Annotated in this window: 47 protein-coding genes, 2 tRNA genes and 1 riboswitch (2 of these 50 only partly in view); of the genes, 23 read left to right on the forward strand and 26 right to left on the reverse strand. The window is 56.5% G+C overall.

Features of this window, described 5'->3' with window-relative positions; all coding sequences use genetic code 11:
• From casA to ACZ46I_RS12870, 3 genes are all read right to left on the reverse strand, one after another.
• Positions 1–23, reverse strand: the beginning of a protein-coding gene (casA, locus tag ACZ46I_RS12860; RefSeq protein WP_464281007.1) for a type I-E CRISPR-associated protein Cse1/CasA. Its footprint begins 1,552 nt before the window's first position; only the first 23 of its 1,575 coding nucleotides appear in the window; its start codon is at positions 21–23; its stop codon lies off the left edge, out of view.
• On the reverse strand, positions 20–2,575 hold the full coding sequence (gene cas3 / locus ACZ46I_RS12865; RefSeq protein WP_464281008.1) for a CRISPR-associated helicase Cas3': 2,556 nt from the start codon (positions 2,573–2,575) through the stop codon (positions 20–22). Before cas3 ends, casA begins: the two co-directional genes overlap by 4 nt.
• A 361-nt stretch (positions 2,576–2,936) precedes the next feature.
• The gene (locus ACZ46I_RS12870) at positions 2,937–3,449 is read right to left on the reverse strand and encodes a 3'-5' exonuclease (protein WP_464281009.1); all 513 of its coding nucleotides are present in this window, start codon (positions 3,447–3,449) and stop codon (positions 2,937–2,939) included.
• Positions 3,450–3,807: 358 nt separating this feature from the next.
• Here ACZ46I_RS12870 and ACZ46I_RS12875 point away from each other — a divergent pair, with 358 nt between their 5' ends.
• Together ACZ46I_RS12875 and ACZ46I_RS12880 are read left to right on the forward strand one after the other, a co-directional pair.
• The gene (locus ACZ46I_RS12875; RefSeq protein WP_013505557.1) at positions 3,808–4,137 is read left to right on the forward strand and encodes a winged helix-turn-helix domain-containing protein; all 330 of its coding nucleotides are present in this window, start codon (positions 3,808–3,810) and stop codon (positions 4,135–4,137) included.
• Entirely contained in the window at positions 4,134–4,673 is a 540-nt protein-coding gene (locus ACZ46I_RS12880) for a hypothetical protein (protein ID WP_464281010.1), read from the forward strand. Before ACZ46I_RS12875 ends, ACZ46I_RS12880 begins: the two co-directional genes overlap by 4 nt.
• Before the next feature lie 235 nt (positions 4,674–4,908).
• Here the strand turns inward: ACZ46I_RS12880 and ACZ46I_RS12885 are convergent, their stop codons facing one another.
• Positions 4,909–5,874: a helix-turn-helix transcriptional regulator gene (locus ACZ46I_RS12885; RefSeq protein ID WP_464281011.1), complete on the reverse strand. Its 966-nt coding sequence runs from the start codon at positions 5,872–5,874 to the stop codon at positions 4,909–4,911.
• A 152-nt stretch (positions 5,875–6,026) separates the two neighbouring features.
• Positions 6,027–6,130, forward strand: a riboswitch (SAM riboswitch).
• 59 nt (positions 6,131–6,189) lie between these two features.
• Here ACZ46I_RS12885 and metX point away from each other — a divergent pair.
• Positions 6,190–7,302 carry a homoserine O-acetyltransferase MetX gene (gene metX, locus ACZ46I_RS12890; RefSeq protein ID WP_013505560.1) on the forward strand — a complete coding sequence of 371 codons (1,113 nt, stop codon included), beginning with the start codon at positions 6,190–6,192 and terminating at the stop codon, positions 7,300–7,302.
• A 106-nt stretch (positions 7,303–7,408) separates the two neighbouring features.
• Here metX and ACZ46I_RS12895 read toward each other — a convergent pair whose 3' ends face one another.
• The 6 genes from ACZ46I_RS12895 to ACZ46I_RS12920 all read right to left on the reverse strand — a co-directional run bounded on the left by ACZ46I_RS12895 (position 7,409) and on the right by ACZ46I_RS12920 (position 16,720).
• Positions 7,409–8,251 carry a tRNA (5-methylaminomethyl-2-thiouridine)(34)-methyltransferase MnmD gene (locus ACZ46I_RS12895; protein WP_464281012.1) on the reverse strand — a complete coding sequence of 281 codons (843 nt, stop codon included), beginning with the start codon at positions 8,249–8,251 and terminating at the stop codon, positions 7,409–7,411.
• On the reverse strand, positions 8,232–8,534 hold the full coding sequence (locus tag ACZ46I_RS12900) for a hypothetical protein (protein ID WP_013505562.1): 303 nt from the start codon (positions 8,532–8,534) through the stop codon (positions 8,232–8,234). The genes ACZ46I_RS12895 and ACZ46I_RS12900 overlap by 20 nt, the downstream gene beginning before the upstream one ends.
• Positions 8,535–8,605: 71 nt before the next feature.
• The gene (locus tag ACZ46I_RS12905) at positions 8,606–9,991 is read right to left on the reverse strand and encodes a sigma-54 interaction domain-containing protein (protein WP_464281013.1); all 1,386 of its coding nucleotides are present in this window, start codon (positions 9,989–9,991) and stop codon (positions 8,606–8,608) included.
• 8 nt (positions 9,992–9,999) lie between these two features.
• A complete protein-coding gene (locus ACZ46I_RS12910; RefSeq protein WP_464281014.1) occupies positions 10,000–11,967 on the reverse strand; it encodes a response regulator in 1,968 nt (655 codons plus the stop codon).
• Between the two features lie 196 nt (positions 11,968–12,163).
• A complete protein-coding gene (locus tag ACZ46I_RS12915) occupies positions 12,164–14,890 on the reverse strand; it encodes a PAS domain S-box protein (RefSeq protein WP_464281015.1) in 2,727 nt (908 codons plus the stop codon).
• A gap of 165 nt (positions 14,891–15,055) precedes the next feature.
• Complete coding sequence (locus ACZ46I_RS12920) at positions 15,056–16,720, reverse strand: ExeM/NucH family extracellular endonuclease (protein WP_464281016.1); 1,665 nt, start codon at positions 16,718–16,720, stop codon at positions 15,056–15,058.
• Between the two features lie 83 nt (positions 16,721–16,803).
• On the opposite strand from ACZ46I_RS12920, the gene ACZ46I_RS12925 reads away from it, so the two are divergent.
• Positions 16,804–17,148, forward strand: coding sequence for a DUF2023 family protein (locus tag ACZ46I_RS12925; protein ID WP_013505567.1), 345 nt, complete (start codon positions 16,804–16,806; stop codon positions 17,146–17,148).
• A 7-nt stretch (positions 17,149–17,155) separates the two neighbouring features.
• On the opposite strand, the gene ACZ46I_RS12930 is transcribed toward ACZ46I_RS12925, so the two are convergent.
• On the reverse strand, positions 17,156–17,425 hold the full coding sequence (locus ACZ46I_RS12930) for a GSU3529 family protein (protein WP_013505568.1): 270 nt from the start codon (positions 17,423–17,425) through the stop codon (positions 17,156–17,158).
• A gap of 2 nt (positions 17,426–17,427) precedes the next feature.
• A complete protein-coding gene (locus ACZ46I_RS12935; protein WP_226508744.1) occupies positions 17,428–18,570 on the reverse strand; it encodes an aminotransferase class V-fold PLP-dependent enzyme in 1,143 nt (380 codons plus the stop codon).
• Positions 18,571–18,871: 301 nt separating this feature from the next.
• On the opposite strand from ACZ46I_RS12935, the gene ACZ46I_RS12940 reads away from it, so the two are divergent.
• From ACZ46I_RS12940 to ACZ46I_RS12950, 3 genes are all read left to right on the forward strand, one after another.
• Complete coding sequence (locus tag ACZ46I_RS12940) at positions 18,872–19,282, forward strand: RrF2 family transcriptional regulator (protein WP_013505570.1); 411 nt, start codon at positions 18,872–18,874, stop codon at positions 19,280–19,282.
• Positions 19,283–19,291: 9 nt separating this feature from the next.
• Positions 19,292–20,215 (forward strand): cysteine synthase A, encoded by a 924-nt coding sequence (gene cysK / locus ACZ46I_RS12945; protein WP_226508743.1) that lies wholly within the window; start codon positions 19,292–19,294, stop codon positions 20,213–20,215.
• Between the two features lie 100 nt (positions 20,216–20,315).
• Positions 20,316–21,416: an AI-2E family transporter gene (locus ACZ46I_RS12950; RefSeq protein WP_464281017.1), complete on the forward strand. Its 1,101-nt coding sequence runs from the start codon at positions 20,316–20,318 to the stop codon at positions 21,414–21,416.
• On the opposite strand, the gene ACZ46I_RS12955 is transcribed toward ACZ46I_RS12950, so the two are convergent.
• The gene (locus ACZ46I_RS12955) at positions 21,364–22,812 is read right to left on the reverse strand and encodes an SDR family oxidoreductase (RefSeq protein WP_464281018.1); all 1,449 of its coding nucleotides are present in this window, start codon (positions 22,810–22,812) and stop codon (positions 21,364–21,366) included. The genes ACZ46I_RS12950 and ACZ46I_RS12955 overlap by 53 nt on opposite strands.
• Before the next feature lie 276 nt (positions 22,813–23,088).
• On the opposite strand from ACZ46I_RS12955, the gene ACZ46I_RS12960 reads away from it, so the two are divergent.
• The 8 genes from ACZ46I_RS12960 (at position 23,089) to ACZ46I_RS12995 (ending at position 33,272) form a co-directional block, all read left to right on the forward strand.
• Positions 23,089–24,129, forward strand: a complete 1,041-nt coding sequence (locus ACZ46I_RS12960) for a sulfate ABC transporter substrate-binding protein (RefSeq protein ID WP_464281019.1) — start codon at positions 23,089–23,091, stop codon at positions 24,127–24,129.
• Positions 24,130–24,438: 309 nt separating this feature from the next.
• Complete coding sequence (cysT, locus tag ACZ46I_RS12965; RefSeq protein WP_013505575.1) at positions 24,439–25,269, forward strand: sulfate ABC transporter permease subunit CysT; 831 nt, start codon at positions 24,439–24,441, stop codon at positions 25,267–25,269.
• A 195-nt stretch (positions 25,270–25,464) separates the two neighbouring features.
• Positions 25,465–26,334 carry a sulfate ABC transporter permease subunit CysW gene (gene cysW, locus ACZ46I_RS12970; RefSeq protein WP_013505576.1) on the forward strand — a complete coding sequence of 290 codons (870 nt, stop codon included), beginning with the start codon at positions 25,465–25,467 and terminating at the stop codon, positions 26,332–26,334.
• 183 nt (positions 26,335–26,517) lie between these two features.
• On the forward strand, positions 26,518–27,609 hold the full coding sequence (locus ACZ46I_RS12975; protein ID WP_013505577.1) for a sulfate/molybdate ABC transporter ATP-binding protein: 1,092 nt from the start codon (positions 26,518–26,520) through the stop codon (positions 27,607–27,609).
• A gap of 458 nt (positions 27,610–28,067) precedes the next feature.
• A complete protein-coding gene (locus ACZ46I_RS12980) occupies positions 28,068–28,790 on the forward strand; it encodes a phosphoadenylyl-sulfate reductase (protein WP_226509068.1) in 723 nt (240 codons plus the stop codon).
• A gap of 167 nt (positions 28,791–28,957) precedes the next feature.
• A complete protein-coding gene (gene cysD, locus ACZ46I_RS12985) occupies positions 28,958–29,869 on the forward strand; it encodes a sulfate adenylyltransferase subunit CysD (RefSeq protein ID WP_013505579.1) in 912 nt (303 codons plus the stop codon).
• Positions 29,866–31,284 (forward strand): sulfate adenylyltransferase subunit CysN, encoded by a 1,419-nt coding sequence (gene cysN, locus ACZ46I_RS12990; RefSeq protein WP_464281858.1) that lies wholly within the window; start codon positions 29,866–29,868, stop codon positions 31,282–31,284. The genes cysD and cysN overlap by 4 nt, the downstream gene beginning before the upstream one ends.
• Before the next feature lie 437 nt (positions 31,285–31,721).
• On the forward strand, positions 31,722–33,272 hold the full coding sequence (locus tag ACZ46I_RS12995) for a nitrite/sulfite reductase (protein ID WP_464281020.1): 1,551 nt from the start codon (positions 31,722–31,724) through the stop codon (positions 33,270–33,272).
• A 33-nt stretch (positions 33,273–33,305) separates the two neighbouring features.
• Here ACZ46I_RS12995 and ACZ46I_RS13000 read toward each other — a convergent pair whose 3' ends face one another.
• The 3 genes from ACZ46I_RS13000 to ACZ46I_RS13010 all read right to left on the reverse strand — a co-directional run bounded on the left by ACZ46I_RS13000 (position 33,306) and on the right by ACZ46I_RS13010 (position 38,818).
• Positions 33,306–34,508, reverse strand: a complete 1,203-nt coding sequence (locus ACZ46I_RS13000) for a hypothetical protein (protein ID WP_464281021.1) — start codon at positions 34,506–34,508, stop codon at positions 33,306–33,308.
• A 450-nt stretch (positions 34,509–34,958) separates the two neighbouring features.
• The gene (locus ACZ46I_RS13005; RefSeq protein WP_464281022.1) at positions 34,959–38,303 is read right to left on the reverse strand and encodes a chemotaxis protein CheB; all 3,345 of its coding nucleotides are present in this window, start codon (positions 38,301–38,303) and stop codon (positions 34,959–34,961) included.
• Positions 38,304–38,488: 185 nt separating this feature from the next.
• Complete coding sequence (locus tag ACZ46I_RS13010; RefSeq protein WP_013505586.1) at positions 38,489–38,818, reverse strand: ArsR/SmtB family transcription factor; 330 nt, start codon at positions 38,816–38,818, stop codon at positions 38,489–38,491.
• Positions 38,819–39,136: 318 nt separating this feature from the next.
• Here ACZ46I_RS13010 and ACZ46I_RS13015 point away from each other — a divergent pair.
• A tRNA-Met gene (locus ACZ46I_RS13015) sits at positions 39,137–39,213 on the forward strand.
• Between the two features lie 8 nt (positions 39,214–39,221).
• Positions 39,222–39,298 (forward strand) — tRNA-Met (locus tag ACZ46I_RS13020).
• 383 nt (positions 39,299–39,681) lie between these two features.
• Here ACZ46I_RS13020 and ACZ46I_RS13025 read toward each other — a convergent pair.
• The 5 genes from ACZ46I_RS13025 to ACZ46I_RS13045 form a co-directional block, all read right to left on the reverse strand.
• Positions 39,682–40,758: a microcin C ABC transporter permease YejB gene (locus tag ACZ46I_RS13025; RefSeq protein ID WP_013505588.1), complete on the reverse strand. Its 1,077-nt coding sequence runs from the start codon at positions 40,756–40,758 to the stop codon at positions 39,682–39,684.
• A 1-nt stretch (position 40,759) separates the two neighbouring features.
• On the reverse strand, positions 40,760–42,664 hold the full coding sequence (locus ACZ46I_RS13030; RefSeq protein WP_464281023.1) for an extracellular solute-binding protein: 1,905 nt from the start codon (positions 42,662–42,664) through the stop codon (positions 40,760–40,762).
• Positions 42,661–43,272: a response regulator transcription factor gene (locus ACZ46I_RS13035; RefSeq protein WP_464281024.1), complete on the reverse strand. Its 612-nt coding sequence runs from the start codon at positions 43,270–43,272 to the stop codon at positions 42,661–42,663. Before ACZ46I_RS13035 ends, ACZ46I_RS13030 begins: the two co-directional genes overlap by 4 nt.
• A 172-nt stretch (positions 43,273–43,444) precedes the next feature.
• Complete coding sequence (locus ACZ46I_RS13040; protein WP_041725930.1) at positions 43,445–44,191, reverse strand: DNA translocase FtsK 4TM domain-containing protein; 747 nt, start codon at positions 44,189–44,191, stop codon at positions 43,445–43,447.
• Between the two features lie 57 nt (positions 44,192–44,248).
• Positions 44,249–45,994, reverse strand: coding sequence for a ribonuclease J (locus tag ACZ46I_RS13045; protein ID WP_464281025.1), 1,746 nt, complete (start codon positions 45,992–45,994; stop codon positions 44,249–44,251).
• Positions 45,995–46,156: 162 nt separating this feature from the next.
• Here ACZ46I_RS13045 and ACZ46I_RS13050 point away from each other — a divergent pair, with 162 nt between their 5' ends.
• The gene (locus tag ACZ46I_RS13050) at positions 46,157–46,480 is read left to right on the forward strand and encodes a transposase (protein ID WP_083805927.1); all 324 of its coding nucleotides are present in this window, start codon (positions 46,157–46,159) and stop codon (positions 46,478–46,480) included.
• Positions 46,481–46,837: 357 nt separating this feature from the next.
• Positions 46,838–48,487 (forward strand): GGDEF domain-containing response regulator, encoded by a 1,650-nt coding sequence (locus ACZ46I_RS13055; RefSeq protein WP_464281026.1) that lies wholly within the window; start codon positions 46,838–46,840, stop codon positions 48,485–48,487.
• A 29-nt stretch (positions 48,488–48,516) separates the two neighbouring features.
• On the opposite strand, the gene ACZ46I_RS13060 is transcribed toward ACZ46I_RS13055, so the two are convergent.
• Positions 48,517–48,882, reverse strand: coding sequence for a response regulator (locus ACZ46I_RS13060; protein ID WP_013505593.1), 366 nt, complete (start codon positions 48,880–48,882; stop codon positions 48,517–48,519).
• A 358-nt stretch (positions 48,883–49,240) separates the two neighbouring features.
• Here ACZ46I_RS13060 and ACZ46I_RS13065 point away from each other — a divergent pair, with 358 nt between their 5' ends.
• Complete coding sequence (locus ACZ46I_RS13065) at positions 49,241–49,897, forward strand: LexA family transcriptional regulator (protein WP_464281027.1); 657 nt, start codon at positions 49,241–49,243, stop codon at positions 49,895–49,897.
• A gap of 900 nt (positions 49,898–50,797) precedes the next feature.
• Here ACZ46I_RS13065 and rimI read toward each other — a convergent pair.
• Entirely contained in the window at positions 50,798–51,235 is a 438-nt protein-coding gene (rimI, locus tag ACZ46I_RS13070) for a ribosomal protein S18-alanine N-acetyltransferase (protein WP_013505420.1), read from the reverse strand.
• On the reverse strand, positions 51,232–51,873 hold the full coding sequence (tsaB, locus tag ACZ46I_RS13075; protein ID WP_013505419.1) for a tRNA (adenosine(37)-N6)-threonylcarbamoyltransferase complex dimerization subunit type 1 TsaB: 642 nt from the start codon (positions 51,871–51,873) through the stop codon (positions 51,232–51,234). The genes rimI and tsaB overlap by 4 nt, the downstream gene beginning before the upstream one ends.
• A gap of 135 nt (positions 51,874–52,008) precedes the next feature.
• Here tsaB and ACZ46I_RS13080 point away from each other — a divergent pair, with 135 nt between their 5' ends.
• Positions 52,009–53,319, forward strand: a complete 1,311-nt coding sequence (locus ACZ46I_RS13080; RefSeq protein WP_464281028.1) for a hypothetical protein — start codon at positions 52,009–52,011, stop codon at positions 53,317–53,319.
• Positions 53,316–54,992 (forward strand): single-stranded-DNA-specific exonuclease RecJ, encoded by a 1,677-nt coding sequence (recJ, locus tag ACZ46I_RS13085; protein WP_226508727.1) that lies wholly within the window; start codon positions 53,316–53,318, stop codon positions 54,990–54,992. Before ACZ46I_RS13080 ends, recJ begins: the two co-directional genes overlap by 4 nt.
• A gap of 36 nt (positions 54,993–55,028) precedes the next feature.
• Here recJ and ACZ46I_RS13090 read toward each other — a convergent pair whose 3' ends face one another.
• Positions 55,029–56,141, reverse strand: a complete 1,113-nt coding sequence (locus ACZ46I_RS13090) for a glycoside hydrolase family 3 N-terminal domain-containing protein (protein WP_013505416.1) — start codon at positions 56,139–56,141, stop codon at positions 55,029–55,031.
• A 265-nt stretch (positions 56,142–56,406) separates the two neighbouring features.
• Between ACZ46I_RS13090 and ACZ46I_RS13095 the strand changes: the two genes are divergently transcribed.
• Complete coding sequence (locus tag ACZ46I_RS13095) at positions 56,407–57,552, forward strand: GNAT family N-acetyltransferase/peptidase C39 family protein (protein WP_226508725.1); 1,146 nt, start codon at positions 56,407–56,409, stop codon at positions 57,550–57,552.
• Between the two features lie 48 nt (positions 57,553–57,600).
• Here the strand turns inward: ACZ46I_RS13095 and ACZ46I_RS13100 are convergent, their stop codons facing one another.
• A protein-coding gene (locus tag ACZ46I_RS13100; protein ID WP_464281029.1) for an ATP-binding protein crosses the window boundary here: on the reverse strand, positions 57,601–57,671 show its 3' portion. 2,080 nt of this gene lie beyond the right edge of the window; 71 of the gene's 2,151 nt are visible here — the last part of the coding sequence; the start codon falls outside the window, past its right edge; it ends in the stop codon at positions 57,601–57,603.

Here is a 57,671-nt window from a genome sequence, read left to right on the forward strand (position 1 = left end):
CAAGGGTCAAATGCGACATTCATGTCCCCTCCTTTGCATGTTGTTTCTTTATGTACAGTCCCAGGGTATCACTATAGGAAAGTTCGATATTCCCCTTAACGCCTTTACAGGAGATTGAGTTGTCTTCATGCACTATGGCAACAGAATGTCTTTCGTGCAGGTACGGGACAAATTTCGTGCAGGGAGTCTCCCTCACATGGTAATCGGCTACCTTGACAAGGTTCCTGTGAATGGCTTTTGCCATAGAAAAACAAAAGTCAGGGGACAGTGTCAGGGAAGTCCCATCCAGAAAGGTTACACTCTTGTCATCAAGCTGACGGCAAAGGACCACGGGAATCGTGTCGATTTCACTGATTCTGGTCTGCACGCCTTCCTGGTCGTCAAGCGCAAGTTGCCAGATATTGCTGTTTCTCTTTGCATGCATTTCCTTGGCAGAATCGCTTGCAAACCAATTATCAGAAAGCTCCTGCCATGAAGCTGGTTCACCCTCAAGTTCTGCGTATGTGCTCTCAATCAGCCATCGAATCTGGGATGGGATTTCGACACTTTGAAGCTTCTTCCAAAGCTCTAGCGTCCGCAAAAGGATGTAAGGCGCATATACTTTGGCCTTATTGCCAAGTGCGTTAACAATTTCCTTCGGTGGCATTACGCGAAGCTCTTCAAGAGTTGCTGTTTCGTCAATGATGCAGACTTTCGGTCCGATTGCCTCTGCTGGCCGATTATCTCTTGGGTGTCGCCATAAACGCCCAAGTCGCTGAAGCAACATATCGGTAGGGGCAAGCTCTGTTACCAGCAAGTCAGCATCAAGATCAACGCTTTGCTCGACTATTTGGGTTGAAACCAAAATGCACCCACAGCGGTTGTCTTCACCCTTACCGAGACGTTCCATCCAGAGTCCCTCAAGATTCTCACGACGCCAATAGGGGAAACGGGAGTGGAGCAAGCCAACCGGAAAATCATTGTTCACGTGTTCGTATATCTTGCCATATTGACTTTGGGCTGATTCTACGGTGTTGCAAATCCATAAAACCGTTCCACCAGCATACGCAATGGCAAGGGCCTGCTCCATGGCCGACTGACTGCTCGTAAATTCAACTCTGACAGTTTGTGAAGGTGGCGAAAGCGTTGCCACAGGTGAAATATGGCCAGAGCGATTTTTGCCAGAAATCAGGGGATAGGGAGCATTATGGGCATCTGGGCCTTCAGCTGTGAGAAGCAATTGTGAACGCCGCTTCCCGGACAATGTTGCGGAAAGAATAATGACGGTACAGCCAAGGCGTTCCAGGGTTGAGACCAGTACATCGATCAGGGTCCCCGTGTAGAGGTCATAGGAGTGAACTTCATCCAACACTACTACTTTGCCCGCAAGAGCAAAATAGCGGACAAAAAAGTGTTTTGCTGCTACGACGGCAAGAAGAGCCTGGTCAACGGTCCCCACGCCAAAGCTTGCCAGCAGCGAACGTTTCGTTGAAGCAAACCAGTCTTGTCCACTGCGAGCATCTTCTGTGTGCTGGCCTTTAACACCGGTTGCAGCCGGAACAAACTCAACTTCACTCTGCATGAGCCATGACTGCCCGTGTATCAAGCGACTTGATCCCTCATGAGGAGCTATTTTACTGAGAAATTCATTGATGCGCAGATGAATACGATTACTGGTTGCCTGGGTTGGCAAAGCGAAGTACAGCCCGCTGGCCTTGCCGCTGGCCAAGAGTTGATATGCCGCGCCAAATGCTGCTTCTGTTTTCCCCATGCCCATGGGAGCCTCAATGATATAGACACCTGGCTCTGTAATGGTTTCCAGTGTTTTTTTCTGTATTTCATACGGGTGAAAGCCAAATATTTCAAAAAATGACAGTCCACCTTGAATTTTGGCGGGAATAAAGGAGATAGCAGATAAGGCTTCACTGGCTTTAGGGCCTGGGTCAAATAACTCTTTCTCTTTTTCAGTTGGAAAAAAACGTTTATCAGAGCCAATCCAGTCGGAAACCGTCGTTAAACCAGCGAGCCACCAAGTGGCGACGCTGTCACCATCGAAAGACTCCAAGCCAGAAACATCTTTAATATGAAAATCTGTTAAAATTTTCTCTGCACAGCGCTGCCTCTCAGCTTTCCAGTCAATTCCGATGCCATCATTTTCAGCCAGTGGAATACTTCGTCCACTCGGTTGTTGCTTTATCTTCCCATGATGGGCACCAAGAGCAGCCGCTATATATGATGCGCTTCGCTTCGGCAATCCAAGCGTAACCAGAAAATCCTGAAGAGCACTCTGAGAAACCTTACCGTGATCTGATTCGGTCTCACTTTGCCAGGAATGCTTGCGCACAATATCCACTAAACTGTTCTCTACAAGCCAACCTTCACATTTACACTGGAAGCCAGGAGTTATTTTACCGATGTCATGAAGCGCTGCCAGTGCCCCTGCTTGACAAGGACTTATGCCAAAACGCTCCAGCAGATTTGGCGAGGCATTCGCCAGGCACCGGGCAACACACCCAACATTGAGCATGTGCTGGTGCACTGACACACCCGGTAAGCCATCTTCAGTAGTTTTTGCCCAGAAATAATGTAATCGCATTACCTTTTCCACACAGAGATTAAACCTACACATACACCTGCCAAGGCTACTATTAGAGCGAGAGCTATCAAGCCACTCGCGCCTATATCATTTACTGAACGAACCAACAAATCAATATGATCAAAATTCATAGGCACTCCCTTTCGTTTCTCAAAACAATAGGGCTCCCTGGTAAAAATGTCAAGGTATATTCTCGAATGAGTGTCATGACAATATGAGCGCTATTGACTCATAATCGTGTTAGTGTAATATGCAGACGCTCCCTGCACAGCAGGGATGAACCAGTATATTCTCGAATGAGAACACATCTGGAAACACTCTCCCCGCATACGCGGGGCCTAAGCCGAGTAATACTCGGCCTTCACTTCTCCCTCCTCATCTCCTCCCACACCATCGCTGTCAGGCGAGCATCGCCCAGAGCGCGGTGGAGCTGTATTTCCGGTGGCAGCTTGCCCAGCACATGCTGGGCAAGGTATTCCAGTTTATGGTTTGGGAGCCGTGGGTATTTCCTGCGGCCAAGTCTGAGGGTGCAGTGGCTGGGATTTGCCATGGACAGCCCCAGTCGCTGCAGTTCACTATGGACAAACCTCATGTCAAACGGTGCATTGTGGGCCACAATGGGGTGATGTTCAATGAACCATATAAATTGCGGCCAGATTTCCCCTGGCGCGGGTTGCCCTGCCAGCATCGCGGTGGTAATGCCATGTACGCCAGTGGTTACTGCGGAAACCGGCACGCCAACCTGTATAAGGCTGCAGAACTCGGCAATCACTTGCCCTTGCTCCATCTTCACAGCGGCTATTTCGATCACCCGCGCCCCTCTGGCGGGAGAGAGTCCTGTGGTTTCCACATCAATGGCGACAAATGTGTTCATATGAAGATCATCCTACCACATTCACTCTGACAAAACCTGTCATACTGCTTTTTAATCCGCTATAACTCTCCACAGTATATGCAGCCAGGGTTATTCGCACCTGCTTGCGGGCCTGCCACCCCGTCCTCCAGGGGAGGGGAATAGGGTCTGCGGTGAGATGTTGACTTTTTAAAAAATCTGCGCAAATCAGCGTCTATCTGCGGAAAAAATACGGTTGTTTGATCTTCCCCCCTAACAGGCTGCTAAGATAACTCCAGGTCTTCACACAGTCTGTTGCTTTCACGTACCTCAATGAACGATTGACATATTCGGTCACATGACCGAATATACAGGTCATATAACTTAAATTGGAGGTTATATGCTTGAAGCAATTTTTGGTGCAGCTTCCAAAGAAAAGGTACTGCTTTTCCTCCTTATCCGAAAAAGTGGTTATGCGCGGGAAATTTGTACGTTCTTCGGTTTGTCACTCAGTGCAGTTCAAAAGACACTGGAAAACCTGGAGCTTGGTGGTGTTCTGATCTCTCGTAGTGTCGGGCGCACACGAGTATTTGAACTGAATCCTCGATATGCGTTTCTGAATGAGCTTGAAAACCTTCTTGCCAAAGCTTTTGAATATTACCCGGCAGCAGAACGCGAACGCCTCACAATGGTGAGAGCACGCCCAAGACGCAAAGGCAAGCCACTATGAAGCCTGTGGCAGAGATGTCTGCGCTTGAACTGAGTGCGTGGGTGTGTGATGCCCTGTATCGTCAGGGTATAGAAGTCGTACTCTCCGGTGGTGCCTGCGTGATGATTTACGCCGAAAACAAGTACATGTCGTATGATATTGACCTTATTGACTGCTATATTACCCCACGGAAGAAACTGCGTAGCGTCATGGAAAGCCTGGGATTCAGTGAACATCATCGCTATTTTGTGCACAACGAGTCACCATACCTCATCGAATTCCCTGCTGGTCCCCTGGGAATCGGGGATGAAAATATCACCGATGTGTATGCGATAGACACTCCATTGGGACAACTTCGACTTTTATCGCCCACTGATTGTGTCAAAGACCGTCTGGCCTTCTACCACTGGGGTGACCTGCAAAGCCTTGAGCAAGCACTGCTGGTTGCCATGGCAAAAGAAATTGACCTTGAAAATGTGCACTATTGGTCAGCCAGAGAAGGTTGCAGTGAACAATATATACAATTTACGAATGAGCTTAAGCGTCGTCAACAGTGAAGCCACGAGTAGTTCTCGCCACAACTACTCATGGCTTTCAGCACAAAGGGATCTTCGCACCGGCTTGCGGGCCTACCACCCCGTCGCTTCGTGCCACCCCTCCAGGGGAGGGGAAGAGGGTCTGCGGTGAGATGTTGACTTATCAAAAATCTGCGCAAATCTGCGTCCATCTGAAGAAAAGAATTCGGCTTCGCTTTGGCAATAGCTTTTCCCCCTACTCACTTCCCTCTACTCGCTACTCGCTCTCACCCACCATCTTTTTTGCTTCCATCAGGATCATGTCCCGCAGTTCCACGGGTTCAAGGACTTCCACTTCGGCTCCGTAGGAGAGCACGCGCATTTTGATTTCGCGCAGGTCGGCGACGGGAAAGCTGAGTTCCACGGCTCCGCATGTTTCTTCGCGCATGGTCTGGGCGGGGTGCCACTGCTGTTCGCGTATCCAGCGGCTGGTTTCGGGGCTGAAGCGCAGGCGCACGGCAGTGGTCTGTTTGCCCTGAAAGAGGCCATAGGCGTGATTGACCAGTGATTGCCACTGTTCGGCGGGGCGGGGCACAAAGGTTTCAGGTTCCATGCGGGCGCTGGTCATGCGGGCCAGGTGAAACTGGCGCCACTGGTGGCGCAGGTGGCACCAGGCGACGAGTATCCAGGCGCCGTGGTAGTGGAAGAGGTGGTGGGGTTCGATGGTGCGGGTGGTGTGCTGGTTATCCTGGGGCGAGTGGTAGTCGATGCTCAGCGTTCGGCTCAGGAGCAGGGAGTGGGTGGCGGCGTTGAAGGTGTCGGGGTTGCAGGGGGCCAGGCTGGTGTACTGGCTGGAAAAGAGGTTTCGCAGTTGTTCCGGGTTGAGGGGGTGGATGCTGTTTTCCCGGAAGAGTCGGGTTTCAAAGGCGGCCAGGGCGCGGCTGGCGTGGCCTGCGGTGGCGGATTCCAGCATATTGCGGGCGATGAGCCAGCACAGCAGTTCGTTCTGGCTGAGCCACAGGGGCGGGAGTTGGTAGCTGTGATCGGTGTAGGAATAGCCTTTGTGCTGGTGGTCATATTCCAGGGGCGCGCCGAAGCGGTCGCGGATGGTTTCAATGCGCCTTTGGGCGGTGCGGGTGGAGATTTCAAACTGTGCGGCCAGGGTGGTGGCGTTGGGATAGGCTCGTTGCCGGGTTTGCTGGTGAAACCAGCAGTAGTGTTCCAGTGCGCGGGTGTCGGACATGGCTGCCCCTTGCTGGTACATGGGTGAACAAAATGGGACGCGCAATACGGTTCACATTTGACCGTACTTTGCCGGAGATTGCAAGGCGGAATGTCCGTCGTTACTTCCAGGCCTTGACCTGCCCGATTTTCCCTGTTATAAACGCCCAATAATATTCATCATGAGTAGTGGAGGGAACGGGCCCTGTGAAGCTACAGCAACCTTCTTGTACGGAAAAGGTGCTAAATCCCTCAGTCACTTGACTGGAAGATGAGCTCAGCCGGTACTCAAACCTCTGACTGTCTTGCAGTCAGAGGTTTTTTTCTGGAGTTTTCCATGGATGAAAAAATACTGGTTCAGGCGCGGAATTTCCGTCTTCATCTGGGCGAAAAGGGCTTCTTTCTGGAGTCGGGGCGTATTCTGCCTGAGGTGTCCATCGCCTACGAGACCTACGGCACCCTCAATGCCGACAAGAGCAATGCCATCCTGGTCTGTCACGCGCTGACGGGAAGCGCCCACGCGGCTCACTACCACTCTCCCGACGATCAGAAGCCCGGCTGGTGGGATGACGTGATCGGTCCGGGAAAGACGCTGGACACCAATACATACTTCATCATCTGTTCCAATATCCTGGGCGGCTGCAACGGCACGACGGGCCCCCGCTCCATCAATCCCCTCACAGGCCGCCGCTACGATATCCAGTTCCCGGTGGTCACCATCAAGGACATGGTGCACGCCCAGTGGCTCTTTCTGAAGCAGTGCTTTCAGATCGAGCGTCTGCATTCGGTTATCGGGGGCTCCCTGGGGGGAATGCAGGTGCTGGAATGGGCCATCAGTTATCCGGAAAAGCTGGAGCGGGCCATCGTGATTGCCGCCACGGGGCGTATTTCCGCCCAGGCGCTGGCCATGAACAAGGTGGGCCGCCAGGCTATCATGCGCGACCCCAACTGGAAAAACGGCAACTACCCCGATGGGGCGGGGCCGGTGGACGGCCTGAGCATCGCCCGCATGATGGGCCACATCTCCTACCTGAGCTATGATTCCATGCAGCGCAAATTCGGTCGGGACTTCAAGAAGAATGACGGCCTCTATGACTTTTTCGGCGAATTCCAGGTGGAGTCCTACCTGAATTACAACGGCTATAATTTTGCCAAGCGCTTCGATGCCAACAGCTACCTGTACATCACCAAGGCGATGGATCTTTTCGACGTGGGCATGGGCAACGGGTACCGGGAGATTCTCTCGCGCATCAGGGCGCGTACCCTGGTGGTTTCCATCGCCAGCGACATGCTCTTCCCTCCCTGGGAGAGCGAGGAGCTCTTCCGGGTAATGCACGAGGAGGGGGTCAGCGTGTCCTACTATGAAATGGAGTCCGATGTGGGCCACGATGGCTTCCTGGTGGACTACCATGTGCTGAATCCGGTGCTGGAGAGTTTTATCGGGAGTTGAAGGATTCTGTAACCACAAAACATACACGAAGTATGCGCGAAGAACCTGAGGCTCAGAAGCTCTTTTCCCTTCGCGCTTTTCGTGCATTGCGTGGTAAAAAAATTTCTTATCCGCTGCTGGTCTGAAACCGCTGCAGAATTTGCAGCCGGTTGCCGGTCAGGCCGGGGTCACGATAGGAGCGCGCCAAGGGGCTGCGCTCCTTTTTGCGCTCCATGTCGATGGGGGTCATGTCCTGCAGGGGGATGCGACTGGCGATGGTGCTGCGGCGAATGCCGGGCTGCTGGTTGTGGAAGTCGTAGATCAGGAATCCGTTTTCAGAAAGCCCCATGCGCACGGGGGTGGCCTGGGAGTAGGTGGTCAGCAGGCCAGTGTCCTTCATGAGCGCTGCGATCAGCGCGAAGTATTCACGGGTCCACAGTTCGGGGTTCTTGGCGGGGCTGAAGGGGTCCTGATAGACGATGTCGATACTGCCATGATCAAGTCGTGGCAGGCTCTGCAGGGCGTCGCCGGGCAGAATTTCCACCTGGCATCGCTGCGATGTATGGCACAGGGTGCGGCTGAGTTCCTCTATCAGGGGGCGGTAGTGGTTCAGGTGCTGGGGGTACGGGTGTGCGGGCAGGCTGGCGATGAGCTCGCGGTCGAACTCCGGGGCGATGATGTGCACATGGCCCTGATACTGCTGCTGTTCCAGGTACCACAGGGTGGCCAGGCTGTTGAGCCCAAGGCCAAAGCAGATGTCGAGCACCCTGATGCGCGGACGCTCCAGGGCGTGGCTCAGTTGCAGGCCGGGCAGGACATGCTTCTGCAGCGACTCCAGCCAGGCGCCGTCGCGGGTGGAGTGGTAGTGTTCGTCAAATAAGGGGGAGTAGCGGGTGAAGGTGCCGTCCGCACTGGGGGCTGCCGTGGTGTGCTGCTGCATGGAAAAGGGGTCAGGACTGCTGGGGCTCAAATTTGCTGACGTTGAGTACCTTGAGCAGTTCCAGCTCCTGGAGCATCTGATACAGGTTGTCGTTGCCGACTTTGACGTTGATCTGCACCTTTTTCATGAAGATGAGCTTGATGAAATAGCCGATCACCGACGAAATAATCGTGGACGACTCGGGCAGTATGATGACTATTTCCTTCTGCGCCTTGACGACTTCGTCCAGAGTCGTTTTGATGGACTCATGGTCACTGATGGTTTTAATATTCCCGTATATGGTTATCTGATTGCCATTTACGTCAATGCGCATACATAATCCTTAAAGCGGCTGTACCTTATTCCATAAGGAAATCTGGTATTTTGGGAAATTACCATAATATTTCAGGGTTGAACAGCAAAACGTTTCATTTTGCGGTAAAGAGTCGATTTGTCTACTCCCAGTAACCGCGCAGCCTGGGTTTTGTTGCCACCGGCCTGCGCCAGCGCCTCCACGATGTGCTGGCGTTCGATGTTCCGGCTGCCCAGGGGCAGGCCGGCGGTGTCCGATATCTGACGGGGTGCGTCCAGAGGCGGGCGACAGGAGGCTTCTTCCACAATGCGCATTTTCTCTTCCACCCAGCTGCGCATGGCTTCGGCAGTGATGACGGCAGAAGGGGTTTCAATGAAGATCCGTTCAATGACGTTGGACAGCTCCCGCACATTACCGGGCCAGGTGTAGTTGGTCATGATGGCCATGGCTTCGCTGGATATTTCCAGCACCCGCTTGCCCATGGAGGCGTATTTCTGGTTGAGGCGGCTGATAAAGTGCCTTACCAGCAGGGGGATGTCTTCGCGGCGCTGACGCAGGGGCGGGATATGGATACGCAGCACGGCCAGGCGATAGAACAGGTCGGCGCGGAAGCGCTTTTCCTGGATGGCCTGTTCCAGGGGAACATTGGTGGCAGCCACGATGCGCACGTCGACGGCAAAGGTGGACTCTCCGCCAACCCGCTCCACCATGCCGTCCTCCAGAACGCGCAGCAGTTTGCCCTGGGTGTGCAGGGGCATATCGCCGATTTCGTCCAGAAAGAGGGTGCCATGGTCGGCCCGCTCAAATTTTCCCCGGTGGGTGCGATGGGCACCGGTAAATGCTCCGCGCTCATGGCCGAAGAGTTCCGATTCGATCAGGGTATCGCTCAGGGCGGTGCAGTTGAGGGCCACGAATTCGCCACGAAAGCGACTGAGCTGGTGAATGGCCTGGGCTACCAGTTCCTTGCCGGTTCCGGTTTCGCCGGTAATGAGGATATTGGAGTGGGTCTTGCTGTACAGTTCAATGCGCCGGAAGATGTCCACCATGGCTGAGCTTTTGCCGATAATGCCAAAGAAATCGCTGCGGTATCTGCGGGTGGTTTCGTCATAGCCGATGTGGGTAATGTCGTGCAGGCGCATGATGACCAGCGGGTGGGTGTTCTCCTCGGAGGCGGCAAAGTACTGGGCCAGGACCACCAGCACCTGATCGTGGATCTGCAGGATGGTGTTGCGCTGGGACTGCTGCTGTTGGCACACTTCGCGGGCCAGGCGCAGCAGCTGGCTGGTGTCGGCGGAATCCGGCAGCACGGTACCGGGCTCCAGGATCTCTTCGTCTGCCAGGAGCTTGCGGACCCAGTTGGCGCATACCACGACCCGCAGGCGCCGCTCATCCAGGGCTTCCAGCATGATATCGGGAATACTGTCCACCATGGAGGAGAGCTGATTATAGGGATCGGTAAATTTCTGCAGTTCGTTCATGATTCTCTTCAGACGATGGAATTGTTCAACTCGCGGACAATTTCTATCTGGCGCTGGGCAATGTATTCCTTCAGGGTTTCACGGCTCTGGGTGTCGGACTGGAGCATGACCACCACTTTGCTGATCTTGCCTTCGCCTTCGATGCGGTAAATGCGCCCTTTGGTGGAAATCTGGCTCTCCTGGCCATCTGTGGCGCGGTGGAGCTGCACCCTGACGCTGGCATCCATGCCTTCACGCAGCCATTCGGTCTGGGAGGTGTAGAAGGCCAGGGCCGCCAGGGAGATATCGAATATCCTCTCCTGCAGCGTCTTCCCATCGTATTCCAGGCTCAGGCGCACCCGATCCGGCACCTGCACCCGCACATACTGCCGCTTTTTGGCACTGTTTTCCTCAAAGGAGAAGTCGCGCAGGATCACGCGGCTCTCGTCTTTGTTAAAGCGCTTGACCCGCGCCTGAACAGGCTTGGCGAAAAAATCGCTCTCGATGAAGGCCCGCTTTTCCGAAATGACCGCCAGAAACTGCTTCTGGGGCAGGGCAAATTCCACTTCATTTTCCGATACCAGGCTGACCCGCGCGCTGCCGGAAATGGACATGCCCTTGAAGAGGTTGAAAAAGGTCACTTCCTGATTTTTGGCCTTGACCAGGTCGAAGCTGCGAATAATCATTTCATTTTCTTTCAGGGCTTCCAGGTCGGAGCTGACCACTTCCATGGAGGGAGCGCTGACGATGGTGTTCCGGGCATGGGCACGGGCAGTATCCAGGGCATCGAAGACCTTGCGGCTGAGGGAAGCGGCGTCTTCATCGGAGCCCATCTGAGCGATGCCATAGCTGCAGGTGATGTCCTCCACAAAGGGGAAGCGGTGCCTGGCGATTATCTCGCGCAGGCGGTGGCACAGGTTCTGGACGACGGTGAGGGTGCTGTTGGGGGCGATGATCACCAGCTCTTCCTCATCCCAGCGGCCCAGGAGATCAAAGCCACGGATATTTTTCTGGATCAGTCCCGTCAGTTCCAGCAGCACCTCGTCGGAGCTTTCGCGGCCCATGGTGTTTTCCAGGTCTTCGCGGTAATCGATGGCCAGCATAACCATGGACAAAGAGGTTTTATAGCGCTTGGCGACCTGGATTTCCCGTCCCAGCAGATAGGTGCATTTGGCGCGATTGTGCAGCCCGGTGAGGGGATCGGTGGTGGCCAGGCGCTCCAGTTCCTTGTTCTGCTGCTCGATGTCGGTCATATCGGTCATGGTCATGATAAAAAAGTTCTCCCCATAGGGGAAGCTGTTCATGCGCAGCACGAAATAGCGATCCTCACGGGTGCGACGATCCTGTATCCTGACCTTGCACGCTCCGTGCACTTCCTGGTGCCAGTTGGCGGTACGGGGGAAGAAGCAGCCGTCCTCTTCCAGCAGGAAGTCCCGGATGCTGGCATGCTCCTGGGCGAACTCCTTGAGGCTGCCGTAGCGGAAAAACGAAAGCGCGGCCTGATTGGCGGCAATAATGCCCTTCTCCCCAGCCACGATGATCATATTGTCCTGACTGTCGATGATCTTCTGCATCAGCTTAGTCTGATAGTCGTCCTTCTCCTGCAGCAGGATAGTGTGCAGGGTGCGCCCGATGGCCTCAAAAAGCTTCTGGCGGGTGATGGGCTTGATGACAAACTGGCTGACGCCCACATCAATGGCCTTGATCAGCAGCTCGGTTTCGCTGTGGGCGGTGGTGACAATAACCTGGGCGTCGGGGTTGACCTTGCGGATCTGGCGGGTCATTTCCAGGCCATCCATCACGGGCATCTTCACGTCGGTGATGACGATGTGGGGGCGCTTGACCTTGTAGAGGTTGAGCCCCTCCTGACCATTTTCCGCGGTATAGACATTCCTAAAACGGCGCTGCAGAAACTGGGAGACGTTCTCGCGCACTACGGTCTCATCTTCCACGTAGAGGACGTTGAGCTTCGTCAGCCAGGCTTCACGATTTTCCATGTCATTCTCCTTTGGTAACTCTTCACGGGGTAACGGCACTCGCGCCAGCCTTCCTCCCAGAGACGCTCACTTTCGCCCGTGGTTCGAGTCTCTGCCGCTCGCCATCGGGCTCGCTCGCGGAACACTGGCGCTCCTGCTGAAAAACCGCTGGGTGGCCGTGAATGGCCAGCTCCTTTGAAGGGCTCGGGGCAAGCGGCTATATGGTAATGGTAAAGCGCGCTCCGCAGGCGGTATTCTCCACCCGCAGGGTTCCGTCCATGCTCTTCTCGATGATCTCCTTGGCCATATAGAGGCCGATACCGGTGCCCTGCCCCGGTGCCTTGGTGGTGAAGTAGGGTTCGAAAACCTTTTCCATGGGCTCTGCCCGGATGCCACCGCCATTGTCCTCTATGCTCAACACACATCTTCCGTTGCTTCCGGCAACCGTAACCACGATCAGGGGCTCAGCAACCTTTCGCTCCAGCAGCACATCCTTGGCGTTATTCAGAATATTCAGCAGAACCTGGGCGTACTCGTTGGGATAGCCGGAGGTACTGCACGCCGTGCCTTCTTCATGGTGGTCCATTCGTATCTGTATATTATGGTTGGCGAAACTGGCTTCCACCATACTGAGGGAGCGCTGAAGCACCTCGTAGGGACAGAAGGCCACCTTTTCGCGGTCGGGTTTGAAGAAGTTGCGGAAGTCGTCGATGGTACGGGACATGTACTCGATGGCTTCCGTCGCCTTGGCCGCCAGCTGGTCAAAGTACTCATCGCTGAGCTGCCCGAAGTCACGGGCGTCCTGGATCTCCTCAATGGTCGTCATCAGGGAGGTCAGGGGCTGGCGCCACTGGTGGGCGATATTGCCGATCATCTCCCCCATGGCGGCCTGGCGGGACTGGGCCAGCAGCATCCGGTCCTTTTCCTGCAACTCCTCATGGGAGCGTATGCGCTCTGTTATATCATAGCAGGTACCAATATAGCCCACGAAATTCCCGTTGAGGTCATAGAGGGGACGGCCAACGTCCAGAATATGCCGGTACTCGCCACTGCGGTGCAGCATGCGATACTCCAGCTTGAAGTCCGTGCGAACGGTAAACGCCTGCCAGTAGCTGCGCTGGTACTCCTCTATATCGTGGGGATGTATGGTCTGCTCCATGGTGGCGCCATTCTGAAGGGTCGTTCCGGCGGGCACAAACGCAAGCCAGGTGCTGTTGAAGTAATCAAAATGGCCGCTGGCATCGGCCCGCCATACCATGGTGGGGAAATTATCCAGGATGGACAGGTAGAAGTTGTGGGCCCGGAGCAGATCGGTCTCCACCTCCTTGCGCTCGGTGATATCCCGACTGACGGCCAGTACCGAGTCAAAACACAGGGTCTGGTCGCCGGGCAGCAACTGGCAGGCCATGTCCAGCTCCGGCGTAATGCGGCACTCAAAGTACTGCAGGCCGGCTATTCCAAAGCGGCTGAATTCGACATTCACCGGGGTACCCAGACGAAAGACTTCCATGATCGCATCTTCCAGCAGCTCACGTAACTCCACGGAATAGTCCATCTGGCCCATGGTTTTCCCCACATAATCGTCGGCCGGACGTCCAAAGGCGTACTCCACGGCTGAGTTCACGTAGAGAAAGCGACACTGCTGGTCAAAGCGCTGAATAAGATCGGGCGTGTTTTCCACCAGGGCGCGGTACTGCTGTTCCTGCCGACGCAGCTGCTGCAGGGCTATTTCGCGATCGGTGACATCCCGTACCATGGCCATGAATCCACCCCGGCCCAGCTGCGGATGCTGCATGGGGCTGACCAGGGCGCTGAAAAAGCGCGTGCCATCCTCCGCCTCCAGGGAGTACTCAATAAAAGCCGGCAGGCCATCATCGCTGAGTTTCTTCATGGCCTGCTCAACCTTGGCAACGATCCCGGAGGGCATGACGTCCCGATAACTCTTTCCCAGAAAGGCTTCAGGCGGCATCAACAGCCGGGCCGAGTTGGGCGCGTGGTACTCCACGATACGGCCGCGATTATCGAAGACGAAGATGAGATCCTGGATGGAGTTGATCAGGGCTGAGAGCTTGGATTCGCGTTCCTGCAGTGCCAGGCGGGCACGGCGGCGGTTGCGTCGCAGGCGAATCAGCAGCGCGATGATAAAGAGCTGAGCGACTGCCACCGCGGCAGTGGCACTGACAATGAGCGTCCACTGGCGATGAACGGTCCGGGTTGCCAGCTGGTAGTCGGTGATATCATGGGCCACGCCGAAAAAACTCTGGTTTTCCGGATCATACTGGCCATAGGAGCGAATATGCATAACTGTGCCATCGGGACGCTGCAGTTCAAAGCTCACATCGTAGTCAATGCCACGCTCCATCAGATCCCGGCGCGCCTGCTCCATGACACCGTGATACCGGGGCAGGATCATGGCCTGGATGACCGTGAAGGGCCAGACTTCGCGCTCGTCAAGCCCAAGCAGCGTGGCGGCTCCATGGGAAAAGCGATACTCCATGCGCTCCATATCCAGGGTCCAGTAGCCAAAACCAGCCACCTGCTCTGCATGGCGCAGGCGCACTTCACTCCGGGCCAGCTCCTCAAGCACATCGGTGCGCCGCGAGGCGTCGTGAATAACAGAGAAAAGCACCGTGCGCCCGTCCATTACCACGGGTGAAGAGTGCACCTCCACGGTGCGCACCTCTGCGCTGGCCAGGCGGTGGCGGAAAAAGAAGTAGCTGCGCCGCTCACTGGCAGCCAGCTTGCGTTCCTGGCGAACTTCCTCGGCACTGAGGGTGTTGATCTGCTGGATATTCATGCGCCGCAGCTGGTCGCGGCTGTAGCCATAGAAGTTCACAGCGGCGCGGTTCGCGTCCAGGATTTCACCGCTGTCGGCGTCAATCAGAAGCATGACAACGGTATGGCCCTGGAACAGCTCCGCGTCAAAGTCCTTTTCCGCTGCCACAGGCCAAGACCAGAGCAGTATGAGACAAAAGGCGGCGAGCACATGCCTTATGGCACACCTGGAGAGCAGGGTATTCACGTTTCGCACTCCCGAAACAACAGATTGTCGGCGCCAACCTGAATGCCCTGCTGGAAGGCAGCCAAGGCGACAGGACGCGTTCAGGCATTAATCAAAGGCGAAATCCGCCCACACCGGGTCGTGGTCGGAAGAGCGCCAGGGCTCATCGCTGCGACTGTGCTGCGGATTCTGATAGGAGAGGAAGGGTGGTTCATCGGCGTTGATATGCCAGATGCCGCCTCCCCGCGCCAGATCGTTCAGTGCAGAACTCCTGAAAATATAGTCCAGTGTGCCTGACTGACCAAAAAAAATATAGGTATAGTTTTGTGTCTGCCTGTCAAACGCCCCCAGGCTGTTGACCATGCCCGCCTCCTGCAGCAGGCGCACCGGATCTTCCCGACCATAGGCATTCAGATCGCCGGCAATCAGAAAGCGGGACTCTGCCGGACTGCCCAGCTGCTGCAACAGCACGCGGGCCTGCTGCGTTCGCTGGAGATTCCAGCACCCCTGCCCCAGATCCACATCGCCTTCGGCAGGACAGCGGGTCTTGGACTTGAAGTGCACCCCGATGACGCTGAAACGCTGATCACTTCCTCTGTCGCGAAAGTGACCCACAACGGGATGACGCTGAAAAACTCCGTCAACAAGGGAGTCGACCCCCATCAGTTCAAGGCGCTTGCGGTCATAGACCAGCACCACCTGAATGGCATCGCTGCCGGGATCGGGCCCCGCGATCACCCTATACTCCCGTGAATCGGATTGCGTACGGCTCACCCACTGCTGCCAGTCCTGCAGCGCACGGGGATGGTTCTCCATCTCCATCAGGGCAACCACATCGGCATCAAGACCGTGGAACGCTGCCAGCAGCCTGGAGCGCTGCCGCTGCAGTTCACGCTGGTTCGAGGCGCCGCGCCGCCCCGGAGTGACAAAGTAGTTTTCCATGTTGAAGGTCGCCACCCGCAAATGTCCAGGTTCGGGGGGCGAAGGAGGGGCCGGACGCGGATTATCATCACGGAACTGTGGTTCCTGCACCGGATGCAGACGATATTCATCAAAGGCGTGGGTCAGTATTCCCTTCACCCCTTCGGGCAGCGTCGTCCCCACCCGGCGTGTGCCCAGGGCATCCAGATAGGGGACAGGGTCAGGATAGGCGCGGTAACTGCCATCATCCAGTATGATACTGCGATGGTGGTTGGCGTCCTCATCAATTGCAAAATGCTGCGTGGGACGAATCAGGCGACCCTCGCTGGAGAGCAGGAGGCTGCCATAGCGCAGCAGATCAAAATTACTGGTGACGGTCAGGGGGCCGGGGATATGCACCAGCAGATCCGTATAGTCGGCGCGCTGCGCGGCAGGAAGGGGCAGGGCAAAGGGGACAGGCACCAGTTCCACCATTCCGCAGGATTGCAGCTGCTGCGGCTCAGTCAGCTGTATATTCCCCCGGAAGCGGCTGACCGTGGCCTGCAGCTGGATATGCGCACCGCGCCGGAGCAGCTGCTGCTGATCACCGCTGAGGCGCGGCGCATAGACAAAGATGCCCGCAGGCAGCTGGCCTTTGCGGGCTGATGGTTGCTGCAGATAAAATCCACCCAGCTGGTCACGACCGGTGAACACCCCGCTGACGACACCATCAACCCGCACACTGCGGTTGATGGTTTGCTCCGACTGCGCCTTTACCTCCGCCAGGGATGCGGTGGAAGGAAGCGGGCACGCCGAAGCGAATGCGTTCAGGAACAGCGCAAGGATGGCACCCCATATCACAGAAATCCGCATGAATTCACCGCGCCTAATAAATTTATTGCAAACTTTACCGCTTTTCCGTACAGTACCGCCACACTCAATCACGGGAGGGCCATATGCAGGTATTCCATCACCATATATACGAATTCAAAAAGGGCCTGCGCAACCTGATTCTTCATACCGCGCCAGCTACCCACCGCTCATTGGTCATCAAAAAACTGGAGCACCACGGCATCGACTACCTCATCTACGACCAGGCTCCGGGAAAGATAAACATCTTTTTCGGTGATCCTTCCTGCATCCAGGTGCTGCGCCTGATCGGCAAGCAGAGCCTCAACCACTTCACCCTTGAAGAGGACTTCATGCTGGGCATCATGCTCGGTTACGACCGTAAAAAGCAGTGCGAACGATATATCACCCGCAGCGCCAAGGCCCAGGCGGTACAGGAACTGACGGGCTGACTCCGGACTACCGGGAGCCCACCGGCCCCGGATAGCCCAATCGCTTCAGGGTTACCTTGATGTCTTCGGAATCAAAGGCGGTTTTGCAACAGCCGCTCTCGGCGTAGGTTTCATATTCGTCCACCTGCATCAGCAGGGTTTCCACGATCTCTTCCCGGTCGCCATAGGTATCGGGACTCTCGGCAATGGACTTCACCGGTCCATAGAGAAAATCGGGAAACTCCCCCGCATCAGAACGGCGTTGCAGAGCTGCGCGCAAATCTTCAAACACACTCATCGTCACTCTCCTTTGTTCATTACTTGCTTCCACTGCTGCACCACCGACGGCCAGTCCACGGGCGGTGTCAGGTGACACCAGGCCAGGCGAATGGCCGTGGCGACTCGCTTTTCCGAAAGCCCCATGGCGTGCAGCACGTGGCTCGGCTCTGCCGTATGGGCGGTACAGGCCGAACCGCTGGAAATGGCGATATGCTCCTTGACGACCCGGACAGCTTCCATGGTGGGAACGCCGGGCAGGGAGATATTCAGCGTGTGGGGCAAGCAGTACTGCGGGTCGCCATTTATGTGGTACGTAAGCCCCTGCAAGCCCGCGAGAACCTGACGGCGAAATGCTTCACAGGCAGAGTGGCGCTGTTGTTCCTGGCGTACAGCCATGCTGGCGGCCGTTCCGAATCCGGCGATCAGGGGAACCGCCAGGGTTCCAGGGCGCAGGCCCTGTTCCTGGCCACCTCCAAACTGCAGGGGTTGCAGCGGCGGACAACTCCCCCCGCGCCTGCGGGCAATCAGGGCTCCAACTCCCTTGGGGCCAAATATTTTATGGGCACTGGCGCTGATCATGTCGATACGTGGGTGCTGCAGGCTCACCAGCTCTTTGCCAAAACCCTGGGCAGCGTCCACGTGGAAAAAGGCGTCATGGCCCTCCAGTACAGTGGCAATTTCTTCAACGGGTTGACGGATTCCCGTCTCATTGTTGACTTGCATGACAGAGACCAGCAGAGTGTCAGGGCGCAACGCCGCAGCTGCGTTTTGGGCGCTCACCCGTCCGCTGGAATCTGCGGGGAGAATGGTAAGAGAGAATCCCCGCGATGCCAGATACTCCATGGGCTCCAGCACCGACTTATGCTCCAGCGCCGTGGTCACCAGGTGGCGCCTGCCCGTCGCAAGGCCATAGTCGGCGAGTCCCAGTACAGCCAGGTTATTGGCCTCCGTGGCACCGCTGGTGAAAATAACCTCATCGCGTCGCGCCCCAACCACCCGCGCCACCTGTGTCCGGCCTGTTTCCACAGCCATGCGGGCGCCTTCGCCATACTGGTGCACCGGACTGGCCGCGTTTCCGTATTCTTCCTCCATATAGCGCTGAATAACGCTCTGCACCCTGGGCTCCAGGGGGGTGGTGGCGTTGCAGTCCAGATAGACGGTCACAGGGGCCTCCTCAAGGGAAAGTCAAGTTCCGGGGTCGGGATTACCGATCCCCACTCTATCAGATTGTATGGCGATTGACAAAAGCGAAAGCAAAACTTGCCTATTGATTTACTTTACTTTATAACGTCAGCCAGCAGAGATTCTCGTTTTCGCCTGTGGCAATGGAAAACCCACAGGTGTAAGGCGCCCGCAGAGCAAGGAGTGGCGAGCACTGCCTGTACTGTCGCAACGGGCGATGGCGGGCAAGCCGCAGATGGGGATTTTTCAGCAGCCTGCTAAGACACTGAACCAGGGGGAAATAATGGCGTGTGTTTCATCCAAGGGAGCCTATGGGCTGGCGGCTATGCTTTACCTGGCGCAGCATGCTGACAAGCTTATCCAGATACGGGATATCGCCAAAAACGGCGGCATCCCCCAGAATTACCTGGAGCAGCTGCTGGTACAGCTGAAAAAGAATGGCTTTGTGGAAAGTACCCGCGGAGCCGGGGGCGGATATCGCCTGGCCATGGAGCCCAAGGATATCACCATCTATCAGATTCTCGAGGCCCTGGAGGGTGAGCTGTGCGCCAATCGTTACGATGTGGACAACAAGGCTCTGGAATTCTTCTGGGACGACATCCGTCGGAAAATCCAGGAGGTGTTCGGACAGACCCTGGCTGATCTGGTGGATCTGAGCGAAAAAATGGAATCCAACACCATGTACTACATCTAGGGGGTGGCCGTGAAAATTCACTATAATATTACAGAATTGATAGGCAATACTCCCCTGCTGAAACTCAACCGTGTCGATGGTGCCGCCAGCGCCATGGTTCTGGGCAAATGCGAATTCCTCAATCCCACCGCTTCTGTCAAGGATCGCATCGGCTACAGTATGATTGATGCCGCCATTGCCAGCGGCATGATCAAAAGCAGCCGAACGACTATCATCGAGCCTACCAGCGGCAATACGGGCATCGCCCTGGCCAGCATCTGCGCCTCCATGGGGCTGAAGCTGATCCTCACCATGCCTGACTCCATGAGTCTGGAGCGGCAGAAACTGCTGCGCGCCCTGGGAGCCTCCCTGGAACTGACCCCCTCTGAACTGGGAATGAAAGGGGCAGTGGATCGCGCCATGGAGCTCAGTCGGGAAATTCCCGACGCTATCGTGCTCCAGCAGTTCAACAACAAGGCTAACCCCAAGGTTCACCGCGCCACAACTGCCGAGGAAATCTGGCGCGACACCGAGGGCAAGGTCGATATCTTCGTGTGCGGTGTCGGCACTGGCGGAACCATTTCCGGCGTGGCCGATGTGCTGAAAGCCCGCAAGCCGGATGTCCGGATCGTTGCCGTTGAGCCCCAGGGCTCAGCTGTCCTGCAGGGTGGCAAACCCGGCGCCCACAAACTTCAGGGTCTTGGTGCCGGCTTCATCCCCAAGGTGATGGACATGAGCCTGATCGATGAGGTCATCAGCGTCAGCGATGAAGACGCTCTTGCCATGACCCGCCAGCTGGCCAGTCTCGAAGGTGTACTGGTGGGAATCTCTTCGGGTGCCAATGTCCATGCTGCCCTCCAGGTTGCCCACCGCCCAGAAAATGCCGGCAAGGTCATCGTGACCATGCTCACCGATACCGGGGAGCGCTATCTCAGCGCCAACGTATTTGATTGACATTCACCCGGAAATTTCTGCACTTACCGGTGATATCGCTTTTTGCCCCCTGGCCGTTATGCTACATTGATGCTGTACGCTCATTCCGAGAGAGGGACCCATGCTACGCATTCTGCGCGACTGGTATGATGATCACTTTTCCAACCCCCAGGTAGCCATACTGGCCATTGCCCTGATTATCGGCTTCAGTGTCGTGATCTTCATGGGCAATATACTCATGCCCTTTTTCGCAGCCATCATCATTGCCTACCTGCTGGATGGACTGGTGCAGAAGCTGTGCCGGCTGGGAATTCCCCATACCCCTGCGGCCATCCTGGTCTTCGTGGTGTTCATGGGCGCTTTCCTGTTCCTGCTCTTTGCCATCGTCCCCATGATTGCCCGCCAGCTCACCCAGCTGGCCCGCGAAATGCCGCTGATGATTAACATGGGACAACAGGCGCTGATGCGCCTGCCCGAGATGTATCCCGAGTTTATCAGCCAGCAGCAGGTGCGCAACTATATCAACGTCATGACCAGCGAAGTGGGGAAGTTCAGCCAGCAGATTCTCTCCTGGTCACTGGCTTCTGTCACCAGCATCATCGCCTTCCTGGTCTACCTGATCCTCGTGCCCCTTATGGTCTTCTTCTTCCTGAAGGACAAGGAGCACCTGATCCAGTGGTTCAGCAGCTTCCTGCCGGAGAATCGGCCCCTCATGAATCTGGTGTGGTCCGAGGTCAATATCAAGATCGCCAGCTATGTGCGCGGCAAGGCCATGGAAATCATCATAGTCTGGGCTATCAGCTACGCCACCTTTGCCATCATGGGGCTGGACTTTGCCCTGCTGCTGGCCATGCTGGTGGGCGTCTCTGTGCTGATCCCCTACGTGGGCGCCACGGTGGTGACGATCCCCATCGCCTTTATCGCCTATGTGCAGTGGGGCTTTACCTCACAGTTCGCCTACCTGATGATCGCCTATGCCATTATCCAGTTTTTTGACGGCAATATCCTCGTGCCCATCCTCTTCTCCGAAGTGGTCAACCTGCACCCCATCGCCATCGTCACCTCGATTCTTGTCTTCGGCGGCCTGTGGGGTTTCTGGGGGATATTCTTCGCCATACCCCTGGCGACGCTTATCCAGTCCATTATCGGTGCCTGGCCCAACAAGGAAGTCATTCAGGAGCAGGAGGAACTGGCCCAGGAAGAGTCGCCGCCCGCTTCATGATCTGATTCGCCAGATCATTGAAGACAAAGAAGTGGGCGGGCACCATCAGATACCAGTAGAGCCGCCCCCACAGGCCGCTGGGATAGAAGTAGGCCGTCTGCAGCAACTGCCCGTCATCCACCACGAACTCCAGCCACGCTTTTCCGGGAACCTTCATCTGGGCCATCAACAACAGGCGCCGATTTTCCTGCAGATCCACCACCTTCCAGAAGTCCAGGCAGTCGCCCACCCGCAGATCGCACATCTGGCGACGCCCACGCCGCAGGCCCACGCCTCCCAGCACCTTGTCAATCAGCCCCCGCAATCCCCACAGCCAGCTGAAACGAAACCAACCGGTTTCACCACCTACTGTGGTGAAGGAAGCAAAGACCTGCCCCGGAGTGCAGCTTCCCAGCTGGCGCACGCGTCGATCCACAAAGACCGCATGGGCAATGCCTTCCACCATGGAAGCCTCCGGCGCACGGCCCCAGGCATCGGACCAGCGGCTGACAACCTGATCACGCTCTATTTCGCCAATAGCGCGGCGCACCGCCTCTTCATAGGAAAGAGGCACGCTGGCAAAAAGCCGGCTGGCCTCATCATTGCGCACCAGCACCTCGGAACCCAATCCATCGATGAGGGCGCGGGCCACCGGATAGGGCACTGGTGTAAACAATGCCAGCCAGTAGGAAGAAAGGCGTGGCGTCAACAGGGGAACGGGAATCAGGAAGCGCCTGAGTCCCATGACCCGGGCGGTGGCCAGCATCATCTCTCCATAACTCATCACTTCGCTGCCGATATCAATCACGCGGTTACCCGCCACCTCCAGGCTGGCCGCCTGCCCTAAGAAAGCAATCACATCGTCCACCGCAATGGGCTGAGCTTTTGTACTGACCCAGCGTGGCGTCACCAGCACCGGCAGCTTCTGCACCAGGTTACGGACAATTTCAAAGCTGGTGGAACCGGAACCGATAATCACCCCGGCACGAAACCACAGGGTCTGTACATCGTCAGGGCAGCTGGAAAGAATCTCCCCGGTCTCTATGCGGCTTACCAGATGCTCACTGGCCTGATCCTTGTCTCCCAATCCTCCAAGGTAAATGATTCGCCTGACCCCCGCCGCAATCGCAGCAGCACGAAAATTCTCCGCCCCCTGCCGATCAAGCTCTTTGAAGTGTTCTCCGGCTGCCAGGGAATGCACCAGATAGTAAGCAACATCCACACCCTGCAGCGCAGAAGTCAGCGTCTGGGGCTTCAGCACGTCGCCCTCCACCACCTCGCAGTCATCCAGAGCATCCTGGGAAATGGAAGCCCGGTGCCGCACCATCAAACGCAGCGAACCAGAGTGCTGCGCCTGCAACCAGCGTTTCAGCCGCCGCCCGATATACCCATTGGCACCCGTCAACAAAACTCGCATGGCCACCCCCGATCTTTCTGCCGACAGCATAGCATGAACCAAAGCGCTGATAACAGGGAATCTGAGCACCTTGCCCCATGAAGCCGCAGGTATTCACTATTATTTCAATCAATTTACTTGACTTTATTTTTCTCCACTCTATACTGCGCTCCAATTCCCCACATCGGAGTTACCCATGACATATTTTGCCGGACGATTCCTCTGTTGACGTTAGAGCGCATGATGAACAACACCGTTCATTGCCTTGATATATTCAATTCACAAAAGGAGTCTTCCATGCAACGCATACGACATTTCTCTGCCCTGGCCCTTTCTGGCCTCATTATATTTATCGCCATCCTGGGAGCCTCACCGGTTCAGGCTCAGTCACTTTCCATCCTCAATGTTTCTTACGACCCAACCCGGGAGTTCTACCGTGAGTACAACCAGCACTTTATCGACCTTTGGCAGAAGCAGACCGGGCAGCGCATAAATGTACGCCAGTCCCACGGTGGCTCCGGCTCCCAGGCCCAGGCGGTCATCAACGGGCTGGACGCCGATGTGGTGACCCTGGCCCTGGCCTATGATGTGGATGCCCTGCGCCAGCGCGGCAACCTGATTCCCCAGAACTGGCAGGAACGCCTGCCAGGCAACTCATCCCCTTACACTTCCACCATTGTGCTGCTGGTACGCGCCGGTAATCCCAAGAACATTCAGGATTGGGACGACCTGATTCGTGACGACGTGCAGGTGATTACCCCCAACCCCAAAACCTCCGGTGGTGCCCGCTGGAACTATCTGGCGGCCTGGGGCTTTGCCGAGAAAAAATATGGCAGCCAGGAGAAGGCGCGGGAATTCATGGAAAAGCTCTTTGCCAATGTTCCGGTGCTTGATCCAGCGGCCCGCGGCGCCACCAACACCTTTGTCCAGCGTCGCATCGGCGATGTGTTCATAGCCTGGGAAAATGAAGCATTCCTGTCTGTGGAGCAGCTGGGTCGCGGTCAATTCGAAATCGTGGTGCCTTCGGTCAGCATTCTGGCTGAACCTCCGGTAACTGTGGTGGATCGCAATGTGGATCGCAAGGGAACCCGCACCGTGGCAGAAGCCTATCTGAAAGAGCTGTATAGCGACGAAGCCCAGCGGTTGGCGGGCAAGCACTCCTACCGCCCCTCCAACACCAAGATAGCAGCCGAATTTGCCGACCGCTTCCCGGCCGTAAACTTCTTTACCATAGATGAGATGTTCAACGGCTGGCAGAACGCCCAGGAGACCCACTTCAGCGATGGTGGAATATTTGATGAAATCCAGGAGAAGATCGCCCGCAATCGTCGCCGCTAGCAGGCTTCTGAAAAACCCCCATCTGCGGCGTTGCTCGCAGTCGCTCGTCATTGCAACGTACAGGGAGTACGCTTCATTCCTCACTCCGCGAGCGCCTTGCACCTGAGCATTTTTCAATTGCCTGCTGGCTTTTGAAGTAATTTTCACGGCCACCGGATTTTCCAGCAGGAGCGCCAGTGTTCCGAGAGCGAGCCCGGATAGCGAGCGGCAGAGACGTAGGTCCTCGGACGAAAGCGAGCGTCTCTGGGAGGAATGCTGGCGCGAGTGCCAATACACCATAAATAGGTACAACTAAAGGAAAATTACCCCATGAAACGCTTCCGACAACCCAGCATACTGCCCGGTTTCAACCTGACCATGGGATTCTCCCTGCTCTACCTGACCTTTATCTTCTTTATCCCGGTGGGTGGACTGCTGCTCTACACGAGCATGATGAGCTGGGAGGAGTTCTGGCGGGCCGTGAGTCACCCCCAGGTAGTGGCATCCTACAAGCTCTCCTTCGGGGCATCCCTGGCCGGTGCCTCCATCAACCTGGTCTTTGGTGCCCTGGTGGCCTGGGTGCTGGTGCGTTACTCCTTTCCCGGCAAGCGCATCGTGGATGCCCTCATCGACCTGCCCTTTGCCCTGCCCACCGCCGTGGCGGGCATCGCCCTGGTGACCCTCTACTCCGGCACCGGCTGGGTGGGGCAGTACCTGGAAATCTGGGGCATCCGGGTGGCCTATACCCAGCTTGGCGTGGTGGTAGCCCTGACCTACATCGGCCTGCCCTTTGTGGTGCGCACCGTGCAGCCGGTACTGGAAGACTTTGAAGCGGAGCTGGAAGAGGCCTCAGCCGCTCTGGGAGCCTCCCGTACCACAACCATCCTGCGGGTGATTTTCCCCGCCCTGCTGCCCGCGCTGCTCACCGGCTTTGCCCTGGCCTTTGCCCGCGCCCTGGGAGAGTACGGTTCGGTGGTCTTTATCTCCGGCAACCTGCCCTATGCCACCGAGATCACGCCCCTGCTGATTGTGGCCAAGACCGAGCAGTACGACTATAACGGCGCTGCCGCCATTGGCACGGTCATGTTACTGGCGGCCTTTGTGATGCTGGTGGTGATTAATGGGTTGCAGTGGTGGGCCAGTCGGCGCTTCGGCCACTGACCGTTTGCTGAAGAAGGCTCATCTGCGGTGCTGCCTGCTATCAGCAGGAACGCCAGTGTTCCGAGAGCGAGCCTGGATGGCGAGCGGCAGAGACTTGAGCCACGGACGAAAGTGAATGTCTCTGGAAGGAACACTGGCGGGAGTGCTCCTGCACAACAGCCACACAATACCTAGACCACAGTGAAAGGCGAAATAATGACCACACTCACACCCACCCATATCCCCATAGACCCCGCCGCCCGCTGGAAGCGGGCCACGGAAGAGCCCGCCTGGGTGCGGCGCAGCCTGATTGCCGTGGCGCTGGGCTTTCTGGCGTTTTTCCTGGTGCTGCCCCTGGTGGTAGTGCTCTACAGCGCCTTTGAGCAGGGCCTGGGTGTCTGGTACGCCTCCATCACCGAACCCGACGCCCTGCACGCCATCCGCTTGACCCTGACCGTGGTTCTCATCGTCGTCCCCGTCAATGTGGTCTTCGGAGTCGCCATTGCCTGGGCCATCGCCAAGTTCGAGTTTCGCGGCAAGCCCCTGCTGATCTCCATCCTCGACCTGCCCTTTGCCATTTCACCCGTGGTGGTGGGCCTGATCTTTGTCATCCTCTTCGGCTCACAGGGCTGGCTTGGCAGCTGGCTCAGCGCCCACGACCTGCGCATCATCTACGCCGTGCCAGGCATCGTCATCGTCATCGCCTTCGGCACCCTGCCCTTTGTGGCCCGTGAACTCATCCCCCTGATGCAGCAGCAAGGCAAGCAGGAAGAAGAGGCCTCCCTCATTCTGGGGGCCGGAGGCTGGAAAACCTTCTGGCACGTGACCCTGCCCAACATCAAGTGGGGACTCATCTACGGCATCATCCTCTGTAACGCGCGCGCCATGGGGGAATTCGGCGCCGTGGCCATCGTCTCGGGACGGATCCGGGGCGAAACCAACACCATGCCCCTGCATATCGAAGTGCTCTACAACGAATACATGTTCACCGCCGCCTTCGCCGTATCCTCCCTGTTGACCGGGCTGGCGCTGGTAACCATCGCCATTAAGAGCTTCGTGGAGTGGAGGGAGAGTCATGCAAACTGAGTTCAACGCAACCAACGATTCTTCAGCCCTCGCGCCAGTGTTCCGAGAGCGAGCCTGGATGGCGAGCGGCAGAGACTCGAGCCATGGACGAAAGGGAGTGTCTCTGGGAGGAATGCTGGCGCGAGGGCCATTACACCGTGAAGAGTTACCGTTGATCAACTTCAACATCGCAGGGACAGAACCATGAGCATACGCGTCACCAGCATTTCCAAAAAATTCCATGACTTTGTGGCTCTCGACAACCTGAGCCTGGAACTGCCCGAAGGCCAGCTGACAGCCCTGCTGGGACCATCGGGTTCCGGCAAGACCACCCTGCTGCGCATCATTGCCGGCCTGGAACTGCCCGACAGCGGCCAGATAGAGTTTTTCGGTCAGGATCAGACCAACCAGCACGTCAGCCAGCGGGGTGTGGGCTTTGTCTTCCAGCACTACGCCCTCTTCAAGCACATGAGTGTCTTCGAGAACGTCGCCTACGGCCTCAAGGTCAAACCGCGCCACGAACGCCCCGACAAGGCCACGATCCGCAAGAAAGTCATGGAGCTGCTGGATCTGGTACAGCTTGGCTCCACTGCCGACCGCTATCCAGCCCAGCTGTCCGGTGGACAGCGCCAGCGCATCGCCCTGGCCCGCGCCCTGGCGGTGGAACCCCGTGTACTGCTGCTGGATGAGCCCTTTGGCGCCCTGGACGCCAAGGTGCGGGCCGAACTGCGCAGCTGGCTGCGCCGCCTCCACGATGAAATTCACCTCACCAGCATCTTCGTCACCCACGATCAGGAAGAGGCCCTGGAAGTCGCCGACCGCATTGTGGTCATGAACCAGGGGAAGGTGGAGCAGGAAGGCAGCCCCGACGCCGTATACGAAAACCCCGCCAACCCTTTTGTTTACCAGTTCCTGGGCAATGTAAACCTCTTCCATGGCCGGGTGCGCTCGGGCCACCTGGAAGTGGAACAGGCCGACATCGGCCCCACCGATATGGAAAACGCACGGGCGCAGGACGACGAAGCCGCCGTCTATGTGCGGCCCCACGACGTGGAAATCACCCTGCAGAACCCGGACCACACCGGCATCGAAGCGCGCATCACCTACCTGCGCTCCGTAGGCCCCGTCGTGCGGCTGGAGCTGCAGACCCTGCACAGCGGACGACTGGTGGAAGCCCACATGGGCCGTGAAGCCTGGCGCATCATCAAACCAGTGGTGGGAGACCGGGTGTTTGTGCACCTGCGCAATGCGCAGGTGTATGCCAAGGAGGGGGTGTGGGGTGACTATGTCATTTAACTTCTTCCAGGGTGAATTTCCGCGCCAGCGGCGTTGGCCGCGTCGGAAGCTCCTCAACGTATCAAGGCATACGCCTGCGTCGCTTCACTCCTTGCCGCCTTGCTGGCAACGCAAATTCCCCGCTGGAATTGCTGCGAATAAAGTGAGTTCAGAGCGCTTCGCACGCCTAGCAGCTGAACATTTTTTTGCGACCTTGCTTGTTGGCCTGCACTTCAGACCTTGCTGGCAACGCAAATTCCCCGCTGGAATTGCTGCGAATAAAGTGAGTTCAGAGCGTAATCATTCACGGTTATTTTTCGATTTCTCAGCAGGAGCGCCAGTGTTCCGAGAGCGAGCCTGGATGGCGAGCGGCAGAGACTCGAGCCACGGACGAAAGTGAGCGTCTCTGGGAGGAATACTGGTGCGACTGCCAACACACCGAGAATACTTACAAATAATTTTCCCCGCTGAAAACTCGAATCGTCAACACGGATAAAAAGGAAAACACCATGACCCCAACCGAACTGAACCAGCAACTTCAATCCCTTGATACCCCAGCCGCCCTGAAGCATGTGCTGGAGCAATTCGGCTCCCGCGTGGCCCTGGCATCCAGTATGGGGGCCGAGGATCAGGTGCTCACCCACATGCTCAAAAGCATCTCCCCCCAGGCGCGGGTTTTCACCCTGGACACTGGCCGCCTCCACCAGCAGACCTACGATCTCATTGACCGCACGCGAAACGAAATGGGTGTCGATCTGCAGGTCTACTTTCCTGCGGCGACAGAGGTGGAGACCTATGTCAGGGAGCATGGCATAAACGGATTTTACGACAGCGTGGAAAACCGTCGTCAGTGTTGCCGCATCCGCAAGCTTGAACCCCTGAAGCGGGCTCTCAGTGGCCTGGATATCTGGATTACCGGACTGCGCGCCGAGCAGTCCGTCACCCGCACCGCCATGGAACTGGTGGAGTGGGACGAAAGCCACGGGCTCTTCAAATACAATCCCCTGCTCCACTGGAGTGAGGAGCAGGTGTGGGAGTACCTCCGGGAACATCAGGTACCCGTCAACGCACTGCACCGCGAAGGCTACCCCAGCATCGGCTGCGCTCCCTGCACCCGGGCCGTCAAACCCGGTGAAGACATCCGCGCTGGCCGCTGGTGGTGGGAACAGCCAGAGCACAAGGAGTGCGGCCTGCACCGGTAACAGCCCAAAAGCAGCATCTCTCGCCCGTTCGCTGCGCTCACTCAAGGCGCAGAGCTCGCAGAGAAAGACAAAACAATTCCGCGCTGTTTTCTTCCTTTGCGACTTGGCGTCTTTGCGAGAGTTAATGGCCTTTTCCCGTAAAAAACTGTCATTTAAAGGAGCCTTTTATGCCCCATACAAAATCCTTCACCCATCTCAAAGCCCTGGAGGCCGAATCCATCCACATCATGCGGGAGGTGGTGGCCGAGTTCGAAAATCCGGCCATGCTCTACTCCATCGGCAAGGACTCGTCGGTCATGCTGCACCTGGCCATGAAGGCGTTTTATCCGGCCCGCCCGCCCTTCCCCCTGGTTCACGTGGACACTACCTGGAAGTTCCGCGAGATGATCGAGTTCCGCGATCGCCGCGCGGCGGAGCTGGGCATGGATCTCATCGTTCATGTGAACCAGGATGGCGTGAACGCCGGTATCAGCCCCTTTACCCACGGTTCCCAGGTGCATACCGACGTGATGAAGACCGAAGGGCTCAAGCAGGTGCTGAACCAGTACCGCTTTGACGCGGTATTCGGCGGGGCGCGCCGCGATGAGGAGAAGTCGCGGGCCAAGGAGCGCATCTACTCCTTTCGCGATCGCTTTCACCGCTGGGACCCCAAGAACCAGCGTCCGGAGCTGTGGAATATCTACAATGGCCGGGTACACCGGGGTGAAAGCATCCGCGTCTTCCCCCTCTCCAACTGGACCGAGCTGGACGTGTGGCAGTACATCCACCTGGAAAACATACCCATCGTCGACCTCTATTTCGCCAAGGAGCGCCCCGTGGTGATGCGCGATGGCGTACGCATCATGGTGGATGACGAGCGTCTGCCCCTGGCATCAGGCGAAAAACCGGTGATGGAGCAGGTGCGCTTCCGCACTCTGGGCTGCTATCCCCTGACCGGGGCCGTGCCCTCCCATGCCACCACATTGCCGCAGATTATTCAGGAAATGCTGCTCAGCCGCACCAGTGAACGTCAGGGACGCCTGATCGACAGCGATCAGAGCGCTTCCATGGAAAAGAAAAAGATTGAGGGGTACTTCTGATGAGCACCAACAGCCTGCTGGAAAAAGACATTGAAGCCTACCTGAAGGAGCACGAGAACAAGGATCTGCTGCGCTTTATCACCTGCGGCAGCGTGGATGACGGCAAGAGCACCCTGATCGGGCGCCTGCTGCACGATTCCAAGACCATCTTTGAGGACCAGCTGCAGGCCGTGGCCCGCGACTCTCTCAAGTCGGGCACCACCGGCGAGGCCCCGGACCTGGCCCTGCTGGTGGATGGCCTGCAGAGCGAGCGGGAGCAGGGCATCACCATCGATGTCGCCTACCGCTACTTCACCACCGACAAGCGCAAGTTCATCATCGCCGATACCCCCGGCCACGAGCAGTACACCCGCAACATGGCGACGGGAGCTTCCACGGCTGATCTGGCCATTATCCTCATCGACGCCCGCCACGGTGTCCAGGTGCAGACCCGCCGCCACAGCTTCATCGTCAGCCTGCTGGGCATCCGCAATGTGGTGGTGGCCATCAACAAAATGGACCTGGTGCGCTTCAGCCGCGTGCGCTTCGAAGAGATCGCCGCCCAGTACCGGGAGTTTGCCGCCCAGCTCAAGCTGGAACAGATCACCTGCATTCCCATCTCGGCGCTCAATGGGGACAATGTGGTGGAGAAAAGCTGCCACACGCCCTGGTACAGTGGCAAGACCCTGCTGCAGCACCTGGAGGAAGTGGAAATCGGCGCGGCTGACACTGACGCAGCCTTTCGCCTGCCGGTGCAGTATGTCAACCGCCCCGACTCCAGCTTTCGCGGATTTGCCGGCACCATAGCCTCGGGCAGCATCCGGGTGGGTGATCCCATTACCGTACTGCCTTCGCGCAAAACCAGCACCGTCGCCTCCATCGTCACCTATGACGGGCAGCTGGAAGAAGCCAGCGCCCCCATGGCCGTGACCATCACCCTCAGCGATGAGATCGACATCTCACGGGGCAACCTCATCGTCAGCGGCGAAGAACCATCCGTCGCCGACAGCCTGCGGGTGCAGCTGGTGTGGATGCACGAATCACCCCTGGAAACTGGCCGCAGCTACCTGATCAAGCGGGGAACCACCGTCACCAGCGGGGTCTTTGGCCCCTTGTACTTCCGCCAGGATGTCAATACACTGGACAAAGTGCCCACCAGCCAGCTGGAACTGAACGAAATCGGCCAGGCGCGCCTGACCACCGCCAGCCCCCTGGCTTTCGACCCTTACGAACGCAATCGCGCCACCGGCAGCTTTATCGTCATCGACCGCCTGAGCAACAACACCGTGGGAGCCGGAATGATCATGGCCAGTGCCGAAGGCGAAGGGCCACGCTACAGCGCCTTTGAACTGGAATTCAACGCCCTGGTGCGCCGCTACTACCCGCACTGGGAGGCGAAGGATATCTTGGCCGGAGGCGGGGATTACGCAATTTAATGCTCCTTTTTGACCGGCCAAAAAGGAGCCAAAAAGCCGCCCCCCGAACGCCCGTTTATCCGGTTCGTTTGTTTGCCTGGACTGGAGATCCGGCAGAAGCTGCATCCCTGCAGCTCTGCCGGACCACCTGCTTCCTGCAGGTGTCCCGTACGGGTCTTGCCAGCCAGGCTTCACACTCACCGGACGGGCTCAGGGGGTTGTATTTTGCCTCTCCCCCGTGTGCTTGCTTCTGCCAGGCAGCGCCGACTGGAACGCTGGCAGCCCGCAGGGTCGCCGCCACGAAGGCGGCGACCGCAAACTCAGTCAGGGATGACGGTTGTTTGCGGCCCCAGTTCCAGACAAGCTGACGGCAGAAAATCTGCAAGCACTGGGGGCCGCTTTTGCGCCACTTTTTGCGGGGAAAAAGTGGCAATACTCTCTGAATTATGGAGCACATAATGGAAAAAGAAACCAAGGCCCAGCGCGTCGAGCGCCTCAAACGCGAAAAGGATGGTCTGGATATCATGGACGACATCAGACACTACTGCCAGTCCGGGGAGCCGGTGGATGCCGACACCATTGACCGCCTGAAGTGGTACGGCATGTACACCCACAACCAGCACAGCTCGCCGGAGGGCAGGCAGTTCTTCATGATGCGGGTCAAGGTGCCCACGGGCAACCTGACCATTGAGCAGGTGGAGACCATTGCCGGTATCTCCCGCGAGTTTGCCCGCAATACGGCGGATATCACCGTGCGGCAGACCATTCAGCTGCACTGGATTGAGTTTGCCAATGTGTGCACAGTGCTCGACCGCCTGCAGGCGGCGGGGCTCACCACCCAGAACGCTTCCGGTGACTGCCCCCGCAGCATTGTCACCTGTCCGGTGGCGGGGCACGCCCACGATGAGCTGCTGGATGTGAGTGGCCTGGTGCGGGAGGTTGACCGCTACTTCCAGGGCAACCATGAGTTCAGTAACCTGCCCCGCAAATTCAAAATGGGTATCAGTGCCTGTGGCCGTTTCTGTACGGGACACGAAGTACAGGATCTCAGCTTTGCGGCCCACCAGCTGCAAGGTGGCCGTGTGGCCTTCGGAGTGCATGTGGGTGGTGGACTGGGCAGCAATCAGCGCTTTGCCACCAACCTGGGCAGCGTGGACGCACAGCAGATTCTGCCCGTGGCCATTGCCTGCGCCGCCCTCTTCCGCGAGGAGGGCAAACGGGATAATCGGGGTCGCGCGCGTTTGGGGCACCTGCTGGAGGACATGGGAGCCGACGCCTTCCGTCAGGCCCTGCAGGAGCGCAGCGGTGTGGAGTTTCTGCCCGCCACGTCACCCGCTCTTCCCGATCCCCGCCAGCGCCAGCATGTGGGCATTGAAGACGCCAAAGAAACGGGATATCAGCATATTGGCACGGCCATCGTCAGCGGCCGCATCACCGGCGAAGGCCTGGCCACCGTGGCCCGCATTGCCCGGGAAGCGGGAGCGGCCACCATCGCCTTTACCGGCTGGCAGAACCTTATCCTGACCCGCGTGCCCAGGCAGCATGTTGCCCGGGCAACGCAGCAGCTGGAAGCCGCCGGCCTGAGCGTCGCCGACCACAGCCTCAGTGCCCGGGCCATTGCCTGCACCGGTCTTGAGTTCTGCAAGTTCGCCATCAGCGAAACCAAAGAGCGCCAGGCGCAGCTGATCAAGGCGCTGCAGGCGCGCTTTCCCGATTTCAAGGAGCCTCTGAGCATCAGCCTCAGCGGCTGCCCCAACGGCTGCTCCCACCCCAATGTGGTGGATCTGGGCTTCGTGGGCTGGAAGGTGAAGGTGGATGGGGAGTTGAAAGAGGGTTTTGTGCTGCACTACGGTGGCCGCCTGCAGGGCGATGGCAGTCGCTTCGCCGTGCGCACCAATGAGAAGATAGCCGCCGATCAGCTCAGCGAGCTTGTGATTGATCTGATCGAAAAGTACCGGGCTTCCGGGAAGCCTTCATTGCCCGATTACCTGCAGGAAGTATATTCATAAAAAATAACGGGGCCTGAACGGCCCCGTTACTCTTTAATCTTCGCCTATTACTCTGAAGATAAATATTCGGCCTATGCCACCACTTTCGTAGAAGATATGAATCTTCTCGAGGAGCTTCAGGTCGTCATCCTCTTGCCGGGTCCAGTTGGGTTCATCTGGCGCGATCGTGAACTGCTCAGCCGGATCAAAATCGATTTTCTCCGCCGTATCAGTGCCATGACCCATTTCATAGAAGCCGACTTCCACCTTTTCCAGCACGTGCCTGAGCATACTCAGCTCGGACTCATCTTCTACCAGAACATAGCCTGTGCCATCATGGTAGTACCACTGGAACAGCACCGCCGCCAGGATACCATCTTCTGTCCAGTCAAGTTTGATGGAGGGCACAAAACCCGCCGGCTCGCCTTCGGCGGTAACGGGAGAGGCGATGCCAAGGTCAAAGACTGCTTTGACTTCGTCGTCTTCCCTCCACTCCCAGTAGCCCGCATCCAGGTCACCCACGGAGTCCGTCTTGAAAACGTAGGAGAGCGTTTTGTCAGTATGTTCTGGATTGCTGCCGGCAAAGAGGTACTCACTTATGTAGTTTGTAACGCCATTTTCTACTTCACAGGGTCCTTCATCTGAATTCGTAAGCTCGGGGCCTTCACCAGGGGGAAAGAGTCCCACCAGAACCTTGTCTACGCCTTCCCCACAAATTTGTTGTATGGTGAGGGTTTCGCTGTTGGTATCCATCTGAAACTCGCTGCTCTCGCGTTCCAGGTCTGCTGGATGAGAAAACTCACTATCATTCAGGAGGGTCGTATCCTGCCAGCTGAAATCCGCGCGAATGGCGTACCAGGTCTCTTCACCTGCATCATCCACATGGAAATTGGCCACGATGTTCTTGGCGTTGCGAAACACGTTATCGGTTTTGGCCAGCGCCAGAAGCTGACTGGCATTGAGGGCAAAGTGCGTGTCGTCCACCGCTTCTTCGGCCACTGCGTCTTCGTCATCACCAAGGGAAACTTCCCCCAGGTCAATGGCCTCGGACTCCACCACGCTGATGGGCAGGCCGATCAGACCATCTTCACCTTCAGTGAGGGGCACATTGACCGTGCCGAGAAATCGCTCCATGCCTTCCCTGTTTGAGTCGATGAGCACCAGCAGCCAGTCGCTCTCGGTGGAAAGCGCCATGGTAAAGCTTCCGTCATCTTCCACGGGCGCCTCAACCCGCATGCTCATACTGAATGAGCTCAAAGAACCACGCTCCAGCCTCAGAGCGACCACCTTGTCCACCTCCGGGGCATCCTGCGCACTGACAAGCCGAGCTGTAACGGGTTTCGCCACCAAGCCTGCCAACTGTATTGTTAATGGCCTTTCGCCTGAGCCTCCTGGACCACCTCGATCTGGTCTGTCACTACTGCTACTGCCGCACCCGGCCGCCAGCAGCATCGCGACCGCGACCATCACCAGCCCCTGTGATACTTTGAATAATCGCTTCATGTCACCCTCCTTCATTTTGATTACCCCAAAATTTCAAAACGACGTTCTAATTATTAAGGGCATGGTAGCCAAAGTCAAGGGGTTGTTTCAAAATGACAGATATCAGACAATGCTACCAATTAAACCAAACGGTTACCCTTTTAACTGGGTCGAGAAGTGCTACTTGGGATAACAACCGGGAAGGAAGCGGCAGGAGGAGAAGAATCAGGGAAGGTTGAGGGGCAGGGCGACGGTGAACTCTGCGCCTTTGCCTGCCTCGCTTTGCAGGGTAATGGCGCCACCCATCATTTCACAAAAGCGCCTGCTGATGGAAAGGCCGAGGCCACTGCCACCGTAGAGGCGGGTGCTTGAAGAGTCCCCCAGGGTAAAGGGCTCGAAGATCTGCTCATGGATACTGGGATCAATACCTATGCCGGTGTCCCGAACGCGCAGGAGTACCCACGGTTCGCTGTGGCGCTGCTCCGCACTGACGGTCAGTGCAACCTGGCCGTTTTCCGTGAAGCGGCCGGCATTATTCAGCAGGTGGATCAGCACCTGGCGGATTTTCTGCCGATCACTGTACATGGTTCCGATGTTCTCATCGCAGCGCACGTCAAGGGTATTCCCATTCTTGTGGATAGCCGCCTGGACGCTTTGGGCTACCTGCCGGGCTTCGCTGCAGATATCGAAGGACTCGGCCTGCAGCTGCGCGGTCTGACTTTCCAGGTCAGCCATATCCAGAATGTCGTTGATGATCTGCAGCAGCTGACGCCCGGCTTTCTGCACACGCTCCATATCCTGGTAGATCTGCCCCTGGGGGTCTGAACGGTACTCTTCCTGAAGCATTTCGCTGTAGCCGATAATGGCGTTGAGGGGGGTGCGCAACTCGTGGCTCATGTTGGCCATGAACTGGCTCTTGACGCGATTGGCCAATTCCGAGCGGTTACGGGATTCCAGCAGCATGATCTCCGTCTCCTTGTGACGGCTGATATCGCGGGTGGCCCCAAAGATACTGGGCAAAGCCGCACTGCTGTCACGGAATCCGATCACGTGGTCGTGGAGGTGGATCATCTGTTTATCACAGCGCAGCGCCCGGTATTCGAGCTCACCATGGTAGTCGACCTGGGAGGCCTGCCGGGCTGCGGCTTGCATATGACTGCGATACCGTGACCAGTCATCGGGGTGAATATGCTTGCGAATATATTCATCCAGCTCCAGGGTGAGTGTGTCGCCTTTGGTGACCATGCCAAGAAGCTCCTGGTGCTCGCGGGTAAGGTGCAGCTGCATGGAGGCTGGCTCCATCTCCCAGCCACCCACCTGGGCGATGCGCTGAGCCATGGAAAGGCGCATGCGGTTGCGCGAGATGATGCTGCGGGACTTTTCCAGTTCACGGGTTTTCTCCAGCAGCTGCAGGCGGTGCCGCTCCTTTTCGTTATGAATGGCTTTCAGCTCAGCATGGGTCGATTGCAGCTCTTCATTGGTGGTCTCCAGCTCTTCATTGGAGGCCTGCAACTCCTCGTTGGAGGACTGCAACTCTTCATTGAGGGACTGCAGTTCCTCGTTAGAAGTTTCCAGTTCCTCAATAACCGTCTGCAGGTGTTCCCGCACGGAGATGAGTTCATCCTGCATCTCGCGCACCAGCTCAGCGTCCAGCTCGTTGCCATCTCCGGGCAGGTTCGCAACTTCATGGCGACTGACAATGCCTTCATCCTCGTCAAACCAGAGCAGGTACTGCCAGTGATTCTCCCGCAACACGGGGATGACTTTGATGCGCATGCTGATCGCCTCGGCCTGGGAAAGGGGCAACAATGTCGTGCGTCCACTGAAAGGATGCTGACTTTTCCTGACCCTGCTCATGGCCAGACGCAGGTCATTACGCAGCTCCTTGCGCAGCATGCCCAGGATGTTCCCGCTGAAATCCCCGTGGCGAATACTGATATAGTGGCTGACATCTCCCTGCACGTGCACAATATTCAGGTCGTGGTCAAGCAGCAGCCACTTGTGCATCATGCTGCGCATCACAGCGTCCTTGACGTGGTCCTCAAGGCTCTGGGCGGTTCGTTCCGGTGGTTGCGGCCTTGTCTGCTGCCGCAACAGAGCTCCTGCCATCAAACGTCCGTAGGGTGCGACTCGGGCACCATGGATCCGCCGATAGATATTATTCTCCCGATCCAGCGGCTCAAAGAGATCGTCAAAGGCGCTCAGGCTCTCCGATTTGCCGGTAAACAGTACTCCCGACGGGTTCAAGGCGTAGGAAAAGAGCGCAAGGGTCTTTCGCTGCAGGGGCTGATTCAGCGAAACCAGAAGGTTACGGCAACTGACCAGGTTCATGCGCAGAAAGGGTGGATCCTTGATGATATCGTGCCGGGAAAAGACCACCATCTCGCGGATGGTTTTGCTGACTTCAAGTGAAGCTCCGCGACTGATGAAGTATCGATTGACCATATCGCCGTCCATGGCAGCGAGCTGCACATGGGCGTAATGGCCGCGTCTGGCGATGACAAGGGCATCCTGATCAATGTCGGTGGCAAATATCTGTACCTGGCTCTTGCGGTGATCGCCGCCCAGAATATTGCAGATCACCATGGCTATGCTGTACGCCTCTTCACCGGTGGAGCAGCCCGGCACCCATACCCGGATGGGTGCGCCGGGGGCCTGCTTTTTCAGGAGATCCGCCATGACGTCTTCCAGAGCGGCAAAGGCCTGTGAGTCGCGGAAAAACGACGTGACACTGATCAGCATATCCCGAAATAACTTTTCCTGCTCTCCTTCACATTGGGCCAGGTGCTTCACATAGCTGCCAAGGCTGCTGATTTTCAAGGCGGCCATGCGCCGTTCAAGGCGCCGGTTGATGGTGGAAAGTTTGTAGTGGGTGAAGTCGACACCGGAATGCTGCAGAAGCTGCTGGAAAATCTGCTCCATGTCAGAAGGAGCCTTGCGTGAGCGTGGGGGAAGAGCCACTTCGCCACTGATGCGGAAAATCTCAACAAGCTCCTGGCCAATTGCTTCCGGTGGCAGGATAATATCAATGTGCCCCGTGGCTATGGCATTCGTGGGCATGCCGTCATACTTGGCCGTATCGGGCTGCTGGGCAATGGTAATGCCACCACCTGCTTTTATGGCGCGGACTCCCACAGAGCCATCGGAGCCGGTGCCGGAAAGAATAACGCCAATGGCGTGGTTCCCAAACTCCTGGGCGAGGGATTGCAGAAAGAGATCCACCGATGGTCGCGGCCCTACGGAGTGGGCGCCAGGCAGGTGCAGCTGAATGCGATTTTTGCGCAGAGTAATATCGTGATTGGGAGGGGTGATGTAGATTCTGCCCTGGGACAGTCGCTCGCCATGGGCAGCTTCGCTGACTTCAATGGTGCTGTCCTTGCCGAGCAGGGACACAAGCATGGTTCTGTAGGTCGGACTGAGATGCTGGACGATGACATAGGCGATGGGAGCCTGGGGAGGAAGATGGGCGACAAATAACTTCAGCGCTTCAAGGCCACCAGCACTGGCTCCAACACCAACGACTATGAGGGTACTCTTCCCGGATTTCCTGGCGCCTGCTGACCGTTCCACACTCACCTCTTGCGGCGTGGACGCGCACTGAGCCGCGTCGCTGACATTCCCCTGTGAATAACAGGCATCAGTCAGGTTATACGCCACTTTCCGGAATGCTGCAACCATCGAAAAATACAAGCTCTGTCGTCATGGCAGGGGAAATTCTCGAAAGCGCGCGAGAAAGAACCGGCAAACGTCAATGTTTACCTGAGGCAGTAGTTCAGCATGTTCTGCTTACTGGAGGTTTCTTCGTCCAGAAATACCCGTGCGCACGTGAAAAAATTCATGATACAGGGATGCTTGATGCTGTAGTAAATCTTCTGACCCTCTTTTTCGTAGCTGACGATGCCAATGGACGAGAGTATGGAAAGGTGCTTTGATATGGTGGACTGGTCATAGGGGGTCTTGTCCACAATATCCTGAACACAGATCCTCTCGCGGGCAACCAGCTCAAGAATAAAGAGGCGCGTGGGGTGTGCCAGCGCTTTGGCAACCTGGGCAATAAAATCGTAATCACTGCATTTTTCTGACACGGGCAGCTCCTGAACTTCCAATTCTTCAGTTGGTAATGTGCTTATGTCCAAAGGGCACATGAAAAAATCCTCACAGCGCTGAAAACATATACTGCCGATACGTCGCTTTTCCATTTTCAGCTTCACCATATTACCAAAGCGCCATGAATTAATAAAGATAAAATTGATAGGAAAAGTAGGAAATCCCCCTGGCGATCTCTCAGCAACTCTTACCTCATCATTCACAAGGACTTACGACATCGCTCCCGGCAAGATGACTTCTGCGCACAAAAACTGTTGACATCTCATTTTCACACTGCTATAACCCTCACTCGTTGTCGCGGGGTAGAGCAGCCTGGTAGCTCGTCGGGCTCATAACCCGAAGGTCGTCGGTTCAAATCCGGCCCCCGCAACCAACATTTCCGGCGGTGTACCTCAGCTGGTTAGAGGACCCGGCTCATATCCGGGGCGTCCGGTGTTCGACCCACCGCACCGCCACCATTTCTGCCATTTAGTTCCATGCAATAAAAAAAGCAGACAAGCAAATTGTCTGCTTTTTTATTGCTTCTGTGACGACTCTGTAATCAACTGACACACATACCCTCAATTTCCGTGACTGAAATTCGACTCTCCACGATAAAACATATTGACACATTTTCTTTTTTTTATATCATGCCCCTGAGTCAACTACCCTGGAGGAGTCGTTTTTCATGAAGCGAACACGACAAAGCTCAATGTTGAAAAGAAATGCCATGCGCATCTTTTTCTTTCTCTCCTGCATCGCCTACGCCCTTATTCTGGCCCTGAACTGGAACACTGGCGTATAGGCCCGACACAAGAACACGAAGCCTGCGGATACACCATCAGCAGGCTTTTTTTCATGTCTACCTGCGCTCAAAATCAATGCGCGGATCAATGAGCATATAGGCAATATCACCCACGAGTTTCAAGAGCAGGCCTATCAGGGTGAAAATATACAGCGTACCGAAAATCACCGGGTAGTCACGACTCATAACCGCTTCAAATCCCAGCAGCCCCAACCCATCCAGCGAAAAGATAATCTCGATCAGCAGCGACCCCGTCAAGAAAATACCCAGAAGAGCTGCCGGAACACCGGCAATGATGATGAGCATGGCATTACGAAAGACATGTCCATAGAGAACACCTCTTTCCGTCAATCCCTTGGCACGTGCCGTCATCACATATTGCTTGTTGATCTCATCCAGAAATGAATTCTTGGTAAGCATCGTCATAGTGGCAAAGCTGCTCACGACAGAAGCCAGTACCGGCAGCGTGATATGCCACAGGTAATCGCCCACCTTCCCCGCCAAAGAGAGGTCATGGAAATGTGGTGATGTCAGCCCCCGCAGGGGAAACCAGGCGAAGTAACTGCCTCCGGCAAAAAGCACTATCAGGATTATGGCAAAGAGAAAATTCGGGATTGCGTAACCGACGACAACGACTGTACTGCTCCACACATCAAAACGACTGCCGTGTCGCAGCGCTTTGGCGATACCCAGGGGGACGGAAATGGCATAGGCAAGCAACGTTGTCCACAGACCAAGAGTTATGGAAACCGGCATCTTTTCAATAATCAGCCCCATAACACTCTTTTCGCGATAAAAACTTTCGCCGAAGTCAAAGACCAGGTAACTGCGGATCATGATCCAAAATCGCTCATGGGCTGGACGGTCAAATCCATATTGCCGCTCTATGCGCCGAAGAAGGTCGGGATCTATCCCCTGAGCACCACGGTACGCCGTGGAATCGGCGCGAAAAACCTCCGAGCCACCGGCATCGCCCCGCCCCATGCCAATACCTGTTTCGAAACCGTGCAGCTGAGCCATGGCCCGCTCAACCGGCCCACCAGGTGCAGACTGAACTATAATGAAATTCAACAGCATTATGCCGAAAAGGGTCGGAATGATCAGCAGCAGACGCCGCAGAATATAGTGAACCATGTCAACGTTGACGGCTTCCCCTCTGGCGCGTGATGGTGGCAGACTTCTCCGGATCTACCCACCAGGTATCAAAAGCCAGGTCGTAGGGAGGATTTTCGGAAGGTTTCGCAAACAGATCCCAGTAGGCAACCCGATAGCTGGTAATATGCCAGTGCGGGACGACATAGTGCCCCCACTGCAGCACGCGATCGAGGGCGCGAGCGCTGACAACAAGTTCTTCGCGATCCGATGCCGCGATAATGCTTTCCACCAGCGCATCGACCACCGGGTCCTTGATACCAATGAGATTACGGCTCCCCTCCTGATCCGCAAAGGCTGAATGCCAGAAATCCCGCTGTTCGTTCCCCGGCGAGGTCGACTGAGGAAAAACCGCGACCACCACATCGAAGTCGAAGGAGCGCACCCGATTGACATACTGAGTGACATCGACAACGCGAATACTGCTTTCGATGCCCATTCGCTCAAGATTACGCCGATATGGCTGAATAATCCGCTCCCAGATTGTGTCAAAAATCAGAAACTCGATATCCATGGTGCTACCGCTGGAACGGTGTGTCAGGCGCCCCCCCTGAATCTCCCAGCCTGCCTGCCGCAACAGCGAGGACGCAATGCGCATATTATCGCGGATGGCTCCAGACCCATCGGTTTCGGGAGCGCGGTAAACCTGGGTAAACACTTCATCGGGTAACTGCTCGCGCCACGGTTCAAGCAGCCGCAGTTCTGCCGCACCGGGCAGGTCGACAGCAGCCATTTCGGAATTGGAAAAATAGCTGTGGGAGCGAGCATACGCGTTATAAAAAAGGTTCCGGTTTGTCCATTCGAAATCAAAGAGATAGGCGAGAGCCTGACGCACCCGGGGGTCAGTAAACATTGGTCGACGAGTGTTCAAGGCAAATCCCTGCATGCCCGTGGGGTTTCGGTGTGGCAGGTTCTCGCGCTGAATCATCCCCTGCCTTACAGCGGGAATACTGTAGCTGACGGCCCAGTCCTTAGCGTTGTTCTCAAGGCGGAAATCATAGGCTCCCGACTTAAATGCTTCCAGGGCCACATTACCATCGCGATAATAATCCACGGTTATGGCATCGAAATTATGACGGCCTCGTTTGATGGGATGATTGCGTGCCCAATAGTCTTCCACCCGCTCATAGGTTATGGAACGCCCGGCATCAACGCGGGCCACGCGATAGGGACCGGAGCCCAGCGGAATTACCGTGGAAGATCGGCTGAAATCCTTGTCTTCCCAGAAGTGTTTCGGCAGAATCGCTGCCTGGCCGACGATCAGCGGGAGTTCCATATTGCCGGCAGAAGAGAATTCAAAACGCACCCGTCTGGTTTCCACCGCCGTCACCGAGTCAATATCTCCATAGTAGGCCTGATAAAACGGGGAGCCTTGAGTGCGCAGTATTTCAAAGGTAAAGACGACATCATGGGCCGTGACCGGTTTACCATCGTGGAATCGAGCGTCAGGGTGCAGGATGAATTCTACCCATGAACGATCGTCGGGCAGAATGATTTTCGTGGCCAGTAACCCATACTCCGTGAAAGGCTCATCGGCTGAGCGCTCCAGGAGCGAGTCATAGACCAGCGTTATCCGGGAGTCCGCAACCCCTCTCTCAACAAAGGGATTCAGACTGTCGAAAGTGCCGACACTGTGCAGGGATATCCGGCCACCTTTCGGGGCGTCGGGATTCACGTAGGAAAAATGCCTGAAGTCTGCACCATAACGTGGCTCACCGTGCATGGCTATGGCATGCACGGGCTGCGGCTCAGATGCCTGCAGACTCAGAGGAACCAGAGTGGCACAAAAGAAGAGCGCCAGGGCGAGAGAATTTCCGGCAAGGCGCATCGCCCTGCCGGCAACATTGTGCACGTGGCTGATGTCGATCAGACACAGGCGGTACTTCATCGACCCAGGGCGACTATGGAGCGCAGCTGGGACAGCTTGGATTTCACCTGCTCCAGCGAGTTGACAGAGTTGCGCAGTGGCGCCCCGATACTCTGGGGAGTCGGCTGCTTCCAGGTGGCAATATCTTTGAGGGAGTTGACCACATCGCCAATAACCTGCATGTTTTTCTCGATCTCACCATTATTCTCGATGAAATTCAACACTTCCCTGACTTCACGGTCGCGGCTGATTTTCTTCGCAGCCTTGAAGAGGTTCAGGGTCAGCACCTCGTTATTGAGAGGCTTCATCATGTAACTGGTAACCCCAAGGGTAATGAGGTTAAAGAGATAATCAGAGTCGTTGTGGGCAGAGGTGATGAATATTGCCTGATCGGGGTTGATTTCCAGAATCCGCCGCGTCAGCTCGATACCGTTCATAACCGGCATATTGATATCGATAATCACAATGTCGTGTTTCTGGGGATTGTACTTATCCAACGCCTCCTGGCCATTGCGCGCAACCTCAACCTGATTGAAGAACTTCGCCAGAAAATCCCGGGTCATCTTCAACACGGTAGAGTTGTCTTCGGCGTAGAGCACGCCAAGCTTATCTGTATATTTTTTCAGCATATTAGGCGTAACCATAGTCCGAAAGCCTCCCCTTGTTGCATGTCTATCAACAGATACATTTTGGAAGATAGTGTATTCACCAGAGGCTGTCAATCCCAATCATCCTCGTTTGTGCGAAATAGATTCACTCCGCTGCCACAACCACGGAGGACTGAAAACAATTCATATGTGACTATGGGTTCTCTTTCTGCGCCGGCTGCGACAGGGCTGCGCCCTCCTCGCCACAGGCCAGTGAATTGATTTCGCGCTGACGGCCAATGCTCAGCGCCAGCTCCTCCATGGACTGCTGGCGTATGCGCGCCTGCTCGCCCTCATGCTTCCCTCGAATGCCGCGTTCGCGCACAAGACGGTAAAAACCTGTATTCAAATGCCGCAAGACGCTCTTCAGCGCAGAAGCAGTGCGGGAGATGGAGATGTCAGCCAGAACCGAGAAGCTTGCCACGAAGAGAAAGGCATGGAGTATCACCGTGCCAGCCTGCCCCAGATACAGATGCGAGTAGTACGCGCTCACCTCTGCCAGCATTCCGCCAGCGGGGGTTTCAGCTGGGTACATGGGGTCGATCACGAAGATACTGCCAATGAAAGCTCCCTGGGAAACAAAGAGCAGCGGAACAGCCAGAATCTTACGCCCGATTTTACGCTTTGGCCTCTGGCCTGACTGTTCGACAGGAGCTCGAGCCAGCAGTCGGTAGAGCACAAGGCCGATAAAAAAAGGAAGAAGCCAGCTGCTCACGCCCAGAAACTGAATCAGCAGATCCGCCAGATTCGCCCCAATCAGTCCACCCTTATTCTGAATCTCGGCAGCCACGTAAGGATAAAAGGCCTTGGAGAAGGTCGGGTCGTAACTATGGTAGGAAACGAGGCTGACAGAGATGTAGATTCCGGTCAGAAAGAGTATGATGCTGATCCAGGCTTTCATCGCGCTTGTGTCTCCACTACACCGAGAGTAAGAAAAGTGCTGCCGGAAACCGGCAGCCTATATCTCCGTTATAACCGGCAGAACCAAGGGTTCGCGGTCTGCTTTTTTCTTCATGGATTTACGGATAATGCGTCGCGCGTCAATGCGCAGCAGGCGCTGAGTCTTACCTTCCTCGTACGTACTGGAGAATATCTCCTTGATCTCATCTTCGATTTCCTTGCGGGTCTGGGCGGAAAGTTCAAAACCACTGGTCACCAGATTTGGACCGGAAACAAGCTCCCCATCCTTCTGTGAGATGGCCATGTGAACCACCGCGATACCCTGGCTGCCGAGGCTGCGACGATCCATCAGCACCGGTTCCTCGACTCCCTCCATGCTTGAACCATCGATAAATACCCGCCCGTTGACTTCTTCCGGAAGAACCTTCCCCTCTTTTTCGTTCAGCAACAGAGGCTGCCCGTTCTTCAGGATGAAGATATTCTGGTCTGGAATATTCATGGACTTGGCCAGCTCGCTGTGGAGATAGAGGTGGCGGTACTCACCGTGGATAGGAATGAAGTACTTGGGACGCACCAGATTGATCATGGTCTTCTGCTCTTCCTGATAGGCGTGACCGGAAGCGTGCACTCGACGGTTATTGTAGACAACCCGCGCTCCCTTCAGGAAGAGCTGATTCACCAGTTTCGAGACACTGCGCTCGTTGCCGGGAATCGTCTTGGAGGAGAAGATAATCGTATCTCCGGGCTTGATTTTCACATGGGCGTGTCCATCATTGGCCATGCGCGGCAGTGCCGCCAGGCTTTCCCCCTGGGAGCCGGTCGTGATGATCATGAGCTTCTGAGGCGCTATGCCCTTGGTGTCCTTGATGGGAATGATATCCTCGTCCTCGAAGTGCATATAGCCGGTCTCGCGGGCAATCCTGGTGTTATTGAGGATACTGCGGCCATCGAAAGCGATCTTGCGGCCAAACTTCTTGGCAATATCCATGAGCGTCTGAATACGATGAATGTTGGAGCTGAAAGCAGACACGATCACCTTGCCCTTGCAGCCTTCTATCTCTTCGTCAAGCGCCTGCCGTACCACCCCTTCCGTGGCCGACATGCCAACGGATTCCGTATTGGTGGAGTCGGACAGCAGGGCCAGCACGCCATTCTCCCCATAGCGGGCAAAAGAGGGCAGATCAATCACGCGTCCATCCACTGGCGTGTAGTCAATCTTGAAATCACCAGTATGAATGATGACTCCATGGGGGGTGTCGATGGCCAGCGCGCAGGCATCAGCGATACTGTGATTCACGGCAATAAACTCCACGCTGAAGTCATTGACATTCACCCGATCCTTGGCCGCAACCTCGATAATGGTAACGGCGTTTTCCAGATTGCGCTCCTTGAGGCGGTGGCGGATCATCCCCGCCACAAGCCGGGTGGCGAAAATCTTCAGCTTCGGCACCTGCCGAACCAGGAAGGGGATTGCACCGATGTGATCTTCATGGCCATGGGTGATAAACAGACCCTGAACCTTGCTGGCATTGGCGACAATGTAGGTGAAGTCTGGGATGACCACATCGACACCCAGCTGGGTCTCCTCCGGAAACATCAGACCACAGTCGACAATGATCATGTGCTTGCTGGTCTCATAACAGGTAACATTCATCCCTATTTCGCGCAGACCACCAAGGGGAGTGATTTTGATGCCATCGAATTTCGTGGCACCGGGCTGCCCGGAGGAGTTGCACTGGGGCTGGCGCTGGGGACGTGATTTTGAGCCTCTTCTTGGGCTTTTCTCGTTTTTTGGCTGTGACATTGCGTACCTTTACCATAAATTTTGCGACGAAAGATCGTCTGTAACGGGAGCTATCCCGGAGTTTCCCGGTCAAGGGTATGTGAGCGCAGCTCAAGTTCGCGACAATTCAACCGAAAAGCAATTCAAGGATGAACTTAACTGGAAAGGAGATACGAGAGCTTCATGAAGAATACCCCTCGCCCCTCTCTGGTTCCTGTGTCTGACGACCTGTGGGAACGTGTCCGACCACTGATACCGCCACATACCGGTAAAAAAAAGCCTGGACGACCTCGCATGGATGACCGTCAGGCATTCAATGCCATACTCTATATCTGCTCTACAGGCTGTGCCTGGAAATCTCTTCCCAAGGAGTTCGGCGCCTCCAGCACCGTTCACGACCGCTTTCAGTACTGGAGACAATGCGGCCTGATCTTCCGCCTGCGTCAGATGGGCATACTGCCGCGCCAAGGACCAGCTGCAAGCTGTTCACGCCAGTTCGCGTCTTAACAGCTTGCTGAAATACCTCAAAATACGCAGGCAATTGAAAAATGCTCAGGTGCAAGGCGCTCGCGGAGCGAGGAATGAAGCGTACTCCCCGTACGTTGCAGTGACGCGCGACTGCGAGCAACGCCGCAGATGAGGGTTTTTCAGCAGCCTGTTAAAGTCCCACTGACACTTTCCCTGTGAACTATACACGAACCCATAGGCTCTCACAACCTGCAACCACTGCGCCATGGAAAAAATCTGCAAGGGAATCCAGAGAGAATGTGCTATATTGCCAATAAATCAGAAAATTGATACATTTTCCCCGTAAAATCCCAGGGACAGCACCACCGCCAACGCACCAACACAGGAAGGCTACTTGTGAAATCGGCACCCAACAGCCTCGAATCGCGCATCCAGGAGTTGCACAGCGACTACACCAACCAGCTGCCAGGAAAAATCAGTCGCATCCAGATTGCCTGGAACAATATCTGCGAACAGGGCTGGTCAGAAGAGCACACCAGCACCATCAGCACCATATGCCACGGACTGGCCGGCTCCGCCAAAACCTTCGGGTTTTCCGCCCTCAGCAAAAGCGCCCGCGTACTGGAAGAGCTCCTCGAAGAAACGCAACGCGCCCAGGGAACCCAGCAAGAAGCCCTTGCCACTCAAATCAGCCAGATGATGCACACTATCGCCCACCACGCTTCCCGTCCGGATCGGCGCCAAGGTCTCTTCAGTCGTATTACCATGACCCAGCAGACCGAACCGCAGCCAATTAACCGGACGGTCGCCATCGTCGACAGCGACCGGGAATTCGCCACGAACCTGGCCACCCAGATGGGTTACTTCGACCTGCAGGCACACACCTACACCAGCACCACTGCCTTCCTGGCCGACCTGAACGAGACCCTGCCCGGCATCCTGGTCATCAGCGCCCAACTGAGTAAAGGCAATGGAATTGCGGTGGCCAGTGAAGCTGCCAGTCGCCTTGCCGAGCGCCCACGCATTCTGATCAGCTCTGACCTGGATGACATGAAACTTCGACTGGCATGTGTCCGCGCCGGAGGTGAAGCGTTTCTGGTGAAACCTTTCGAAGCCACTCAGGTGATCGCCCTGATCAACAAAACCGACACCTGCCCCAGTAAAGAGCCCTACCGGGTCATGGTCGTGGACGACTCCCTCACCATGTCCCAACTCTTTACACTGACCCTGGAACAGGCCGGCATGGACGTGCGCACAGTAAATGACCCCATGGACATGCTCAACGTCATGCTCGACTTCCATCCTGAGCTCATCCTGCTGGACATGTACATGCCCCAGTGCGATGGAGACGACCTCGCGAAAGTCATCCGCCAGCACGAAGCCTTTTTCAGCACCCCCATCGTCTTCCTGTCAGCGGAAACAGACTTTGAACGCCAACTGAGCGCCCTGAGCACAGGCGGCGACGACTTTCTCACCAAACCCATCGAACCGGCACATCTGGTGCAGGCCGTTTCCAGCCGGGTGCAGCGTTCACGCCAGCTGCACTCCCTCATGGTGCGCGACGGACTCACAGGGCTGCTCAACCACACGGAAAGCAAACGTCAGCTGGACATCCTGCTGGAGCGGGCCAAACGCGCCAACACACCACTGTGCTTTGCCATGCTGGATATCGATCACTTCAAGCGGGTAAACGACGCCCATGGACACCCGGTTGGCGATCGCGTCATCAAGAGCCTTTCCCACTTCCTCCAGCAGCGCCTGCGGAAAACCGATGTGGTAGGCAGATATGGGGGAGAGGAGTTTGTGATCATTTTTCCGGACACTACGGAATCTGACGGACAGCGCGTCATGGAAGAGCTGCGGGAAAAATTTGCCATGGTAACCCACCACGCCGGGGATCAGTCCTTTCAGTGCACCTTCAGCTGCGGCATTGCCACCTTCCCCCACTTCAGCAATGCCACGGAAATAGTGGACCGCGCCGACCAGGCCCTGTACAGCGCCAAAAACCAGGGGCGCAACAAGGTGATTGCGGCAGCACACCGCTGACACCACCAGCTTATTCCGGCATCCAGCAGCTACTGCCCAGGCTGAAGCTGCTTCAGCAGGCCCAGCAGATCCTTTTTCATGATAGGTTTCGCCAGCACCCCATCGGCACCAGCCACCTCGTCAGCCTCATCCCAGAAGCTGACCACCGCCAGCGTACGACATGAAACTGAACTCTCCCCGATGACTTTTATCAGACTGCGAATAAGCCCAACGCCAACGTTGAGAACGACAATATCAGGCTGCAGCTGTCGCACCGCCTGCAGACATCCCTCGGCATCAGCGACCTGGGAGACCTCCTGCACCAGCGAGCCGATTATCTTGGCCATGAAACGGCGGCTGTCTTCCTCGCAGTCCACAACCAGCACATGACAATTCATCTTCTTCTGCTTCTGCACGATATTATTTCTCCGAGTAACCTTCGGTTAAACTTTCCCATATCTCATCAATTAGCTACGAAATCATCATAAACTGGCACTATAACGCACTAACCCCAGTGCCTTCGCGTGGCAAAAAGCTTGTGATTTTCATTCGCAGAAATGCTAGAATTCATACAAGTAAAGCTTAGATTAAACGCAATTTTTCGCACGCCGACTTAATTTATTACTCACTGAATTATGTTTTTAGTTATTAAATGTACAGATAGCACTAACGTCCATATCTGTCAACCGCAATATCAATCAGTTTCGCCAACGCAACAGCAGAACATCACAGGCATCAGCTACTACCCCAACCCAATACAGCTCAGGTGCACACATGGATTCATTCAGTAAAGTCTGGGAACGGATACAAAGGGTGACCGGCTGGAAGACACAGGCCGAACTGGCCAGCGCCCTTGACATCAGACAGGCATCGGTCTCAGGTGCCAAACAACGTGGCAGCATGCCCCTGGAGTGGATATACACCATTGCCAGGAAGTACAATACCAGCATGGACTGGCTCCTGAACGGCGAAGACGTATCACCCAGCTTCAGTGGAGAGAACAGTCAGCAACATATCAGCCTGCCGAAATACAGCGTCGTCCACGCCCAGTCTCCCGAAAAGTGTGATGCCAGCAAGCTGCAGGCGTCACATCTGACCTTCTGCCAGGACTGGCTGCAGACCATGGGTCTTGACAAGGAGGCACTTATCCTGGTGGAAGTCTGCGGCGACAGCATGGAACCGACCATCTACGCCGGTGACATTCTCCTGGTTGATCAGCGCTTTCAGAAAGTCGGCAACGATGGGATCTATATCCTGCGTTTGCACGGGGAGCTGGTGGTAAAACGCGTCCAACGCCTGATCGACGGCTCACTGCGAATCATGAGCGACAACAAGGCGTACATGGATCAGACCATCTCCGCTGAACTCAGCGAGCAGGTCTGTGTGGTAGGGTTTGTGGTCTGGCGAGCCAGCCAGACCCTGCGTTTATAACGTCACTTTCGCACCTCCGAAACGGCAGTTTTTTGGCGCCGACCCTGATGACATGCAGTAATGGTGAAAATGGTTCTACACAGACTGCGTCTCTTGACATTGCCCTCACCTTGCCGCGAAGTCGCCAGGGAAAAGCAGCAACGAGCGACTGCTCAAAAACGAAGAGATTTTCACACAAAGCCCACAAAGGCGCAAAGAAAGGCAAAGGGAAAAGCAGTTTCCACCGCGAATGAACACGAATATGCACGAATGGGGAAATTTCACGCAAAGACTGTGGGGAGGGGAAACCGGAAGAGCTTAACCACGGAAGACGCGGAAGTTACCGCGAATAGACGCGTATAAACGCGAATGGAAAGGCAGGATCTCACGCCCGTTCGCTGCGCTCACTCAAGTCGCGAAGACGCAGAGAAAAATACAAGGTTAACTGATTTGGCTGCCCATCTTTTTTGCGTTCTCAGCGGCTTTGCGAGAGGAGATTGTCTTTTCTGAAAAGATAATTTTAAAGAAAGTGTCTTTCAATACCTCAAAACACACAGGCAATTGAAAAGTTCTCAGGTGCAAGGCGCGGGCAAAGCGAGGAGCAAGGCGTACTTCCTGTACGTCGCAGTGACGAGCGATGCTCGGCAACGCTGCAGATGGGGCTCTTTGAGCAACCTGCTGTCGGATCTCCAGAACAGGCGAGCAATGAGCCGGATAAACGGGTGTTCGGGGGGCGCGTTTTTGTGTCCTTTTTGCGTGGTCAAAAAGGACAATATCCGTAAACGAAACGAGGAATACTCGATGAGTCAAGCATACAAAATCAATATAGTTTTTCGTGCGGCAAACATCAGGATAATAGTGCCTTAACTCAAGTCGACAAGGTGCGAAACTTCAGTTATAATGTCACTTTCGCGCCGGCAGTCACAGCTTCTTCTGCATGAGAACCGCATCGCCGCCATCCCGGTAGTATTTGCGGCGACGCCCCGTGACCTTGAAGCCGCGCTTCTCATACAGTGCGATGGCGCCTGAGTTCTTTTCGTTGACTTCCAGCAGGATCTCTCGGCAGCCCTCCCCCTTCCCCAGCTGCTCCAGATACTCAAGCAGCAGTGTGGCGATGCCCATCCGGCTGAATTCCTTGTGAACCGCAACATTATTGAGCTGCAGCTCTTCCGGCAGCAGGTAGGCAAACAGGTACCCCAGCAGTGATTCGCCATGAAAGGCTCCGAGGGCGATGATTCTGGGGTGACGCATCTCTTCGGCAATCTGCTGCTCGCTCCAGGGGTGGGTAAAGCGGGAGGCTTCGATGGCATGGATATCCCGCAGAAAACTCTGATCCAGCAGGCGAACCTTCAGGCTCATCGCTCCTCCTCTGCCTGGGATTTGCGCAGATAGTGCAGGGGAATACTGTCAGACTCGTCATACCGGGGCAGCTGGCCGGCAACTGCCAGCCGTGCCGCATTGAGGGCAGCCGGCACGCTGGGAACCCGGTGGATGCGTTTATCCCGGAGTGCCGCAGGAAATGCTGCTGGCAACTCACCGGAGAAAAAAAACTCGGAGGGTGTCCGTCTCACCAGCTCAGCGCCATCCAGGGCGCAGTCTTCCTCAAGACCATGAATACGCAAACCGCGGCAGTAAACCTGGGAACGCTTGGCGTCCACAGCAGCCAGCACTGGCCCCGGCAGCTCATCAAGGCCGTGGAGCATCGCCTCAAGGCGCGAGCAGGTGTATACCGGCTTCGCACCCCCGAAAACCAGGCCCTTCACAAAAGACGCTCCCACCCGCACACCGGTAAAGCTGCCGGGACCATTCACCAGAGCTACCGCGGTGACATCATCCCATTGGCATTGCGACGAAGCGAGGAGCTGCTCCAGAGCAGCTGGCAGCAGTTCTCCGTGTTTACGGCGCGTATCCACTTCCTGCAGCAGGTACTCTCCACCTGCTTTCTCCATCAGGCAGGCCGAGAACACTTCACCCGTGGTATCCAGCGCAAAAATCATATATTCACCTGCAAAGGGAAATTCCTGGTCCGCAAAAGACCAGAGCACAGACTTGCAAAAGAACCTTCCTTGCTCCACAATGGCTGATATTCCGCCGTAGCGGCACAAATCAGGAGCGCTCAGCATAACACAATCATGAATCCCAAGACGCAAAAAACCGTATCCTATCGGGAAATCATTCTCTTCTCCATACCCCTGCTCTTCACCACGCAGTTCATGAGCATCAGCCACACGCTCATCAACGCTTTTCTGGCACGCCTGGAGAACCAGGTGGAGATCCTGGCCGGTTTCGGCCTGGGCATCACTCTCTACCTGTTCATCGCGTCGCTGAGCTACGCAAACTCCCATATTGCCGCCAGCTACGTGCGGGGACGGCAGAGCCTGCGCACAGTGCTGAGCTTCTCAATACTGCTGGGCGTCTTCATTGCCGCCATCGTCAGTCTGATCAGTATTTCGGGAATCGCGAACTTTCTCTTTGTGGAAGTCTTCCAGGTGCCATGGCACATTGCCGAATACGCTGTGCATACCATGCTCTACCTGATTCCCCTCTCCCTCTTCACGTCGCTGCGCGGCAGCCTGCAGGGTATTCTGGCCAAAAGCCGCAAACCGACCCTGATCACTGTAGGGGTCATCATCCGCATCGGGTCCCTGCTGGTACTGCTGCCAATGCTGCTGCACTTTCTGGACGGTGTCGCCGTGGGAGCCCTGGGCCTCCTGGGTGGCATAGCCATTGAGTCTGCGGCCATTGTCCTGTTCTGCTGGCAGCCTGCGCGCAGGCTGAACCGCCTTGAGGAAGGTGACCCCATGGGTTACGGTCGGCTCATTGGGTTCGCCCTGCCCCTCATGTACTCCATGAGTATGCAGCACCTGAGCACCCTGCTGGTCAACGGCATGGTGGCACGGCTTTCCGACAGCGCCCTGGGTCTGGCCGCCTTCACCATCGTCCGGGGGTTTATCTTCCTTTTTTACGGCCCCTTCCAGAGCCTGCAGCAGACCGTCATCACCCTGGCAGAAAACCGCGAAACCCTGCGCCGGATCGTTCTCTTTGCCATCGCCCTGCTGGCAGGGCTTTCCGTGGCTCTGCTCAGCATTCAGTTTCTCTTTCATCATACGGTGCTGACCGGATGGATGGCCATAGAAGCGCACCTGGTGGAGTATCTGCGCTGGCCCGTGCTGCTCACCACAGGATATGGTATCCTTTACTGCACCAACCACCTGCTGAAGGCGACCACCACCCGGGAACTCAAAACCCTGCGAATCGGCGCTTCAAGCACCATAAAGATCCTCTGCGTCATGCTTGCCAGCCTCGCCATGCTCAGCCTGGGCATTCAGGGCAATGGTGCACTGCTGGGTGTGGCGCTGCTGATACTGGGGGAACTGGCTGAAGTGGCCGTGCTGCTGTGGGTCGGCTGGAGACAACGCACACCTGTGGAGGGATACCTGTGACCAGACTCATTCAGGGAGCCAGATACCAGTGGCAGATAGCCCATGCCAGCAGGCCCGCCAACAGTGAGGAACTTCTTGAGCTCCTGCTGTCAGACCGCTGCGACGACGACCGTAACCTCTTCCTGCAGGCTGACCTCAGCCATCTGGCGGACCCTTTTCTGCTGCGGGATATGGCAAAAGCGGTGGAGCTTCTTGACGCTGCCATACAGCAGTCGCTTCCCATCCTTGTCTACGGCGATTTTGATGTGGACGGCACGGTGGGAACCGCCATGCTGGTACGCTTTCTGCGTGAACTGGGAGCCCGTGTTGACTACTTTATCCCCAGCCGCTTCACCGAAGGCTACGGCCTGAACCGTGCCGCCCTGGAGAGCAGAAGCCAGGACTTCCACCTGCTGATTTCCGTGGACTGCGGCATCACCGCCATTGATGAAGTTGCCTTCCTCAAGTCCCTGGGAAAGCAGGTCATCATCACTGATCACCACCTGCCCGGAAACCAGCTGCCACCAGCCGATGCCATCGTGGATCCCCATCGGCCCGACTGCCCTTACCCCCATGCCATCTGCGGAGCCGCCGTGGTGCTGAAGCTGATCACCGCCCTGCGCCGGACCATGGGGCGCGCTGAGCTCAGCCTGGCCCCCTACCTGCCCCTGGCAAGCCTGGCCACCGTTGCCGATGTCATGGAAATCCGTCACGAAAACCGTGTACTGGTGAAGCAGGGGCTGCGCCTCTTCGCCGACAAGGCGGTCACCGGACTGCGGCTTCTGTGTGAAGTGGCCGGAATTGATCCCGGCAAAATGTCTGTGTACGGGCTGGGATTCCAGCTGGGGCCCCGCGTCAATGCCGCCGGGCGTATGGAAAACGCCCGCGACAGCGTGGAGCTGTTCCTGCTGGATGAGCCGCAACGGGAGCAGGCCCTGTCCATCGCCCGACAGCTGGACGACCTCAACCGCCAGCGTCAGGAAGTGGAGCAATCCATGGTGGAAGAGGCCCGGGAGCAGATTCAGCGCCACAAGCTGCATGAGCAGCGGGCTATCATCGTCGGCTCCAGGGGCTGGAACGAAGGGGTGATCGGCATTGTGGCCGGTCGCCTCAAGTCCCGCTACCACCGGCCCTGCATCGTCTACAGTCAGCTTGAAGACGGAACGCTCAAGGCCAGCTGCCGCTCCGTTGACGGCATCGATCTGCACCACGAACTGCAGCAGTGCGCCCACCACCTGGTAAAATTCGGTGGCCACGCCATGGCCGCTGGCCTGCAGATACAGCAGAGCAACCTGGAGGCCTTTCGCCAGAACCTGCTCAAAAACCTCTCCCGGTTTCCGGAAGATCTCTTCAAGGCAAAGTGCACTGTCGACGCCTGCCTGCCAGCACCTCTGCTCAGCATGGATACCGCCCATGCCATCAACCGCCTTGAGCCCTTTGGCAATGGCAACCCGGAACCATTATTCTCCGGTGACTTCACCGTGCTGGACAGCTACCAGTGCGGTCGCGAAGGGAGCCACTGCCGACTGACCATCCAGGACTCCGAAGGCAAACGCCACCAGGCCATCGCCTTCTCCAATAATCTGCAGGCGGCAGTGGGAAAACAGGTGAAGCTCTGCTTCAAACTGCGCGTGAACCACTTCCGGGGAAAGGACTCCCTGGAGATGCAAATTGAAGATCACAGCTACCACTGAGCAGGAGCAGATCCGTCTCTTGAGTCCAGGGGATATTCACGGCTTTTCCAGCTGCCGTTTCAGCGCCTGAATTCGCTCGTAGGAAGCTTCAATGCGCTCACGGGGAAGAGTTCCCCGCTCCACCATCTCCACAATGGCTTTGACTGCCCGCCGGGCCACCAGAGGGTCATATTCCAGATTGTTGCCCAGCAGCAGAATATCCACCCCGGCATAAACAGCCCGCTCCAGAGCCTCTTCGAAACCGAAGTGGTCGGTTATGGCCTTCATCTGCATATCATCGGAGACAATCACCCCCGTAAAACCCAGCTCCTGGCGCAGCAGATCCTGGAGTACCACCCGGGAGAGCGTTGCCGGATATTCTGCATCAAGCTCCCGGTGGAACAGGTGTCCGGTCATCACCATGCCGCCAAATCCATTGGCGATCATTTCCCGGAAGGGCAGGAGCTCATGGGGATTCCAGGTCTGCGTAATATCCGTAAACCCCAGGTGGGAATCCGCCAGAGAGCTGCCGTGCCCGGGAAAGTGCTTGATGGCAGGAATCACGCCAGCAGCATCCATGGCCCGGGCGAACTGCTCCCCATGGCGCGCCACTGCAGAAGCATCGGCGGAAAAACTGCGTCCCAGGCTGCCGATAACCGGGTTTTCCGGATTCATATTCACATCCACCACCGGTGCAAAGTTCAGGTTGACACCAAGCCCGGCCAGGGCCTGTGCCATGTCGCTGGCCGCCGCAAAGGTGCTGCTCGGGCTCCCCTCGCCCAGCTCACGGTGGGAGGCCAGCGCCTCAAAACCATGAACCGGCTTCAGACGGCTGACCAGCCCCCCTTCCTGATCAATGGCGATGAACAGAACCGTGGAGGCATGTTCCTGCAGATCAGCTATCAGCCGGGAAAGCTGCTCCCGGTCACGCACATTGCGCTCCCGACTGCCGGTGAGCACATCCCGATCGAACAGAATCACCCCGCCCACAAAGCCATGGGAGATATCCTGCATGATGGGATCGTCCGGCTGCACTTCCAGTCCGCGAAAACCAGCCAGCACCATTTGCCCGACCATCCGTTCCAGGGAAATGTCACTGCCGGAAACAGGGCCAGGGGCCCCACCAAGCAGTGTCAGTCCGATAATCCCAAAGCGAAGCCACCGTTTCATAAGGTCTCCATTTTCCTGCAGAAATGCGATATTGCCTTCAGCAGCACCCCTTCACTCCTGCACCACATCAGGGTCGGCCCCGACAGACTGTCGTTGCCGGGGCGCGAACTCTCAGGAAAGGGTACCACAGATACGCTGGACTCTGACAGAAACCAGGAATCACGACGCCCCCCACGTCAGCTCCCCGTGGACAAGCAGTTTGTTTTGGCATACTCTTGAACCTGGCAAAGGTTGCCTCTGCGCATTTCATTCATACAGGTGTCTTGTGGGAAAAACAATTCCGCCGTTTCATCTGCGCCGTGCCGATCTGGACGATCTGAGCGCGCTGGTTGAACTTGAAAATCGCTGTTTCACTGCCGATAAACTCAGCCGCCGCCAGCTCCGCTGGCTGATGCAGAAGGGCCATTCGGCAATCCAGCTCCTTGAAGTCACGCCACCGGACGGCCCCGCCCTGGCAGCCTACCTGCTGCTGCTCTTCCACCGGGGAACAGCCCTGGCGCGCATCTACTCCATCGCCGTCGATCCCGCCTGGCGTGGGTGCGGTTTTGGTGAACGCCTGATGCAGGAAGCGGAGTCGCTGGCCCTGTCCAAGGGCTGTTCAACCCTGCGGCTGGAAGTGCGTACCGACAACAGCAGGGCCATCGAGCTTTATGAGCGAATGGGGTACCGCAAGTTCGGCCAGTATGCCGACTACTATGAAGACCATACCGATGCCCTGCGCTTTCAGAAGCGACTGCGCAAAACGCCTGCCACCCAGGTGCGCGAAGTCCCCTACTATCAGCAGACCCTGCCCTTCACCTGCGGGCCGGCATCGCTGCTGATGGCCATGCGGGCCCTGGACGAGCGCACAGAGATGACGCGCCAGCACGAACTGCAGATCTGGCGTGAGGCGACGACGATATTCATGACCACCGGTCACGGCGGCTGCGGGCCGCGCGGACTGGCTCTGTCAGCCTGGAAACGTGGTTTTGATGTGGAATTGTGGCTGAACGTGGAGGGCCCCCTTTTCGTCAACGGTGTGCGTAATCCCGTGAAAAAAGAGGTTCTGACCATGGTACACCAGGACTTCAAGGAGCAGCTGGAAGCAACCGGGGTGCGGGAGCACCTGGCAGAAGTCACCCAGTTTGACCTGCAACAGGTACTTGAGGCGGGTGGAGTTCCCCTGGTGCTGATCAGTTCCTGGCGCTTCAGCCGTGAAAAGAGCCCCCACTGGGTGGTGGTGACAGCCATGGACGAGCAGTTCATCTACCTGCACGATCCGGAGGTGGATGAAGAGGATCAGAAGACCAGCGTGGATACCCAGCACGTACCGGTTTCTCGTCTGGAATTTTCCCGCATGGCCTGTTTTGGTCAGGAGAAGCTGCGCACGGCACTGGCAGTGTTTCCCGCAGCATCCAGGCAGGATCGCTGACAAGCCCTGCGAACGCGCAAGCGCCTGGCATGAACCGACACCAACTCCTCATACCGAGCCATAGCGAGGATGGGCGCGATACTTCGCCAGGCAGACGATAACCAGGACACCATCCTCTT

Source organism: Desulfurispirillum alkaliphilum, assembly GCF_055378285.1.

Coding starts and splice junctions, on each gene's coding strand:
- cas3 (WP_464281008.1), bottom strand. CDS start 2,575: ATGCGATTACATTATTTCTGGGCAAAAACTACTGAAGATGGCTTACCG.
- ACZ46I_RS12870 (WP_464281009.1), bottom strand. CDS start 3,449: ATGAACACATTTGTCGCCATTGATGTGGAAACCACAGGACTCTCTCCC.
- ACZ46I_RS12875 (WP_013505557.1), top strand. CDS start 3,808: ATGCTTGAAGCAATTTTTGGTGCAGCTTCCAAAGAAAAGGTACTGCTT.
- ACZ46I_RS12880 (WP_464281010.1), top strand. CDS start 4,134: ATGAAGCCTGTGGCAGAGATGTCTGCGCTTGAACTGAGTGCGTGGGTG.
- ACZ46I_RS12885 (WP_464281011.1), bottom strand. CDS start 5,874: ATGTCCGACACCCGCGCACTGGAACACTACTGCTGGTTTCACCAGCAA.
- metX (WP_013505560.1), top strand. CDS start 6,190: ATGGATGAAAAAATACTGGTTCAGGCGCGGAATTTCCGTCTTCATCTG.
- ACZ46I_RS12900 (WP_013505562.1), bottom strand. CDS start 8,534: ATGCGCATTGACGTAAATGGCAATCAGATAACCATATACGGGAATATT.
- ACZ46I_RS12905 (WP_464281013.1), bottom strand. CDS start 9,991: ATGAACGAACTGCAGAAATTTACCGATCCCTATAATCAGCTCTCCTCC.
- ACZ46I_RS12910 (WP_464281014.1), bottom strand. CDS start 11,967: ATGGAAAATCGTGAAGCCTGGCTGACGAAGCTCAACGTCCTCTACGTG.
- ACZ46I_RS12920 (WP_464281016.1), bottom strand. CDS start 16,720: ATGCGGATTTCTGTGATATGGGGTGCCATCCTTGCGCTGTTCCTGAAC.
- ACZ46I_RS12925 (WP_013505567.1), top strand. CDS start 16,804: ATGCAGGTATTCCATCACCATATATACGAATTCAAAAAGGGCCTGCGC.
- ACZ46I_RS12930 (WP_013505568.1), bottom strand. CDS start 17,425: ATGAGTGTGTTTGAAGATTTGCGCGCAGCTCTGCAACGCCGTTCTGAT.
- ACZ46I_RS12940 (WP_013505570.1), top strand. CDS start 18,872: ATGGCGTGTGTTTCATCCAAGGGAGCCTATGGGCTGGCGGCTATGCTT.
- ACZ46I_RS12950 (WP_464281017.1), top strand. CDS start 20,316: ATGCTACGCATTCTGCGCGACTGGTATGATGATCACTTTTCCAACCCC.
- ACZ46I_RS12955 (WP_464281018.1), bottom strand. CDS start 22,812: ATGCGAGTTTTGTTGACGGGTGCCAATGGGTATATCGGGCGGCGGCTG.
- ACZ46I_RS12960 (WP_464281019.1), top strand. CDS start 23,089: ATGCAACGCATACGACATTTCTCTGCCCTGGCCCTTTCTGGCCTCATT.
- cysT (WP_013505575.1), top strand. CDS start 24,439: ATGAAACGCTTCCGACAACCCAGCATACTGCCCGGTTTCAACCTGACC.
- cysW (WP_013505576.1), top strand. CDS start 25,465: ATGACCACACTCACACCCACCCATATCCCCATAGACCCCGCCGCCCGC.
- ACZ46I_RS12975 (WP_013505577.1), top strand. CDS start 26,518: ATGAGCATACGCGTCACCAGCATTTCCAAAAAATTCCATGACTTTGTG.
- cysD (WP_013505579.1), top strand. CDS start 28,958: ATGCCCCATACAAAATCCTTCACCCATCTCAAAGCCCTGGAGGCCGAA.
- ACZ46I_RS12995 (WP_464281020.1), top strand. CDS start 31,722: ATGGAAAAAGAAACCAAGGCCCAGCGCGTCGAGCGCCTCAAACGCGAA.
- ACZ46I_RS13025 (WP_013505588.1), bottom strand. CDS start 40,758: ATGGTTCACTATATTCTGCGGCGTCTGCTGCTGATCATTCCGACCCTT.
- ACZ46I_RS13030 (WP_464281023.1), bottom strand. CDS start 42,664: ATGAAGTACCGCCTGTGTCTGATCGACATCAGCCACGTGCACAATGTT.
- ACZ46I_RS13035 (WP_464281024.1), bottom strand. CDS start 43,272: ATGCTGAAAAAATATACAGATAAGCTTGGCGTGCTCTACGCCGAAGAC.
- ACZ46I_RS13040 (WP_041725930.1), bottom strand. CDS start 44,191: ATGAAAGCCTGGATCAGCATCATACTCTTTCTGACCGGAATCTACATC.
- ACZ46I_RS13045 (WP_464281025.1), bottom strand. CDS start 45,994: ATGTCACAGCCAAAAAACGAGAAAAGCCCAAGAAGAGGCTCAAAATCA.
- ACZ46I_RS13050 (WP_083805927.1), top strand. CDS start 46,157: ATGAAGAATACCCCTCGCCCCTCTCTGGTTCCTGTGTCTGACGACCTG.
- ACZ46I_RS13065 (WP_464281027.1), top strand. CDS start 49,241: ATGGATTCATTCAGTAAAGTCTGGGAACGGATACAAAGGGTGACCGGC.
- rimI (WP_013505420.1), bottom strand. CDS start 51,235: ATGAGCCTGAAGGTTCGCCTGCTGGATCAGAGTTTTCTGCGGGATATC.
- tsaB (WP_013505419.1), bottom strand. CDS start 51,873: ATGATTTTTGCGCTGGATACCACGGGTGAAGTGTTCTCGGCCTGCCTG.
- ACZ46I_RS13080 (WP_464281028.1), top strand. CDS start 52,009: ATGAATCCCAAGACGCAAAAAACCGTATCCTATCGGGAAATCATTCTC.
- ACZ46I_RS13090 (WP_013505416.1), bottom strand. CDS start 56,141: ATGAAACGGTGGCTTCGCTTTGGGATTATCGGACTGACACTGCTTGGT.